Origin of the sequence: Streptomyces sp. NBC_00122 (assembly GCF_045160845.1) — a bacterium.
Classification (GTDB): Bacteria; Actinomycetota; Actinomycetes; order Streptomycetales; family Streptomycetaceae; genus Streptomyces.
The window spans coordinates 1243365-1301035 of the sequence record NZ_CP108191.1; the positions used below are offsets into that span (position 1 = coordinate 1243365).

The following is a 57671-nucleotide window of genomic DNA, read 5'->3' on the forward strand; positions in this document are numbered from 1 at the left end:
AGCGCGCCCGCGATCTGACCCGCACGGCGGTCGGGGTGTGGGCGGGCCTGGACCAGAAGGATCCGGTCAACCGCCGGGGTCTCGCCCAGGCCAAGGTGTTCCTCGGGGACCGTCTCGCGGAGCTGGGGTCCACCGAGGACGCGGTGGCCTGGGCCGTGGACGCCGAGTCGGACTTCCGCCAGCTGCTGCTCGCGGGCCACGGCCCGGAGGAGTCCGAGGAGGCCGAGGAGGCCCTCGACCACATCGGCCGGCAGCTGGAGCTGCGCCTGCGCTTCCTGGCCTTCGACTCCCTGGTGAGCCTGCGCGCCGAGCGGCTGCTGCCCGAGCGGCTGCTGCCCCAGGCCGTGGTGGCCGCCCGTGTCCAGGGGTTCGAGGAGTCCGAGATAGCGGCCCGGCTGCGCCTCGGCGCCGAGCAGGTGCGCACGATGCTGGAGGTCACGCCCTGGCTCGCGGTGTGGCGCGTCGAGGTGCGCGGCCCGGACGGCACATGGAACGTACTGGAACATCCGTGGCACAGCGCCACAGAGGTGAGGAACAGGACAGCTCGGGATGTAGGGGCTGAATTAGTGCGGGGGTTCGCGGACTCGGCGGACCACCCGGGCGACGGCGGCCACTGGCGCGTCCTCCTGTGGTGGCACGCGGAGGGCGACCCTGCGGGGGCGCGCTTCCGGCTGGCCTCCGGCCCCGACGCCCCCGTCGGCACCCCCTCGTGAAACTTTGCACAAGGCTCCGCTTACGATAGGGGCCGTGTTGAACCCATTCGCATACATCGCCAGTCGCTGGACTCCGTCACCCCGGATCGTCCGGCGGGCCGCGGCCGCCGCGCTCCTCATGAGCGTGGTCATCGTCGTCACCGGCGGCGCGGTGCGGCTGACCGGATCCGGACTCGGCTGCGACACCTGGCCCAAGTGCACCGACGACAGCCTGGTCGCGACTCCGGCCCAGGGCTTCCACGGCGCCATCGAGTTCGGCAACCGGATGCTGACGTACGTGCTCAGCGCGGCCGTCGGCTGGGTCATCCTCGCGGCCCGCTCGGCCAAGCCCTGGCGCGAGGAGCTGACGAAGCTCGGGTGGGTCCAGTTCGTCATCGTGGTGGCCAACGCCGTGCTCGGCGGCATCACCGTCTGGACGGGTCTCAACCCCTACAGCGTGGCCGGCCATTTCCTGCTCGCCACCTCGCTGATCACCGTGACGACGGTGACCTGGCAGCGCACCCAGGAGGGCGACTCGGCCCCCCGGCCGCGCGTGCCCGGCCCGGTGCGCAAGCTGGCCTGGACGCTGCTCGCGGTGACCTTCGTACTGATCGCGGCGGGCACGGTGGTCACCGGTTCCGGACCGCACGCCGGTGACCGCAGCGAGATCGAGCGGATGCCCTTCGACTGGTCGGCCACCGCCCACGTGCACGCCGTCGCCGCCTGGGTGGTGTGCGCGCTGGCCGTGGCGATGTGGCTGGTGCTGCGCGTGGTCGACGCCCCCGTGGACACCCGGGCCCGCGCCCGTGACCTGCTGATCGTGCTGCTCGCGCAGGGCGGCATCGGCTACGTGCAGTTCTTCACCGAGCTGCCCGAGCTCCTCGTAGCCGCCCACATGCTGGGCTCCTGCCTGGTGTGGATCTCGGCGCTCCGGCTCGCGCTGAGCCTGCGCGAGCGGCCGGCCGAACAGGCGGAGATCCCCGCCCAGGGCGACCCCCAGCTCTCCACCGTCTGAGCCGCGGGACTTAACCCCGCTCGTCCAGCCGGTAGACGCGGCGGGCATTGCCCGCCGCGACCATGGAGGCCACCCGGCCCGCGTCCCGCCAGGACCAGGACCCGTCGCCGACCCAGCCGCCCAGCACCCGGCCCAGCGCCTCCCGGAACACCAGGGCGCCCACCGCGTGCAGCTCGGGCAGCTGCCGCCCGCCGCTGGAGAACAGCAGCTTCCCGAACGGAGCGAGTTCCAGCAGCTCCGCCAGGACCGCCGCGGCCCGCGCCCCGGTCTGCCCGAGGGCCGCGCCGGCATCCGCGTAGACGTGCGGGAAGGACGCGGCCAGCTGCGCCGTGTGCCGGTGGTACGGGTATCCGCCGAGCAGCACCAGCCGCGTCCCCAGACCGGCGGTGGCCTGCACGAACCGCGTGAGGCGCACCGGATCCCCCGCGCCCGCGTGCAGCTGGAGCGGCAGCCCTGACGCCACCGCGCTCCACAGCAGGTGCCGCAGGAGTACGGGGTCGCGTACGGGCTCGCCGCGGACCCGTCGGGCCAGCCACCGCCCGGCCGCCCCGCGCACCTCGCCCGGATCGGGCGGCTCGGGCGCGCGGTCCAGGACGACCGGATAGTCGGCGGCCGCGCCGCAGGTGAAGGCCACGGCCCCGGCGGCGGCGTGGTGCATGGCCTCGGCGAGATTGGCGAGGAAGGCGGCCACCGTCCCGGAGGTGTCGGCGACCTGCTCGGCAAGCAACTCCGGCCGGACCGCCTCGAAGGTCTCGGCGTTCCCGGCGAGGCCCAGCTCCTTGGGGCCGGTGACGTCACCCGCCACACCGGTGTCGACCAGGTAGGCGCCGACCCCGGCGCCCCGCAGCAGCAGCCGCGCGGACTCGACCGTGCCCAGCTCGCGTCGCCGGGCCAGATAGCGGGCGGGAGCACAGTGCGGCTCCAGCCCGAGCAGCGGCGGGCACCAGCGGCGCACCGCGAAACCGGTCTGCGTGTCGAAGAAGGTGGTACCCGCGGCGGGCGGGCCGGCCGAGCGGATCAGCTCGGCCTCGAAGGTGCCCAGGCCCAGCTCCGTACGGAGGACTCCGTGACAGTACTGGTCCACCAGGGGCGGCGTTTCGATCATCCGGGCATCCCGTTGCGGACGTGGGGAGGGTTCCACACGTCCTAACGGGTGAGCGGGGTGTGAGGTGTTGCTCGCGCTGTTGACCGAGCGACCACTCCGGGCCCCGGACGGCGCCCGGAAGGGGTCACGCCGCCGGGTTCTGCTGCCCGCCGAGCTGGATGCCGGCCATCCGCGTCCACTCGTAGGGGCCGGTGCGCACGCGCGCGGCGAACTCCCCGTCGAACTCCTCGTGGAGGGTCAGCCCGGCCTTCTCGACGGCCAGCTGGGCCACTGCGAAGGTCGGGGCCACCAGGTCGCCCCATTCGCCGTCCGTGCCCACGAGCACGATCCGGGTACCGGCCTGGCCGATGTGGGCGAGGTGGCCCTCGGCGCCGCCGTGCAGCCCGGCGAAGGCGCCGATCTGCCTGGCCAGCTTCGCCGCGGTGCGGTCCTGCTTCTTGTCTGCGGTGGTGTCTGCCATGGAGGGCATGCTACCGGTGAGTAATCAGCGGAGGAAGGGATCCACGGCCACCGCCACGAACAGCAGCGACACATAGGTGATGGACCAGTGGAACAGGCGCATCTCCTTGAGCTTCGCCCCCGTCACGCCGGCCTTGGCGCGGGCGTGCAGCGCGTGCGCCTCCCACAGCCACCAGCCGCCCGCGACCAGCGCGACCGAGGTGTAGAACCAGCCGGTGTACCCCAGCGGGGTCAGCAGCAGCGAGACCGCCACCATCACCCAGCTGTAGAGGACGATCTGCCGGGCCACGACCTTGTTGCCCGCCACGACGGGGAGCATCGGCACGCCGACACGCGCGTAGTCGTCCTTCACCTTCATGGACAGCGGCCAGTAGTGCGGCGGGGTCCAGAAGAAGATGACGAGGAAGAGGATGACCGCGGCCCAGGAGACCTCGTCCTTGACCGCGGACCAGCCGATCAGCACCGGCATGCAGCCCGCGATGCCGCCCCAGACGATGTTCTGGGCGGTGCGCCGCTTCAGCAGCATCGTGTAGACCACGACGTAGAAGAGGAGCGCGCCGAGCGCGAGGGCGGCCGAGAGCCAGTTGATCAGGAAGCCGAAGAAGAGGGTGGAGACCACACCGAGAGTGATGCCGAAGGCCAGGCACTCGCGCGGGCTGACCATGCCGGTCACCAGCGGGCGCTGCGAGGTCCGGTCCATCAGGGCGTCGATGTCGCGGTCGATGTACATGTTCAGCGCGTTGGCGCCGCCCGCGGACAGGTATCCGCCGAAGCAGGTCGCGAGGACCAGCCACAGCGATGGCACACCCTGCTCGGCCAGGAACATCACCGGCACTGTGGTGATCAGCAGAAGTTCGATGATCCGCGGCTTGGTCAAAGCCACGAAAGCCATGACCCGGGCCCCGAACGGCCGGTGGACGGGGCTCGTCCCGAGCACCCCCGCTGGACGGGATTCGACGGCCGTCACACGCACCCCTGAGAGAGAATCCAGCAAGCCCCGACTCGCACCGCTCAGTAAATGAAGGGGTGGTGGAGGCTTGCGCGTACCACGCCACTCTAGACGTTGCGCTTCCGTCGCCCCGCGCCGGGGTCGCTTCGTGTTGGGCCGATCGGACGGGGCGGGCAGGTGAACACGGCCTGCCGGTGCGGTGACGGACTGTGGGCACTCGAATAGCTGCACGCCGTTGCGGGGGTAGGCTCGGAATCGCGCCGGTGCGACCGTCCGTCACCGGGAACAGACATGTGGAGAGGAGCCCTGACCAACGGTGAGCACCAAGCCGACCACCACAGAGCTCGAGTGGACCGAACTGGACCAGCGGGCCGTCGACACCGCCCGCATCCTGGCCGCTGACGCGGTCCAGAAGGTCGGAAACGGCCACCCCGGTACGGCGATGAGCCTGGCCCCCGCCGCCTACACCCTCTTCCAGAAGGTGATGCGGCACGACCCGGCGGACCATGAGTGGGTCGGCCGCGACCGCTTCGTGCTCTCCGCGGGGCACTCGTCCCTCACCCTTTACACCCAGCTCTACCTCGGTGGCTTCGGCCTGGAGCTGGACGACATCAAGGCGTTCCGCACCTGGGGCTCCAAGACCCCCGGTCACCCGGAGTACGGCCACACGGCCGCCGTCGAGACCACCACCGGCCCGCTGGGCCAGGGCATCGCCAACGCGGTGGGCATGGCCATGGCCGCCCGCTACGAGCGCGGCCTGTTCGACCCGGAGGCCGCCCAGGGCGCCTCCCCGTTCGACCACATGATCTACGCGATCGCGGGCGACGGCTGCCTCCAGGAGGGCATCTCCCACGAGGCGTCCGCGCTGGCCGGCCACCAGAAGCTCGGCAACCTGGTGCTGCTGTGGGACGACAACCACATCTCCATCGAGGGTGACACCGAGACGGCCGTCTCCGAGGACACCCTGGGGCGCTACGAGGCGTACGGCTGGCACGTCCAGCGCGTCGCGCAGCAGGAGAACGGCGACCTCGACCCGAAGGCGCTGTTCGCCGCCCTCCAGGCCGCCAAGGCCGAGACCGGGCGCCCCTCCTTCATCGCGATGCGCTCGATCATCGCCTGGCCGGCCCCGCACGCCCAGGGCACCGAGGCCTCGCACGGCTCCGCGCTCGGCGACGACGAGGTCGCGGCCACCAAGCGCGTCCTCGGCTTCGACCCGGAGCAGGCCTTCGAGGTCTCCGACGCGGTCATCACCCACACCCGCGCCCTCGGGGACCGCGGCCGTGACGCCCGCGCCGCCTGGGAGAAGGAGTTCTCCGCCTGGCGCACCGCCAACCCGGAGCGCGCCGCCGAGTTCGACCGCGTCAACGCCAACGAGCTGCCCGCGGGCTGGGAGGACAAGCTCCCCGTCTTCGAGGCCGGCAAGGGCGTCGCCACCCGCGCCGCCTCCGGCAAGGTGCTCCAGGCGCTCGGCGCGGTCATCCCGGAGCTGTGGGGCGGCTCGGCCGACCTGGCCGGCTCCAACAACACGACCATCGACAAGGACTCCTCGTTCCTGCCGGTGGGCAACCCGCTGCCGGAGGCCGACCCGTACGGCCGCACCATCCACTTCGGCATCCGCGAGCACGCCATGGCCGCGGCCATGAACGGCATCGCCCTGCACGGCCACACCCGCATCTACGGCGGCACCTTCCTGGTGTTCTCCGACTACATGCGCAACGCCGTCCGCCTCTCCGCGCTGATGCACGTCCCGGTGACGTACGTGTGGACGCACGACTCCATCGGTCTCGGCGAGGACGGCCCGACCCACCAGCCGGTCGAGCACCTCGCCTCGCTGCGCGCCATCCCGGGCCTCAACGTCGTCCGCCCGGCCGACGCCAACGAGACCGCCATCGCCTGGCGCGAGATCCTGCGCCGCCACACCAAGGTGTTCGGCAAGGGCGCCCCGCACGGTCTGGCGCTCACCCGCCAGGGCGTGCCGACCTACGAGCGCAACGAGGACGCCGCCAAGGGCGGATACGTGATGTTCGAGGCCGATGGCGGTCCCGCCGAGGTCGTCCTCATCGGCACCGGCTCCGAGGTCCACCTGGCCGTCGAGGCCCGCGAGCAGCTCCAGGCCGAGGGCGTCCCCACCCGGGTCGTCTCCATGCCGTCCGTCGAGTGGTTCGAGGAGCAGGACCAGGAGTACAAGGACAGCGTCCTGCCCTCCTCGGTGAAGGCCCGCGTCGCGGTCGAGGCCGGCATCGGCCTCACCTGGCACCGGTACGTCGGCGACGCCGGCCGGATCGTGTCGCTGGAGCACTTCGGCGCCTCCGCCGACGCGAAGGTGCTGTTCCGCGAGTTCGGCTTCACCGCCGAGGCCGTGACCGCCGCCGCCAAGGCCTCCCTGGCCGCAGCCGCGCGCTGACGCCCGTACAAGACCAGTAGGAGATGCAATTCCCATGACAGACGCACTCAAGCGCCTCTCCGACGAGGGCGTGGCGATCTGGCTGGACGACCTGTCCCGCAAGCGCATCACGTCCGGCAACCTGGCCGAGCTCATCGACCAGTCGCACGTGGTCGGTGTCACCACCAACCCGGCGATCTTCCAGAAGGCCATCAGCGGCGGCGAGGGCTACGAGCGGCAGCTCACCGACCTCGCGACGCGCAAGGTCACCGTGGACGAGGCCCTGCGCATGATCACGACGGCGGACGTCCGCGACGCCGCCGACATCCTGCGCCCGGTCTACGACCGCACGGACGGCCAGGACGGCCGCGTATCCATCGAGGTCGACCCCCGTCTGGCCCACCAGACCGCGGCGACCGTGGCCGAGGCCAAGCAGCTGGCCTGGCTGGTGGACCGCCCGAACACGCTCATCAAGATCCCGGCGACCAAGGCCGGCCTGCCGGCGATCACCGAGGTCATCGGCAAGGGCATCAGCGTCAATGTCACGCTGATCTTCTCGCTGGCGCGCTACCGCGAGGTCATGGACGCGTACCTGGCGGGTCTGGAGAAGGCCAAGGCCGCCGGCCTGGACCTCTCCCTGATCCACTCGGTCGCCTCCTTCTTCGTGTCCCGCGTGGACAGCGAGATCGACAAGCGCCTGGACGCCGTCGGCACCGACGAGGCGAAGGCCCTCAAGGGCAAGGCGGCGCTCGCCAACGCCCGCCTGGCCTACGAGGCGTACGAGGAGGTCTTCTCCTCCGACCGGTGGAACGCCCTGGAGCGTGTCGGCGCCAACAAGCAGCGTGCGCTGTGGGCCTCGACGGGCGTCAAGGACCCGGCGTACAAGGACACCCTGTACGTGGACGACCTGGTCGCCCCGAACACGGTGAACACCATGCCGGAGGCCACCCTGGAGGCCACCGCCGACCACGGCCGGATCACGGGCGACACCGTGCGCGGGACCTACGCGCAGGCGCGCGCCGAGCTCGACGCGGTCGCGAAGCTGGGCATCTCGTACGACGATGTGGTGCAGCTGCTCGAGGACGAGGGCGTCGAGAAGTTCGAGGCGTCCTGGAACGACCTGCTGAAGTCGACCGAGGCGGAGCTTGAGCGCCTCGCCCCCACGGAGGCCTGAACACCTTGTCTGTAAACGGAGCGAACCCGCTTCGTGACGCACAGGACCGGCGGCTCCCGCGTATCGCGGGGCCGTCCGGCCTGGTCATTTTCGGCGTTACGGGTGACCTGTCGCGCAAGAAGCTGATGCCCGCCATCTACGACCTGGCGAACCGGGGGCTGCTGCCGCCGGGCTTCTCGCTGATCGGCTTCGCCCGCCGTGAATGGGAGCACGAGGACTTCGCCCAGGAGGTGTACGAGGCCGTCAAGCAGCACTCGCGCACCCCCTTCCGGGAGGAGGTCTGGCAGCAGCTGGTGCAGGGCTGCCGCTTCGTGCAGGGCGATTTCGACGACGACGCGGCGTTCGAGACCCTGAAGTCCACGATCGACGACCTGGACAAGGCCCAGGGCACGGGCGGCAATTTCGCCTTCTACCTGTCCGTGCCGCCGAAGTTCTTCCCCAAGGTGGTCCAGCAGCTCAAGAACCACGGGCTGGCGCAGAAGGAGGGATCCTGGCGGCGTGCCGTCATCGAGAAGCCCTTCGGGCACGACCTGAAGAGCGCCGAGGAGCTCAACAAGGTCGTCCACGAGGTCTTCCCGCGTGACGAGGTCTTCCGGATCGACCACTACCTCGGCAAGGAGACCGTCCAGAACATCCTGGCGCTCCGCTTCGCCAACACCATGTTCGAGCCGATCTGGAACCGGTCGTACGTCGACCACGTGCAGATCACCATGGCCGAGGACATCGGCATCGGCGGCCGGGCCGGCTACTACGACGGCATCGGCGCGGCCCGTGACGTCATCCAGAACCACCTGCTGCAGCTGCTCGCGCTGACGGCGATGGAGGAGCCGGGCTCCTTCCACCCCAAGGCGCTGGTGGCCGAGAAGCTCAAGGTGCTGACCGCCGTGGAGCTGCCCGAGGACCTGGGCAAGCACACCGTGCGCGGCCAGTACTCGGCGGCGTGGCAGGGCGGCGAGAAGGTCGTCGGGTACCTCGAAGAGGACGGCATCGACCCCAAGTCGAAGACCGACACCTACGCGGCCATCCGCCTGGAGATCAACAACCGCCGCTGGGCGGGCGTCCCCTTCTACCTGCGGACCGGCAAGCGCCTGGGCCGCCGGGTGACCGAGATCGCGGTGGTCTTCAAGCGGGCCCCGTACCTCCCGTTCGAGTCGGGCGCGACCGAGGAGCTGGGGCAGAACGCCCTGGTCATCCGGGTCCAGCCGGACGAGGGCGTGACGGTCCGCTTCGGCTCCAAGGTTCCGGGCACCTCCATGGAGGTCCGGGACGTCACGATGGACTTCGCCTACGGCGAGTCCTTCACGGAGTCGAGCCCCGAGGCGTACGAGCGGCTCATCCTCGACGTGCTCCTCGGCGACGCGAACCTCTTCCCTCGTCACCAGGAGGTCGAGCTCTCCTGGAACATCCTCGACCCGATCGAGGAGTACTGGGACAAGCACGGCAAGCCCGCGCAGTACCCGGCGGGCACCTGGGGTCCGGTCGAGGCGGACGAGATGCTCGCACGAGACGGACGGAGCTGGCGCCGGCCATGAAGATCGACCTGACGGAGACCAACTCCAGCAAGATCAACGCCGCGTTGGTGCAGGCGCGCCGGGACATCGGCACGCCGGCCATCGGCATGGTCCTCACGCTGGTGATCGTGACCGACGAGGAGAACGCGTACGACGCGCTCAAGTCGGCGAACGACGCGTCCCACGAACACCCCTCGCGGATCGTCGTCGTCGTCAAGCGGGTCAGCCGCTCGCCGCGCAGCCGCCAGGTGGCCCGTCTCGACGCGGAACTCCGCGTCGGGGCGGACTCCGGCACCGGCGAGACGGTCGTGCTCCGCCTTCACGGCGAACTGGTCGACCACGCCCAGTCGGTGGTTCTCCCTCTTCTGCTGCCGGACGCCCCCGTGGTGGTCTGGTGGCCGGACGGCGCCCCCTCGGACCTGGCGGGCGACCCGCTGGGTGCGCTGGGCCAGCGCCGGATCACGGACACGTACGCCACCGAGGACCCCGTCGGGGCCCTCGGCGGGCGGGCCGCGGCGTACGCGCCCGGGGACACGGACCTGTCGTGGACCCGGATCACGCCGTGGCGCTCCATGCTGGCGGCCGCGCTGGACCAGCAGAACCTGTCGGTGTCCTCGGCGACCGTCGAGGGCGAGGCCGACAACCCGAGTTGCGAGCTGCTGGCCATGTGGCTGGCGGACCGGCTCCAGGTCCCCGTCAAGCGCACGCTGTCGTCGGGCCCCGGCCTGACGGCGGTGCGGCTGGAGACCAAGGACGGGGCGATCGTCCTGGACCGGGCGGACGGGGCGCTGGCCACGCTGTGCATGCCGGGGCAGCCCGACCGTGCGGTGGCGCTCAAGCGCCGCGACACGGCCGAGCTCCTGGCGGAGGAGCTGCGTCGGCTGGACCCGGACAACACGTACGAGGCTTCGCTGAAGTTCGGCGTGTCGAAGCTGGACTCGTCCACACCGGCCGAGGCCGAGGCCCCGGCCAAGACCGAGGCGCCGGCCAAGGCCGAGGCCCCGAAGCCGGCGGCCAAGCCGGCGAAGAAGGCCGCGGCCAAGTAACCGGGCCCTTCGGGTCCGCTGCCGGGGCTCCGACCCGGACGCCGGTGGGGCTGGACATGCCGCTGAGCGGCATGTCCAGCCCCGCCCGGCGTTTGAGGGCCGGGTCCGCGCAGCGGCACCCGTACCACCAGACCTACCGACAAGGCGGCAGCACATGGGTATGACGACTCCCCAGGTCGTCGTCCACCGGGACAAGGAGCTGATGGCCCAGGCCACGGCGGCCCGGCTCATCACGAAGATCGTGGACGCGCAGACGGCCCGCGGCACCGCGTCCGTCGTCCTCACCGGCGGCCGCAACGGCAACGGCCTCCTCGCGGCGCTCGCCGCCGCCCCGGCCCGGGACGCGTTCGACTGGTCGCGCCTCGACCTGTGGTGGGGCGACGAGCGTTACGTCCCCGCCGACGACCCCGAGCGCAACCACACCCAGGCCCGTGCGGCCCTCCTGGACTCCGTCCCGGTGGATCCCGCCCGGGTACACGTCATGCCGGCCTCCGACGGCCCGTACGGGAACGACGTGGACGCCGCCGCGGCGGCCTACGCGGCCGAGCTGGCGACGGCGGCCGGGCCGGAGGACCACGGCCCGGTCCCCCGCTTCGACGTGCTGATGCTGGGCGTCGGCCCCGACACCCACGTGGCCTCGCTCTTCCCGGAACACCCGGCGACCCGTGAGACCGAACGCACGGTGGTCGGCGTCCACGGCGCCCCGAAGCCCCCGCCCACCCGGATCTCCCTGACGCTCCCGGCGATCCGGGCCGCCCGTGAGGTCTGGCTCCTCGCGGCGGGCGAGGACAAGGCCGGCGCGGTGTCCATCGCCCTCGGCGGCACCGGGGAGGTCCAGGCCCCGGCGGCGGCCGCCTACGGCCGCTCCCGCACCCTGTGGCTCCTGGACCGCGCGGCAGCCGCGAAGCTCCCCTCCGGGATGTACCCGCCGGCCTCCTGACGTACGGCGAAGCGCCCCGCACCGACCGGTGCGGGGCGCTTCCTCATGTCAGGCGTGTCAGGCGTGTCAGCCGCGGCCGCCCAGCTCGCGGTAGGCGGCCACCAGGGCCTTCGTCGAGGCGTCCAGGCCCGGTACGTCCGCGCCCTCCGTCAGCGCGGGCTCGACCCGCTTGGCGAGGACCTTGCCGAGCTCCACGCCCCACTGGTCGAAGGAGTCGATGTTCCACACCGCGCCCTGGACGAACACCTTGTGCTCGTACAGCGCGATCAGCTGGCCCAGCACCGCCGGGGTGAGCTCGGCGGCCAGGATGGTGGTCGTCGGGTGGTTCCCGTGGAAGGTCTTGTGCGGGACCAGCGACTCGGCGGCGCCCTCCGCCCGTACCTCGTCGGCCGTCTTGCCGAAGGCCAGTGCTTGGGTCTGCGCGAAGAAGTTCGCCATCAGCAGGTCGTGCTGGGCGGCGAGGGAGGGTCCCAGCTCCGCCACCGGGCGCGCGAAGCCGATGAAGTCGGCGGGGATCATCTTCGTCCCCTGGTGGATCAGCTGGTAGTAGGCGTGCTGCCCGTTGGTGCCGGGCGTGCCCCACACCACCGGACCCGTCTGCCACTCCACCGGACTGCCCTCGCGGTCCACCGACTTGCCGTTGGACTCCATGTCCAGCTGCTGCAAGTAGGCGGTGAAGCGGGAGAGGTAGTGGCTGTACGGGAGCACCGCGTGCGACTGCGCGTCGAAGAAGTTGCCGTACCAGATGCCCAACAGCCCCAGCAGCAGCGGGGCGTTCTCCTCCGGCGGCGCCGTGCGGAAGTGCCGGTCCATGGTGTGGAAGCCGCCGAGCAGCTCGCGGAAGGCGTCCGGGCCGATCGCGATCATCAGGGAGAGGCCGATGGCCGAGTCGAAGGAGTAGCGGCCGCCGACCCAGTCCCAGAAGCCGAACATGTTGGCCGGATCGATGCCGAAGCCGGTCACCTTCTCGGCGTTGGTCGACAGCGCCACGAAGTGCCGTGCCACGGCCGCCGTGTCACCGCCGAGCCCCGCCAGCAGCCATTCGCGGGCCGAAGTGGCGTTGGTGATGGTCTCGATGGTGGTGAAGGTCTTGGAGGCGATGATGAACAGCGTCTCGGCCGGGTCCAGGTCGCGCACGGCCTCGTGCAGGTCCGCGCCGTCCACGTTGGACACGAAGCGCACCGTCAGATCGCGGTCGGCGAAGGCGCGCAGCGCCTCGTAGGCCATCGCGGGACCCAGGTCGGAGCCGCCGATGCCGATGTTGACGACGTTCCTGATGCGCTTTCCGGTGAAGCCGGTCCACTGCCCCGACCTGACCTGGCCGGAGAAGGCCGCCATCTTGTCGAGGACGGCGTGCACCTCGGGGACGACGTTCTCGCCGTCCACCTCGACGACGGCGTCCGCCGGAGCGCGCAGGGCGGTGTGCAGGACCGCCCGGCCTTCGGTCACGTTGATCTTCTCGCCGCGGAACATCGCCTCGCGCAGCCCGGCCACGCCCGTCGCCGCCGCCAGTTCGCGCAAGCGCGTCAGCGTCTCGTCGGTCACGAGGTGCTTCGAGTAGTCGATGTGCAGGTCCCCGGCGCGCAGGGTGTAGCCGACGCCGCGGCCCGGATTCTCCTCGAACAGCTCCCGCAGATGCGTCTGCCCGAGCTCCTCCCGGTGCTTGCCGAGTGCGAGCCACTCCGGCGTCCGGTTGAGCTTCGTACGGCTGTCTGCGTTCATCTCGGACATCAACCCACTTCTTCCGTCCTGTCGTGCCCCGCCGGGCTCCAACCTAAGGGATCCGAAGCGGCGTATCGGACATCGCCTTCGGCCCGGACGCGCGCAAAGAGGCCCGGTCACGCAGGAGAAGACTCCTGCGTGACCGGGCCTCAATTCATACGCCCTGGCGGATTCAGATCTCGCCGCGCAGTTTGGCGAGGGCCTCGGCGAGGATCGCCTCGCCGTCGGCGTCCGTGCGCCGCTCCCGTACGTACGCCAGGTGCGTCTTGTACGGCTCGGTACGCGGCGGCGCCGGCGGGTTGTCCCGGTCCTGGCCGGCCGGGAACCCGCAGCGCGGGCAGTCCCAGGTGTCCGGCACCTGCGCGTCGCTGGCGAAGCTCGGCTGCGTCTCGTGCCCGTTCGAGCACCAGAAGGAGATGCGCAGGCGGGGCGCGGACTCGCCGCGCTCGGCCTCACCCATCGGCCCCGCGCCGACCCGGCTACCACGGATCGCGTTGCCACTTGCCACGGTCGTAACTCCCCTGCGTGATGGTGCCGCCAAGCATGAGGTATGTCTGCTCAAGGCACCCCGGGTACGTAAAGCCCAACTCACGTTCAGCGTGCGGAGGGATCATCCCCCTCAGGTGCGGGGAGCAGAATAACTCGTTCCGCAACCAGGGTGCAGGACCTCATGATAGGCCGGGCTCCGCCGACCGGACTGCCGGAATGGCCAGAACGGTCAGCTGCTCGACTTCGACAGGAGGCCGAGCGCCATGATGCAGGCGAACCACAGCACACCGACCACGACGGTGATGCGGTCCAGGTTGCGCTCCGCCACGGACGAGCCACCGACGGACGACTGCATGCCGCCGCCGAACATGTCGGAAAGGCCGCCGCCCTTGCCCTTGTGCATCAGCACGAGCAGCATCAGCAGGGCGCTGAAGACGATCAGGGCGATCGAGAACCCCATAATCACGGCTGATTCCTACTTTCTGGCTTTTCTGGCTTTCCGGCTGTGTGCTGGATGTGCGCGGGGGCCAGCGGCTGGTGTTCAGCCTCTGGCCCCCGCAAGGGTACGACGGATCCGTCCTACCGCATACTCACTGGTCGCGGAAGCGGACGATCTTGACGAACTCGTCCGCGTCCAGTGCGGCGCCGCCGATCAGGGCGCCGTCGACGTCGGGCTGGGCCATGATCGCCGCGATGTTCCCGGACTTCACCGAGCCGCCGTACTGGATGCGGACCTTGTCGGCCAGCTCCTGCGAGTACAGCTCCGCGAGACGGCCGCGGATCGCACCGCAGACCTCCTGGGCGTCCTCGGGGGTGGCGACCTCGCCGGTCCCGATGGCCCACACGGGCTCGTACGCGATCACGATGGACTCGACCTGCTCGGCCGGGATGTCCTTGAGGCCGCCGTCGACCTGCTTCAGCGTGTACTCGACCTGCTGGCCGGCCTTGCGGATGTCCAAGCCCTCGCCGACGCACAGGATCGGGGTGAGCCCGTGGCGGTAGGCGGCCTTGACCTTGGCGTTGCAGAGCTCGTCGGTCTCGGCGTGGTACTGGCGGCGCTCGCTGTGGCCGACGGCCACGTACGTGCACTTCAGCTTCGAGAGCATCGAGCCGGAGATCTCGCCGGTGTAGGCGCCGGAGTCGTGCCCGGAGATGTCCTGGGCGCCGAACTTGATCTTCAGCTTGTCGCCCTCGACCAGGGTCTGGACGGAGCGGAGGTCGACGAAGGGCGGCAGGACCGCGACCTCGACGGCGTCGTAGTCCTTGTCGGCGAGCGCGAAGGCGAGCTTCTGGGTGTGGGCGATGGCCTCAAGGTGGTTGAGGTTCATCTTCCAGTTGCCCGCCATGAGCGGGGTGCGGTTGCTCATTAAGGGTCAGACCTCCAGTGCGGCGATGCCGGGGAGCGTCTTGCCCTCGAGGTATTCGAGGGAGGCGCCGCCACCGGTCGAGATGTGGCCGAAAGCGTTCTCGTCGAAGCCGAGCGTACGCACGGCCGCGGCGGAGTCGCCGCCGCCGACCACGGTGAACGCGCTGCTGTCGACGAGGGCCTGCGCGATCGCGCGGGTGCCTCCGGCGTAGTCGGGGTGCTCGAAGACGCCCACGGGACCGTTCCAGAAGACGGTCTCGGCGTCGGCGATCTTCGACGCGTACAGCTCACGGGTCTTGGGACCGATGTCCAGACCCTCCTTGTCGGCGGGGATCTTGTCCGCGTCGACGGTCTCGAAGACGGCCGGGGCCTTGGTCTTCAGGTCCGGGAAGTCGGCGGAGACCAGGACGTCGACCGGGAGGACCAGCTCGACGCCGCTCTTCTCGGCGCGCGCCATGTACTCCTTGACGGTGTCCACCTGGTCCTTCTGGAGCAGGGAGATGCCGACCTCGTAGCCCTTGGCGTAGAGGAAGGTGTACGCCATGCCGCCGCCGATCAGGATGCGGTCGGCCTTGCCGAGCAGCTCGTCGATGACGGCGAGCTTGTCGGAGACCTTGGCGCCGCCGAGGATGACGATGTACGGGCGCTTGACCTCGGCCGTCAGCTTCTTCAGGACGCCGACCTCGGTGGCGATGAGGGAGCCGGCCGCGTGCGGGAGGCGCGCGGGGAGGTCGAAGACCGAGGCGTGCTTGCGGTGGACGGCACCGAAGCCGTCGCCGACGTAGACGTCGGCGAGCTCCGCGAGCTGGTCCGCGAAGGCGCCGCGCTCGGCGTCGTCCTTCGCGGTCTCACCGGCGTTGAAGCGCAGGTTCTCGATGACGGCGACCTGGCCGTCGACGAGGGCGGCGACGGTCTCCTTGGCGGAGTCGCCGACGGTGTCGGTGGCGAACGCCACGTCCGCACCGAGCAGTTCGCCGAGCCGGGCGGCTGCCGGGGCCAGCGAGAAGGCCGAGTCCGGGGCGCCCTTGGGGCGGCCCAGGTGCGAGGCCACGATGACGCGGGCGCCGGAGGCGGCGAGCTTCGCGATCGTGGGCTGGACGGCGCGGATGCGGCCGTCGTCGGTGATGGTGCCCCCGGCCAGCGGGACGTTGAGGTCCGCGCGGACGAAGACCCGCTTGCCCTTGACGCCCTCGGCGAGCAGTTCGTCGATCGTCTTCATGTGTTTCTACTCCTTTGTGCCCTTCGCTCGAAGGGCGAGGAAGGGAGAACGAGCAAGCAACAGGGCCCGTGCGGCGCTTCGTCGCGCTGCCCGGACCCTGTGCTCACACCGTGGTGCCTTACCTAGAACCGGGCGACCTTAGAGCTGGCCACCGACGAAGACCGTGAGGTCGACGAGACGGTTGGAGTAGCCCCACTCGTTGTCGTACCAGCCGACGACCTTAACCTGCGTCCCTTCCTGGACCATCGTCAGGGAGGAGTCGAAGGTGCAGGACGCGGGCCAGTTCACGATGTCGGAAGAGACGATCGCGTCCTCGGTGTAGTCGAGGATGCCCTTGAGCTGGCCCTCCGCGGCCTTCTGGAAGGCGGCGTTGATCTCTTCCACGGTGGTCTCGCGGGAGAGCTCCAGGACCAGGTCCGTGACCGAGCCGGTCGGGACCGGGACGCGCATGGCGATGCCGTCCAGCTTGCCCTTGAGCTGCGGGAGGACCAGCGCGGTGGCCTTGGCGGCACCGGTCGAGGTCGGGATGATGTTCTCGGCGGCGGCGCGGGCGCGGCGCAGGTCCGAGTGCGGGAAGTCCAGGATGCGCTGGTCGTTCGTGTACGCGTGGACCGTCGTCATCATGCCCTTGACGATGCCGAAGTTCTCGTCGAGGACCTTGGCCATCGGCGCCACGCAGTTGGTGGTGCAGGAGGCGTTGGAGATGACGTGGTGGTTGGCCGCGTCGTACTTGTCCTGGTTGACGCCCATCACGATCGTGATGTCCTCGTCCTTGGCCGGAGCCGAGATGAGGACCTTCTTCGCGCCGGCCGCGATGTGCTTGGCGGCGTCGGCCTTCTTGGTGAAGATGCCGGTCGACTCGATGACGATGTCGGCGCCCAGCTCACCCCAGGGGAGGTTCGCGGGGTCACGCTCGGCGAAGGTCTTGAAGGTGTTGCCGCCGACCGTGATGGTGTCGGCGGTGTGGGAGACCTCGTGCTTGAGGCGGCCCAGGATCGTGTCGTACTTGAGCAGGTGCACCAGGGTGGCGTTGTCAGTCAGGTCGTTGACACCGACGATCTCGATGTCCGCTCCCTGCTCAAGGAGCGCCCGGAAGTAGTTGCGGCCAATTCGGCCAAAACCGTTGATGCCTACGCGGATCGTCACGAACCGATCTCCTCGTTGGTGCGCCGGTAAGAGCGCCGGCGAGCTGTAAATGGGATGTCCCCGACCGCTTACGACCCTACCTCTCCGTGAGCTTTTGGGTGACATCGGTCGGAGCCTGACACGCCCCGAGGTCCGGCTCCGGAAGCTCCGGCACGGGACCTCGGGACCTTGTGCGCCGTCACTCAGGGTGAGTGCCGGGAGGGCCGCTGATCAGCGGTTCAGCGCTCGCAGCGCCTTACCGACGAGTAGCGCGCGGTCCGCGGGGGCCGGCAGGTGTTCCAGGCCGAAGCCGAGCAGTACGGTGTCACGCGTAGTGACCGCGGCATAGGACTTGTAGAGCTCTCCGGTCCGGGTCCAGTCGCCGGGAACTTCAGGGCTTCCCACAGGAGCGCCCTGGGCGGTCCAGGCGCCGAGGGAGGTCTCGAACCCCTCCACGGCCTGGTCCGCGCCGCCGACCTTCAGGCGTGCCTCGTCCGCGAAGACGCCGCGGCCGCCGGAGCCTCCGTCGGTGATGTAGGAGAGCGAGACCTCGACGGTCTTGCCCGCGTAGGCGCTCAGGTCGAAGGAGACCTGCTTCCAGCCGCCGGAGGAGCCCGTGAAGCTGTTCCACGCGCCGCTGGTGCCCTTGGAGGTGCAGCTGCCGCCGTCCAGGGTGAGGTAATGGCGCAGGAACGGATGGCCGTTGACGAAGAACCCGGCCCCGCACTCCTCGGGAACGGCCGTGCTGCTCAGGCCGCCCGCGTCCGGCAGGGTGGTCCAGTCGTCCCCGCCCACCGTGTGCGCCTCCAGCACGGCGTGGTCGTAGGCCTCCTCGGTGTTCCAGCTCAGCGCGAGCGCCAGCTGCGGCTTGTCGGCGGCGGTGACCTTGGTCAGGTCGACCGTGCGGACCAGCCGCTTCCAGTCGTCGTCCTCGTGGAGGGCCGAGGCCATCGAGGTGCCCGCGTAGGGGGCGTACGGGTTCACGACGCCGGTGAACTGGCCCGCCTGCGCGCTCTTGAACTGCGGGAACTGCGCAGGAGCCAGGGTCTCGGAGGTCACGGTGTAGGAGCCGGGGGCGTTCAGCGGGTTGCCCGCGGCGTCGCCGAGGCCGCCCTTCGCGCCGTTCAGCAGCCCTCCGCCGGTGAAGCCGGTGGCACCGGGGGTGCTGGTACGGCCGTACGCGCCGAGCCAGTACTGGCTGAAGTCGTTGGTCACGGCGCGGCCGACCTGGGCGTTGCCGCCCGCCAGCTCACCGGCCTCGATCAGCTTGCCGCCCTCGTTCAGGAAGTCGCGCACCGCCAGCTGGGTGTCGCCGCCGGGCGTCTTGGCGCCGGTGTAGTGGACGGCCGTACCGAAGTGGGACAGCACGCCGAGGTGGTGCGGGACGCCCTGGGTGGCGACGTCCCAGACCGCGGCGGACCTGCCGTTGGCCCGCAGGGCGTCGACGTAGGCCTGGGCGTGCTGGGCCTTGGCGCCCTCCTCCGCGATCACCAGCACGTCCGCGCGCGGCCGCTCGGCCACCGTGTACGTGAAGTGCTCGCTGGAGACCGTCTTGCCGGAGGAGCGGTCGCGGCCGGTGAACCAGACCTCGACCTTGTCGCCGGGCCTGGCGCCGTCCACCTTGGCCCGGTACTCGTCGAACCAGTTGTTGTCGTCGCCGCCGTAGACGTCGCCGCCCTTCCAGGCCTTGAGGTCCTCGTCGTGCGTGCGGCCGCCGTTGATCCTGAAGTTGAGCTCCTTGTCCTTCAGCGCCTTGCGGGCCGTGACGGCGACCGTCTGGTCCTCGCCGCGGGCGACGTAGGAGGTGGTGAAGGGGTCGAGCGTGAAGTCGGCGGCCTTCAGGCCCACGGAGGACGCCGGCCGGTCCGGGTGCGCGGCGCTCTCGCCGACCGAGAGGGCGAAGGAGACGTTCTTGGCGAACTCCGCCTGGATGAGCTTCTCGTCGTCCGGGAAGTTGAAGCCGGAGGCGCAGTCCTCGGGCTTCCACTGGTCGTTCGGGTCGCTCGCGGAGGCCGTCTGGCAGGTGGTCATCTCCGGCGTGAACATCATGACGCCGTTGACGTTGGAGGCGTGGCCGTCGGCCTCGCCGTTGGTGGTGTAGAGCTCGGAGGAGACCTGGGGGTAGTAGCCGGGGACGGCGGGGTTCTCCGGGGTGCCGGCGAGCGCCTTGTAGGCGATGTCGTCGGGGGTGGGGGTGGCCACCTGCCAGCCCACGCCGTAGAGCAGCAGCTCGGCGGCGGAGTGGTAGTTGACGGCGTACTCGAAGCCGATGCGCTTCTCGAAGGCGTCGAGGGCGGCGGTCTCGGGCTCGGAGGACGCCTTGGGGCCGCGGTAGGTCTCGCTCGCCTGGCTGGGCGAGGAACCCTCGTTGTCGTAACCCCACTTGAAGGCGAAGTTCCGGTTGAGGTCGACCCCGTCGCCGGTGGTGATCTTGCCGTCGCCGTTGTTGTCGCGCAGGTTCTTGCGCCACAGCCGCTCGCCGCCGGGCGCGTGCGTGTAGTCGTACCCGTCGGGGTTGGCCGAGAGCAGGAACCACAGCTCCGTGGAGTCCACGAGGCTGGTGATGCGCGGGTCCTTGCCGTAGTTGTCGAGGGTGTGGTGCATCAGCCGCCGGGTCATCTCGGGGGTGATCCACTCACGGGCGTGCTGGTTGGACATGTAGAGCACGGACGGCTTGTCGCCGTCCTTGGTCTTCCTGGCGTTCTTGCTGACCTTGAGGGCGAGGATGTCCTTGCCCTGGACGGTCTTGCCGATGGAGACGACCTTGGTGAGCGCCGGGTTCTGCTGGGCGGTCCGCAGGATCTCCTCCTGGAGGCCGCCCTTGCCGCTGTACGGGCGGAACACGCCGTCCCCGGCGGCCTTGGCTCGGGCCAGGCCCTCGGCCGGGACCTTGTGCTCGGTGAGCTTGACGCCCTGGGCGGTCAGCTCCCCGGCCTGGGCGCCGGTGAGGAAGAGCTCGACGCGGGCGGTGCCGGTCTGCGGGACCTGCTTGCCGAGCTCGTGGGCGTCCTGGCCGGCCGCGAGGACGAGCGGGACCTGCTCCCGGGTGATGTCGGCGTCGTAGACCCGCACGTCGGCATCGGATGCGGCATCGGATGTGGCCATGGAACCTGGCTGGGCCTGCGCCGCGCCGGGCAGTACGGCAAGTGTGGTTCCGAAGACGAGTGCGCTTGCGGCGAGGATCGATCTCGCGCGGTGCCTCATGTGCCCCCCTGGGCGTCGTCTGCCACGAAAGCGTTCGGACGCCAGCCTCAAGACCGGCCCATGCTCATGTCAATGGGGCCTACGGGAAAGGGACCCGCGCGGGTGATCGCGTGGGTCCCTTTGACGTACGGCTTCTCGACTAACCGGCCATGTTGTCGGCCATCTCCTCGCTGAGGTCGAGGTTGGACTCCGTACCCGGGATGCCGAGGTCCTGGGCCCGCTTGTCGGCCATCGCCAGCAGACGGCGGATCCGGCCCGCGACGGCGTCCTTGGTCAGCGGCGGGTCGGCGAGCGCGCCGAGCTCCTCCAGGGAGGCCTGCTTGTGCTCCATGCGCAGCCGGCCGGCCGCGGCGAGGTGCTCGGGGACCTCCTCGCCGAGGATCTCCAGCGCGCGCTGGACGCGGGCTCCGGCGGCCACCGCGGCCCGCGCCGAGCGGCGCAGGTTGGCGTCGTCGAAGTTGGCGAGGCGGTTGGCGGTGGCGCGCACCTCGCGCCGCATCCGCCGCTCCTCCCAGGCCAGCACCGACTCGTGCGCGCCGAGCCGGGTCAGCAGCGCGCCGATCGCGTCGCCGTCACGGACCACGACCCGGTCGACTCCGCGTACCTCGCGCGCCTTGGCGGCGATGGAGAGCCTGCGGGCGGCGCCCACCAGGGCCAGGGCGGCCTCCGGACCGGGGCAGGTGACCTCCAGGGAGGAGGACCGGCCCGGCTCGGTCAGCGAGCCGTGGGCCAGGAAGGCGCCGCGCCAGGCCGCCTCGGCGTCGCAGGTGGCACCGGAGACCACCTGGGGCGGGAGACCCCGGATGGGCCGTCCGCGGCCGTCCACGAGGCCCGTCTGGCGCGCCAGCTGGTCGCCGCCGGCCACGACCCGGACCACGTAGCGGCTGCCGCGGCGCAGTCCGCCCGGAGCCATGACCACCAGGTCCGAGGAGTGGCCGAAGATCTCCAGGATGTCCTTGCGCAGCCGGCGGGCGGCGATCCCGGTGTCCAGCTCCGCCTCGATGACGATGCGGCCGCTCACCAGGTGCAGCCCGCCCGCGAACCGAAGGATCGCCGAGACCTCCGCCTTCCTGCAGCAGGTCCGGGTGACGGGGAGGCGGGAGATCTCATCCTTCACCGCGGGCGTCATCGCCATGGGCCGATCCTTCCATGCATCCGAAAAATACGGTCGTACGCGGCGGCGAGCAGCTCCGGATCATGCTTCGGAGAGCCGTCTTCCCTGGCCACCGGCGCCAGCTCGACCGCGGCACCGAACCGTTTTGCGGCATCGGCCAGGGACTCGCGGTCGGGCACGGCGGCCTCGTCGGCCAGCACCACGTCCAGGGCGAGTTTAGGGGCGTGTCGGGCCAAAACCTCCAAATGACGCTGCGGAGAGAAGCCCTCTGTTTCGCCGGGCTGCGGCGCGAGGTTCAGCGAGAGGACCCTGCGGGCCTTCGTTTCGACCAGTGCGTCCAGCAGTTCCGGCACCAGCAGGTGGGGAATCACGGAGGAGAACCAGGACCCCGGACCGAGCACCACCCAGTCGGCGTCCAGGACGGCCGCGACGGCCTCCGGCACGGCCGGCGGGTCGCCGGGCACGACCTGCACGGAGAGCACCTCGCCGGGGGTGAGGGCGACGGTGGCCTGCCCGCGGACGGTGTCGACGTCCTCGGGGCGCGCCGGGTCGTGGCCCCTGACCAGGGCCTGGAGCTCCAGCGGCACGGCCGACATCGGCAGGACGCGGCCTTGCGCGCCGAGCAGCTTGCCGACCAGGTCGAGGGCCTGGACGGGGTCGCCGAGCTGTTCCCACAGGGCGACGATCAGCAGGTTGCCGACGGCGTGCCCGTGCAGGTCGCCCTCGGACTGGAAGCGGTGCTGGATGACGCGGGCCCAGGTCTGGCCCCAGTCGTCGTCCCCGCACAGCGCGGCCAGCGCCTTGCGCAGGTCGCCGGGCGGCAGCACGCCGAGCTCCTCCCGGAGCCGGCCGCTGGATCCGCCGTCGTCGGCGACGGTGACCACGGCGGTGAGGTCACCGGTGATCCGGCGCAGGGCTGCGAGGGAGGCCGACAGGCCCTGGCCGCCGCCCAGCGCGACCACCTTGGGCGCGGTGCCGCGCCGTCGGCCGGAACGGCGTGCACCGTCCTCGCCCCGGGAGGGGGCAAGGCGGCGCAGGCGGCTCAGCCGCGGGGTCCGTGCGGTCACTCGCGCCCCATGTCCCGGTGGACTACGACGGTCTCGACTCCCTCGGAGGCGAGGCGGGCGGCGAGCTTCTCGGACATGGCCACGCTGCGGTGCTTGCCGCCCGTGCACCCGACCGCGATGGTCACGTACCTCTTGCCCTCGCGGCGGTAGCCGGTGGCGATGAGCTGGAGCAGCTCGGTGTAGCGGTCGAGGAACTCCTTGGCGCCGGGCTGGCTGAAGACGTACCCCGACACCTCCTCGTTGAGCCCGGTGAAGGGGCGCAGCTCCGGCACCCAGTGCGGGTTGGGGATGAAGCGGCAGTCGACGACGAGGTCGGCGTCGACGGGGAGGCCGTACTTGTAGCCGAAGGACATGACGGTGGCCCGCAGCTCGGGCTCCTCGTCCCCGGCGAACTGCGCGTCCATCTTGGCGCGCAGCTCGTGCACGTTCAGGCTGGAGGTGTCGATCACCAGGTCGGCGTCGCCGCGCAGCTCGCGCAGCAGGTCGCGCTCGGCGGCGATGCCGTCGGTGATGCGCCCGTCGCCCTGGAGCGGGTGCGGGCGGCGGACCGATTCGAAGCGGCGGACCAGCGCGTCGTCGGAGGACTCCAGGAAGACGATGCGGCGGGTGACGCCCTTGCTGTCGAGGTCGGCGAGGGACTCGCGCAGGGCGTCGAAGAACTGGCGGCCGCGGACGTCGACGACGACGGCGATGCGCGCCACGTTGCCCTGGGAGCGGGCGCCGAGCTCCACCATGGTGGGGATCAGCGCGGGCGGAAGGTTGTCGACGACGAACCAGCCGAGGTCCTCCAGACACTTGGCCGCCGTACTGCGGCCGGCCCCGGACATGCCGGAGATGATCACCAGCTCGGGGATGGCCGCCTCGGCGGTCTCGCCGGGCTCCACTGTCGTGCCCGTACTCACCTGTGCTCCGTCTCGGTCGTGCGCGGTCTCGTGCTCGGTCATTGCTCGGTCCCCCGTTCGGACGATGTTCCCCCAGCTGACGCTGGGAGGTGCCCCCACCCAGCTACCGCTGGGAGGAGCCCCCGCCCGCGGGGGCGGGGTTCTCATCCTCAATGATCTCTCCTGTGGCCGTGTTGACGGCAGGACCAGCGGGAACCGCCCGGGCGAGGGCCGCGGCCACGGTCTCCGCCGTCTTGCGGCCTATGCCGGGGACCTCGCAGATCTGGTCGATTGTCGCCTGTCTCAGCTTCTTCACCGAACCGAAGTGTTTGACCAGGGCCTGCTTGCGCGTCTCGCCCAGCCCGGGCACCTCGTCCAGCGGGCCCGCCTTGAGCCGCTTTCCGCGCTTGTTGCGCTGGTACTGGATGGCGAACCGGTGGGCTTCGTCACGTACCCGCTGGAGCAGGTAGAGGCCCTCGCTGGTGCGGGGCAGCACCACCGGGTCGTCCTCGCCGGGCAGCCAGACCTCCTCCAGCCGCTTGGCCAGGCCGCACACGGCCACGTCGTCGACCCCGAGCTCCTCCAGGGCCCGCTTGGCGGCGGCGACCTGCGGCTGCCCGCCGTCGACCACGACGAGCTGCGGCGGGTACGCGAAGCGCCTGGGCCGCCCGTCCTCGTCGGGCGACGCGCCGTCGCCCTCCTCCGGTTCCCACTCCCCGGTCTTCAGCTTCTCCTGGAGGTAGCGGCGGAAGCGCCGGGAGACGACCTCGTGCATGGAGCGGACGTCGTCCTGCCCCTCGAAGGATTTGATCTGGAAGCGCCGGTACTCGCTCTTCCTCGCCAGCCCGTCCTCGAAGACGACCATGGAGGCGACCACGTCGTCGCCCTGGAGGTGCGAGATGTCGAAGCACTCGATGCGCAGCGGCGCGCTGTCCAGCTCCAGGGCCTCGGCGATCTCCTCCAGGGCCCGGGAGCGGGTGGTCAGGTCGCTGGCGCGCTTGGTCTTGTGCAGGGCGAGGGACTGCTGCGCGTTGCGGTGGACGGTCTCCATGAGGGCCTTCTTGTCGCCGCGCTGCGGTATGCGCAGGCTGACCTGCGACCCGCGCCGCTCGGCGAGCCACTGGCTCAGCGTGGGCGTGTCCTCGGGGAGCGCCGGGACGAGCACCTCCTTGGGGACGGCCTCGCCCTTCTCCTCCCCGTACAGCTGCTGGAGGGCGTGCTCGACGAGTCCGGCGGTGTCGACGGCCTCGACCTTGTCGGTGACCCAGCCGCGCTGGCCGCGGACCCTGCCGCCGCGTACGTGGAAGATCTGCACGGCGGCTTCGAGCTCGTCCTCGGCGACCGCGATGAGGTCGGCGTCGGTGGCGTCGGCGAGGACGACCGCATTCTTCTCCATGGCGCGGCGCAGCGCCCCGATGTCGTCGCGCAGCCGGGCAGCCTTCTCGTACTCCATCTCCTCTGCGGCCTCGTGCATCTCCTGCTCCAGGCGGGAGAGGTACGTCCCGGTCCGGCCGGCCATGAAGTCGCAGAAGTCCTCGGCCAGTTCGCGGTGCTCCTCGGGGGTGACCCGGCCGACGCAGGGCGCGGAGCACTTGCCGATGTAGCCGAGCAGGCAGGGCCGGCCGATCTGCGCGGAGCGCTTGAACACTCCCGCGGAGCAGGTCCGTACCGGGAACACGCGGAGCATCAGGTCGACGGTCTCGCGGATGGCCCAGGCGTGCCCGTACGGACCGAAGTAGCGCACGCCCTTCTTCTTCGGCCCGCGCATGACCTGGACCCGCGGGTACTCCTCGTCGAGGGTGACGGCGAGGGAGGGGTAGCTCTTGTCGTCGCGGTACTTGACGTTGAACCGCGGGTCGTACTCCTTGATCCAGGAGTACTCCAGTTGGAGCGCCTCGACCTCGGTGGAGACGACCGTCCACTCGACGGAGGCGGCGGTGGTCACCATGGTGGCGGTACGGGGGTGCAGCCCGGCGAGGTCCTGGAAGTAACTGGCCAGGCGCTGGCGCAGGCTCTTGGCCTTCCCGACGTAGATCACCCGGCGGTGCTCGTCGCGGAATCTGTAGACCCCCGGGGAGTCGGGGATCTGTCCCGGCTTGGGGCGGTAGCTGGAAGGGTCGGCCATGCCAACCACCCTACTGGCGCGGGCTGACAACGGACCGTACCCGTCGCCTCCGGCCGGGGCCCGGGCGGTCCGCGCCGCGGGGCCTGGCCCCTGGCCTCCGGCGGAAGCCAGGGGCCTGCGGGCGCGGGGGCTACGCCTCGGCGGCGACGCGGCGGCGGCGCAGGGCCAGCGCCCCGGCCCCGCCCAGCACGATCGCCCCGGCGGCCGCGGCCGTCAGCGTCAGCGTCGCCGTCGCCGTCCGCGTCGCGTCGGGCTCCGGGGAAGCCGCGAAACCACCGGCCCCGCCCCCCTTGGCATAGGCCGAGCCGGGGAGCTTGTCCCCGTACGCCTCGGCGACCCGAGCCCGGTACGCGCCCAGGCTCGTCCCCCCGGCGCCCACGGCCCGCACCGCGTCCTCGTCCAGCGGCAGCACCCTGCTGCCCCCGGCCACGTACCAGGCGTCGATCTGCGGCTCCCGGAACACGGTCCCTCCGGGCAGCTTCGCGGCGCCCAGCTGCGCGTAGCGGAATTCGTCGTCGCCGGTGGCGATGTTCACGACCTGCCAGCCGGCCTCCGTCCGCGCGGTCCACAGCGCGGCCTGCTGCCCGTCGGAGGAGACCGCCTTGCTGGCGAGGAACTCCAGGCGGGCGACGGGCGCCCCCGCCTTGCCCGCGACGAACTCCGGGGAGAGGTAGCTGACCGGTATCGCCTCCCCCTCTATCCGGGGCTGCGCGGCTGCCGGCGAGACCTTGCCCTCCCGGGCGAAGAAGCGGGAGAGCGTGGCCGTGCTGTCGGGGGCGGCGGCCACCTGCGCGGCGGCCGCCCGGTTCTCGGCCGTGGCGGCCTGGGGCTGCGGCACGGGGGCGGCGACGGCCTGCGGGGCGAGGCCGAGGAGGGCGGTGGCCGCGAGGACCACGGTGGCGGCGGTGGCGGTGGCGCGCAGGGTCATGGCGCTCACGCCCCGATCCGGTAGAGGGAGTGGGTCCAGGAGAAGGTGCTGTTGTCCACGTACCAGGCGTGCGAGGCCCAGTTGTAGCGGTCGCTTGAGGGCCACGGGTCGCCCCAGTAGACCCAGCTGCTGGCGGTGTCGTAGCCGTAGATCACGTGCATGTGGCCACCTCCGCCCGACCACTGGATCCGGGTCTCGATCGGCCGGTTGGCGTTGATCTCGGTCTGGACGGTGGAGTACTGGAGCCAGCCGGTCACGTACGAGCCGGGGCTGATGCCCGCCCAGCGCAGCCCGGTCTGGACGTTGCCGAGGGTGGCCTGGTTGTTGGGGCAGTCGTAGCCCTGCTGGCGGTTGAAGGCGGCATTGCAGAACTGGTTCTGGCTGTAGTTGCGGCCGAACCAGGTGGCGATGGTGTTGCCGCCCGCGGCCCAGCACCAGTTGGTCTTCTCCTGCGCCTGCATGGTGATGTTCAGGCGCTTGTACGCGAGGGCGGCGCTTTCGGCCGGGGCGGCGGCGGTACCGGCGGCGGCGCTGGTACCGGCAGCGGTGGTATCGGCGGCGGCGGCGGTGCCGGCACCGAGGGACAGGGCGAGGAGCAGGGCGGAGATGACGGCGGCTGGGGAATGCCGCCGGATTCTGTTGCGCATCGCGTTCCTCCCGAGGCGGGGATGTGGGGGTGGAGGAGCGCGTCCGGACGCTGTGGAGGAGCATCAGGGTGTTGTCCGGATCAGGTCAACCCGCTTCAATACGCGGTGACACCGCCGTGTGAACGGTGGGGCTGCGGTGTGAATGGTGACTGTCGTTTCATCTGGTCCGGCAGAGCCGCCGACGCGATCCACGGTGCCCGCGCGCGTGAACGTTCACAGAGGAGGCGCCATGCGGCCGACCGGGGACACGGCGGACTCGGCCGACGCGGCAGAACTCAGCCGGCTGCTGCGCGGCGGCCCCTTCCACCTCGCCCTGCGCGCCGCCCTCGCCGCGCGTGGACTTCCCCTGCACCGGGTCCAGCACCGGCTCGCGGCCCGGGGGATCAAGGTCGGTGTCACCAGCCTCAGCTACTGGCAGCAGGGCGCCCGGCGGCCGCGGCACGCCGAGTCCCTGCGGGCCGTGACGGCCCTGGAGCAGATCCTGGAGCTGCCCGACGGGGCCCTCGTCCGGCTGCTCCTCGCCCCGGAACCCGCCCCCGGGCCCGCCCGCCCGGCCGCCCGCTCGTACCGGGCCCTGTTCAGCGTCGGCGGGACGGTGGAGCAGCTGCTGGACGGGATGGAACTCCCGTCGGACGGCGGACTGCACACGCTCGCCCACCACGAGCGGGTCCGCATCGGCCCGGCGGGCGAGATGCTGGCCCGCGAGTCGCAGCAGATCGTCCGGGCCCACCGGGACGGGGTCGACCGCTACGTCGCCGTCCACCACGGCGATCCGGGCTGCGACGTGTCCCGGATCAGCGTGACGGCGTACGAGAACTGCCGCACGGGCCGTGTGCGGTGCCACCCGGAGGCCGGGGTGGTGGTCGCGGAGCTGCTCTTCGACGCCCGGTTGCGGCGCGGGGACACGTACGTCTTCGGCTACGGCATCGAGGACGGCACGGGCGTCCGCAGCGGCGAGTACGTGCGCGGCTTCAGCTACGCGGGCGGCCAGTACATGCTCCAGGTCCGCTTCGACGAGTCCGCCCTGCCGGTGCGCTGCCGCCGCTTCGCGCGCAGCGGGCCGAAGGCCGCGCGCACCGGCCTCGCGGACCTCACGCCGAGCGGCGGCCACCGGGCGGTGCACCTGGTGGAGCAGGCGGTACGGCGCGGGATCCTCGGGATCGTCTGGGACTGGGACTGACCGGCCCGCTCCCGGTCAGCCCGCGACGAGCTTGCCGTTCTCCGCCTTGACGGGGACCGCGGGCAGCGGGTCGGTGGCCGGGCCGCGCAGCACCTTGCCGGTCGCCACGTCGAAGCGGCTGCCGTGGCAGGGGCAGTTGCCCTCACCTTCGACGATCTTGTCCAGTACGCAGCCGGCGTGCGTGCACTGGGCGCTGAACGCCTTGTATTCGCCCTCCGCCGGGCAGCTGACGATCAGCTTCCGCTCCCGGTACAGTTTCGCCCCGCCGACCGGGACCTCGGCCGCGGCTCCCAGCTCCACCGGGGCGGTGGGCGTCGCGGGAGTGTTCCCGCCGGTACGGCTCTCGGTGGAGCAGGCCGCGAGTGCCGCTCCGGCGCCGGCCGCTCCCGCGAGCGCGGCGGCGCCCCTGAGCACGGTACGGCGGGCGGGGGACGGCGACACGGACATGGAACTCTCCTGGAGAAGCGGGCGGGGCACGGCGCACCCGACGATACCGCCGTCCGATGGGGTACCTTCCCCCGCGTGATCGTCGTCGGCGGAGAAGCCCTCATCGACCTGGTGCCCGTGGCACGGCCGCCGGGCGCCCTGCTGCCCCGGCCGGGCGGCGGACCGTACAACACCGCTCTCGCGCTCGGCCGCCTCGGCGCCGAGGTGGCCTTCTGCTCCCGGGTCTCGGCCGACGGCTTCGGCGAGAACCTGCTGACCGGGCTGCGGGCGGCCGGCGTGGACCTGTCGCTCGTGCAGCGCGGGCCGGAGCCGACCACCCTCGCCGTGCCCTCGCTGGCCCCGGACGGCTCGGCCTCGTACGGCTTCTACGTCGAGGGCACCGCGGACCGGCTGTTCACCCTGCCGCCCACCCTCCCGGCCTCCGTACGGGCCCTCGCGCTCGGGACCTGCTCGCTCGTGCTGGAGCCGGGCGCGAGCGCGTACGAGACCCTGCTGCGCCGGGAGTCGCGGCGCGGGCTGCTGACCCTGCTGGACCCCAACATCCGGCCGGCGCTGATCGCGGATCCGGCTGCCTACCGCGCCCGGTTCCTGACCGGGCTGCTGCCGTACGCGTCCGTCCTCAAACTGTCGGAGGAGGACGCCTTCTGGCTGGGGGGCCGGCCCCGCGACTGGCTGGCGGCGGGGCCGTCGGCCGTGGTCCTGACCCGGGGCGCGGCGGGGCTGACGGTCTGGACGCGGGAGGGCGCGGAGCACTCGGTGGCGGCCCGCCGGGTCACGGTGGCGGACACGATCGGGGCGGGCGACACCGTCAACGCCGCTCTGCTGCACCGGCTCTCAGATGCGCGGGACCGCGCGGTGGACTGGCCCGACGTGCTGGCCTACGCCGCGCACGCGGCGGCCTTGACCTGCACGCGGGCGGGCGCGGAGCCGCCGTACGCGGCGGAGCTGTAGCGCTTCAGCGCAGTGCGGCAGCGCTTCAGCGCAGTGCGGCCCAGACCGTCCGGGCCACGGCGGGGGCGAACTCCTCCACCGGCTGGACCACGTCCGCACCGGAGAAGTGCAGGAAGAAGGCCCGCTGGAAGCAGGCGCCGAGCAGCAGGGACGCGGCGGCCCGCGGATCGGCGTCGGGGCGCAGCCGTCCGGCGTCGAGCTCGCGCCGCAGCCGCCCGGCCAGGGCGTCGAGGATCACGTGCGGCCCGGCGCCGATCTTCCGCACGCCCTCGCGGTGGCGGGTGAGCAGGACGGGGTCGGCGAAGAGCGAGGCGGCCATGGGCATCGCGTCGGCGTAGAAGAGCGAGGCGTGCCGGGCGATGGCGGCGAGCCCCTCTTCGACCCCTCCCTCGGATCCCTCCTCGGCTCCCTGCCCGACCGCGCCCTCTCCCGGCTCGGCGAGCAGGGCGGTCATGAGCGGGCCCGCGTTGGGCGTGCGCTCCATCAGCACCCGCACGAACAGCTCTTCCTTGTTCGCGAAGTGCTTGTAGAGCGCGGCCTCGGAGCAGCCGGCCTCGCGGGCGATGGCCTTGGTGGTGGCATTCGCCAGTCCACTGGTGCGCATCAGGGTCTCGGCGGCGTCGAGGAGCCGCTCGGGGGTGGGGCGGCTTGACTTTGAGGTGAGCATTCACTCACCCTAGTCGAAGCGAGGGTGAGTGAATGCTCACCCACCACCTGCTCCACCTCTTCGGCCACGGGGGAATCCATGAAGATCACGGTGTTCGGTGCCACGGGCGGCGTCGGCCGCGAAGTCGTCCGGCAGGCACTCGACGCGGGGCACGAGGTGACCGCGGTGGTCCGCGACCCGGCCCGCCTGCCCGTTCCCGCCCACGAGCGGCTCCACGTGGCCACGGTGGCCGACGTGACCGACCAGGAGGCGCTGCTGCCGGTGGTGAGCGGCCAGGACGCGGTGGTCTCCGCACTGGGCGCGGCGACCAACAAGCAGGCCAAGCAGACTCCCATCGCGGGCCCGGCCCTCGACGCGATCACCTCGGCCATGGACCGGGCGGGCGTGCGGCGGCTGTCCGCCGTCAGCGCCGCTCCGGTCGGCCGGCTACCGGACGGCGAGGGGGTGTTCACCCGGGCCGTGGTCTACCCGCTGCTGCGCAGGCTGCTGCGGGACGTGTACGCGGACCTCGCGGACATGGAGGCGGCGATGGGGGCGAGCGGTACGCAATGGACGGTCATCCGCCCGCCGATGCTCCAGAACAAGCCCCACACCGGGAGGTACCGGCGCGCGATCGACGGCAACGTGCGGGGCGGCCGGGTCATCCCCCGCGCGGACGTCGCGGACGCCCTGCTGGCGAGCCTGACGGACCCGGCCACCGCCGGCCACGCGGTGGGCGTGGCGTCGTAGGGCCGCCCGGCCCCGCTGGCGGGGCTCCGCCCAAGAGCCCGCGGCAGCCCCCGCAACGGCGCCGCAGACGCAGAGGGGCCCGGCCGGCCGGCCGAGCCCCTCCCGCCGCGCTCAGCGCAGCGGCTACGCCTTGCGGGCCCGCGCCGCCGTCTTCTTGGCCGGGGCCGCCTTCTTCGCGGCAGCGGCCGTGGCCGCCTTCTTGGCCGGGGCCTTCTTCGCCGGGGCCTTCTTCGCCGCGGCCCTCGCCGGGGGCACCACCGCGTCGGAGACGCGGTCCGCCCCCAGGATGTCCCGCAGGAACTTGCCCGTGTGGCTCGCGCCCACCGACGCGACCTGCTCCGGCGTGCCCTCGGCCACCACCAGGCCACCGCCGTATCCGCCTTCCGGGCCCATGTCGATGACCCAGTCCGCGGTCTTGATGACGTCCAGGTTGTGCTCGATGACGATCACCGAGTTCCCCTTGTCCACCAGCCCCGACAGCACCTTGATCAGCTTCGAGATGTCCTCGAAGTGCAGACCCGTCGTCGGCTCGTCCAGCACGTACACCGTCCGGCCCGTCGACCGCTTCTGGAGCTCCGAGGCCAGCTTCACGCGCTGCGCCTCGCCACCCGACAGCGTCGGCGCGGACTGGCCGAGGCGGACGTAGCCCAGCCCGACCTCATTCAGCGTTTTCAGGTGGCGTGCGATCGTCGGCACCGCCTCGAAGAAGTCCAGCGCCTCCTCGATCGGCATGTTGAGGACTTCCGCGATGGACTTGCCCTTGTAGTGGACCTCCAGCGTCTCCCGGTTGTACCGGTCGCCGTGGCAGACCTCGCACGGGACGTAGACGTCCGGCAGGAAGTTCATCTCGATCTTGATCGTGCCGTCGCCGGAGCAGTTCTCGCACCGGCCGCCCTTCACGTTGAAGGAGAAGCGGCCCGGCAGGTAGCCGCGCACCTTCGCCTCCATCGTCTCCGCGAACAGCTTGCGCACGTGGTCGAAGACACCCGTGTACGTCGCCGGGTTGGAGCGCGGCGTCCGGCCGATCGGCGACTGGTCGACGTGCACGACCTTGTCGACGAGGTCGTCGCCGTCCACCCGGGTGTGCCGTCCCGGCACCGACCGGGCGCCGTTGAGCTCGCGCGCCAGGTGCGTGTAGAGGATGTCGTTGACCAGGGTCGACTTGCCCGAGCCCGACACACCCGTGACGGCCGTGAGCACGCCGAGCGGGAAGGCGACGTCGATGTCCTGGAGGTTGTTCTCCTTGGCCCCGTGCACGGTCAGCTTCCGCTCACCGTTCACGGGACGGCGTACGTCCGGGATCGCGATGGACCGCTTGCCGGACAGGTACTGCCCGGTCATCGAGTCGGTGTTCTTCAGCAGCTCCTTCAGCGAACCGCTGTGCACCACCTTGCCGCCGTGCTCGCCGGCGCCCGGGCCGATGTCCACGACCCAGTCGGCCACCTTGATGGTGTCCTCGTCGTGCTCGACCACGATGAGCGTGTTGCCCATGTCCCGCAGCCGCACCAGCGTCTCGATCAGCCGGTGGTTGTCGCGCTGGTGCAGGCCGATGGAGGGTTCGTCCAGCACGTAGAGCACGCCGACCAGGCCGGAGCCGATCTGCGTCGCGAGGCGGATGCGCTGGGCCTCGCCGCCCGACAGGGTGCCGGCGGCGCGGTTCAGCGAGAGGTAGTCCAGGCCGACGTCGACGAGGAAGCGGAGCCGCTCGTTGACCTCCTTCAGGACCCGCTCGGCGATCTTCTTGTCGCGGGCGTCGAGCCGCATCCGGCCGAGGAAGTCCGCGCACTCGCTGATCGACATCGCGGCGACCTCGGCGATGGACTTCTCCATCACCGTCACGGCGAGCACGATCGGCTTGAGGCGGGTGCCCTCACAGGTCGGGCAGGGCACCTCGCGCATGTAGCCCTCGAAGCGCTCGCGGCTGGCGTCGCTCTCGGACTCCGAGTGCCGCCGCTTGACGAAGGGCACGGCGCCCTCGAAGGCCGTGGTGTACGCCCGCTCCCGCCCGTACCGGTTGCGGTAGCGGACCTCGATCTGCGTCTTGTGCCCGTGGAGCAGGGCCTTCTTCGCGCGCACCGGCAGCCCGGCCCACGGGATGTCGGTCCGGAAGCCCAGTTCCCCGGCGAGCGCGCCGACCAGTCGCTGGAAGTAGTCCTTGGTGTGGCCGAGCGACCACGGCGAGACCGCGCCCTCGTCCAGGGACTTCTCCTCGTCCGGAACGATCAGCTCCGGGTCCACCTCCATGCGCGTACCGATGCCGGTGCACTCGGGGCAGGCGCCGAACGGCGAGTTGAAGGAGAAGGAGCGCGGCTCCAGCTCCTCGAAGGACAGGTCGTCGTACGGGCAGTAGAGGTGCTCGGAGTACATCCGCTCACGCTCGGGGTCGTCCTCGGCGAGGTCGACGAAGTCCAGGATGACCATGCCGCCGGAGAGGCCGAGGGCGGTCTCCACCGAGTCGGTGAGCCGGCGCTTTGCGCTGTCCTTGACGGTGAGGCGGTCGATGACCACCTCGATGGTGTGCTTCTCCTGCTTCTTCAGCGTCGGGGGCTCGGAGAGCTGGATGGTCTCCCCGTCCACCCGCGCCCGGCTGTAGCCCTTGGTCTGCAGATCGGCGAAGAGGTCGACGAACTCGCCCTTGCGCTCGCGCACCAGCGGCGAGAGCACCTGGAAGCGGCTGCCCTCGGGGAGCGCGAGCACCTTGTCGACGATGGCCTGCGGCGACTGGCGCGAGATCGGCCTGCGGCACTCGGGACAGTGCGGCTTCCCGATGCGGGCGAAGAGGAGGCGCAGGTAGTCGTAGACCTCGGTGATGGTGCCCACGGTCGAGCGCGGGTTGCGCGAGGTCGACTTCTGGTCGATGGAGACGGCCGGGGAGAGGCCCTCGATGAAGTCGACGTCGGGCTTGTCCATCTGCCCGAGGAACTGGCGGGCGTAGGACGAGAGCGACTCGACGTAGCGGCGCTGGCCCTCGGCGAAGATCGTGTCGAAGGCCAGGGAGGACTTGCCCGAACCGGAGAGTCCGGTGAAGACGATGAGTGAGTCGCGGGGCAGGTCGAGCGAGACATTCTTGAGGTTGTGCTCGCGAGCGCCACGAACGATGAGACGGTCGGTCACGCCGGTCCGCACCTTTCTTGAGAGAGCGGGGGGCACGGGGCCCCCGTCCCAGGGTATGGGGGGGCGCCTCTGCGATGGACTTGCTGTCCGGACTTCGAGCGTATAGCACGCACATTCGATTTACGGCACTACGCCAACCGCTTCACCCGATCGTGTGGCCGCGGGCCCGCGACCACTAGGCTCGGCTTCATGACTGATCATGTGCACGACCTGCGATCTGTACGTGAAGCGACCGAACGGCTCCTGACCGCGGTCGCGAAGCTGGACAACGCCGCCCTCGCCGAGGAGTCACTGCTCCCCGGCTGGAGCCGGGGCCACATCCTGGCCCACCTCGCGCGCAACGCGGACGCCCTCGTCAACGTCTTCGAGGGGCGCCCGATGTACGAGAGCGCCGAAGCCCGCGACCAGGACATCGAGCGCGATGCGGGCCGACCCCTGGAAGAACAGCTGGCGGACCTCCGTGATTCCGGGGCCCGCTTCCTCGCCACCACGGAGCCCGACCAGGACTGGTCCCGCACCGTCGAGCTGCGCAACGGCGTCACCGATCTCGCCGCGAACGTGCCCTTCCGCCGCTGGGTCGAGGTCGAGCTGCACCACGTCGACCTGAACATCGGCTACGAGCTCTCCGATCTCCCGGACGAGTTCACCGACCGCGAGATCATCTTCCTCGCCGACCGCTGGTCGGGCCGGCCGGAGGTGCCGCCGACGGCCCTCGCCACGGGCGACGGGCGCGGCTGGCGCACCGGCTCGGCCGGGGACCCGGCCGTCACCGTGTCCGGCACCCCGGCCGGGCTGCTGGCCTGGCTGGCGGGCCGCGGCGACAAGGGCGCCTCCCTGACGACGAGCGGTGGCCCGCTCCCCGGGCTCCCCCCGCTCTAGGATCAAGACATGACGTACACCGGAGAGGTCAAGGTCGGCGGTCCGGCCGACGTGCACGAACTCGCGGACCTGATGATTTCCAAGGTCGCGCTGGGCCCGATGAACAACAACGCCTACCTGCTGCGCTGCCGGGCCACCGACGAGCAGCTGCTGATCGACGCGGCCGCGGACGCGGACACACTGCTGAGCCTGATCGGCGACGACGGCATCGCGTCGGTCGTCACCACCCACCAGCACGGAGACCACTGGGGCGCCCTCCAGGCCGTGGTCGACGCGACGGGGGCGGCCACCTACGCGGGCGCCCTCGACGCCGAGGGCATCCCGGTGGCGACCGACGTCCTGGTCGCGGACGGGGACACCGTGCGCGTCGGACGGGTGGAACTCACCGCCCGCCACCTCGTCGGTCACACCCCAGGCTCGATCGCGCTGATCTACGACGACCCGCACGGACACCCGCACGTCTTCACCGGGGACTGCCTCTTCCCCGGCGGCGTCGGCAACACGTGGGGTGACCCGAAGGCCTTCGCGACGCTGATCGACGACGTCCAGCACAAGATCTTCGAGCAGTTGCCGGACGAGGCCTGGGTGTATCCGGGGCACGGCAACGACACCACGCTCGGCGCCGAGCGTCCGCACCTCACGGAGTGGCGCGAGCGCGGCTGGTAGACCCGCAATCCGTCAACTTCGGTACGCGGTGCACTCCTTCCGGTCGATGATGGCCGAGCACACGTCCTGAGGGACGGGGAGGGGGTACTTGCTGCACCATGCAACAAGACCCCTCCCCGTCCCTCTCTCCGTCTCCCACCACACCCCCGCCACGGGCTCCGGCCCCGTCCGCGCCCGCGTCAGCGCCTGAGTCCCGGCCCGCCCCCTCGATGCTGCGCCTCGCCTCGGCCTCGCTCGCCGGGACCGCCATCGAGTTCTACGACTTCTTCGTCTACGGGACGGCCGCCGCCCTCGTCCTCGGCCCGCTCTTCTTCCCGTCCTTCTCCCCGCTCGCCGGGACCCTCGCCGCCTTCGGCACCTTCGGCGTCGGCTTCCTCGCACGCCCGCTGGGTTCGGCGGTCTTCGGCCACATCGGCGACCGCTACGGCCGGCGCCCGGTGCTCCTCGCCTCCCTGCTGCTCACGGGTCTCGCCACCGTCGCCGTCGGCTGCGTGCCGACGTACGCCTCCATCGGCATGGCCGCCCCGGTACTCCTGCTCCTGCTGCGCTTCCTGCAAGGCCTCGGGCTCGGCGGCGAATGGGGCGGAGCGGTACTGCTGACCGCCGAACACGCCCCCGAGGGGCGGCGCGGCCTGTGGGCGAGCTTCCCGCAGATCGGCCCGGCGGTGGGGTTCCTGCTGGCCAACGGCCTGATGCTGACCCTGTCCGCCGCCCTGACCGACGGGCAGTTCCGGGCCTGGGGCTGGCGGGTGCCGTTCTGGGCGGCCGGGCTGCTGGCACTGGCCGGCCTGTGGCTGCGCAGCTCCGTGGAGGAGACCCCACAGTTCCGCGCGCTCGCCGAGACCGGCCGCCGGGCCGAGGCCCCGCTGACAGAGGTCGTACGGGACCACTGGCGGCTGCTCCTGCTCACCGGCGGGGCGCTCTCGGTGGGGTACGCCGTCTTCTACGCGGTCACCACCTGGTCCCTCGCGTACGCCACCGAACACCTCGGCGTGCACCGCACGGTGATGCTCGCCTGCATCATGGCCGCGGTCGCCCTCAAGGGCCTGGCGACCCCGCTGGTGGCGCTGCTCGGCGACCGCCACGGACGGCGCCCCCTGTGCCTGATCGGCTGCGCGGCCTGCGCGCTGTGGATGTTCCCGTTCGTGGCGCTGCTGCGCACGGCGGATCCGCTGCTGATGACGGTGGGGTTCGTCGGGGCGCTGTTCGGCATGGTGACGATGTTCGCGGTCGTGGGCGCGTACCTGCCGGAGCTGTACGCGCCGCGCATCCGGTGTACGGGCGCGGCCGTCGGCTACAACCTGGGCGGCGTGCTGGGCGGGGCGCTGACCCCGATCGTGGCGACGGCGCTGGCGGACGGCAACGGTCCGCCGTGGGGGGTCGCGGTGTACCTGACCGGGGTCGCCCTCGTCTCGCTGGCCTGCTTCGCGCTGCTGCCCGAGACGAATCCGCTGGTCGTACGGGTCCGCAGGAAGGGCCCGCGGGCGGGTACGGGAACGGGGGCGGCCGAAGCGGCCGCCCCCGTGTAGACCCGCGGGCCCGCTTACGCGTCGATGCTCTCCGGGCGGGCGGCGGCCTCGGCCGCCGCCCGCTTCTTCGAGGCCATCAGGCTGGTGATCGTGGTGATGACCAGGACACCGCAGATGACGCCCAGGGAGACCGGGATCGAGATCACCGGGACGTGCACCCCGTTCTCGTGCAGCGCGTGCAGCACCAGCTTGACGCCGATGAAGCCCAGGATGACCGACAGGCCGTAGCTGAGGTGGACCAGCTTCTTGAGCAGGCCGCCGATGAGGAAGTACAGCTGGCGCAGACCCATCAGGGCGAAGGCGTTGGCGGTGAAGACGATGTACGGGTCCTGGGTGAGGCCGAAGATCGCGGGGATCGAGTCCAGCGCGAAGAGCACGTCGGTGGTGCCGATGGCGAGCATGACGACCATCAGCGGGGTCAGGACGCGCTTGCCGTTGCTCTGGATGAAGAGCTTGGTGCCGTGGTACCTGTCGGCGACGCCGAACTTCTTCTCGACGGACTTGAGGAGACGGTTCTCCTCGAACTCGTCCTCCTCCTCGTCCTTGCGTGCCTCCTGGATCAGCTTCCACGCGGTGTAGATCAGGAACGCGCCGAAGATGTAGAAGACCCAGGCGAAGCTGGCGATGATCGCCGCGCCGGCCGCGATGAAGACCGCGCGCAGGACCAGGGCGATCAGCACGCCCACGAGCAGTACGCGCTGCTGGAGGTGGGAGGGCACCGCGAACTTCGCCATGATCAGGACGAAGACGAAGAGGTTGTCCACGCTCAGGGACTTCTCGGTGATGAAGCCCGCGAAGAACTCCTGGGAGGCCTGGCCGTTCCCGAAGAACCACAGACCGAGGCCGAACAGCCCGGCGAGGACGATCCAGACGACCGTCCAGGTGCCCGCTTCCTTGATCGATACGTCGTGCGGTTTGCGGCCGATGAAGAAATCGGCGCCGATGAGGAGGGACAGACCAAGGATGGTCAGCGCCCACAGGGTCCAGGAAACTTCCACGGTAAACACGCCTCCGGCGGATGGCTCAGCACTTCGTCAGCGTCATCGCTGCCGGAGGTCTCTTCCACCCGGACGGCCTGGAGGCCGTGGGCCGGCGCCCCGGGACCGGCCGCGCTCATGAAAACCGCAGTGGTCCGTATTGACGGGTACGCCGTAGCAGGAAAGCAGGAATACTCCCCTCCGCGCTCACCAGGGTACCCGCCGGAGACGGTTTAGGTAAAGAGAATCCCAAGGACTGGTCAGTGGCAGGTCATCGACCTGCCGCCGACCGTCACCGGCGGGTGCGCCGGCGGGCCTCCGCGATCCGGTCCAGTGCCTGTTCGAGGACCCGGCTGCCCTGCGGGGGCAGGTCCGGCTCGAAGGTCCAGGCGTGGTGGACCCAGGGGTCGGCGAGGTGGTTGTCCGGCACCGGCGACAGCCGCATGAGCGAGCGCCACAGCGGGTCCAGCAGCGGCCCGTAGGCCGAGGCCTCGTCACGGTCCGCGACCATCAGCAGGTGCACACCGACGGCCGGACCCTCGTCGGCGAGGTAGCGCAGCTGGGTGACCGCCCGGTCGTCGAAGCCGTGCGGGAAGTCGTGCACGAGGAGCAGCTGGTCGGCCGTGTCCACGTCCGGCGGCAGGTCCTCGGGGGCTCCGGCCCGCACCGCCATCTGTACGAGGTCCACCCGCCGGGTCAGCCGCGCCAGGGTCTCGGTGACCCCGGCGGCCCCGGCGGCGGGCGGGGCGGCCAGCACCCCGGCCCGGACCAGCGGCGCCAGCGAGGCGGCTCCGGCCCCGGCCGCGTCGATGACGTGGACGGCGAACCGGTCGCCGGGGTGGACCGCGAGCAGCCGCGCCGCGTGCGCGACGGCCATGTCCATGGCGGCCCGGCGCAGCCGGTCGGTGTCCATGGCCATCGCGGACTCGGAGCCGGTGCGGCCGTTGTCGATCCAGATGCCGCGCTCCAGCGGGAGCCTCATCAGCATCGGGATGCGCAGATCGGGCCGCTCGGGCAGGTGCAGGTCGCCCAGGCGCAGGGCCAGCGGGCTCTCCTCGGGCAGCCCGTTCGACCGGCTGTCGTGCCAGACGGGGTTGTCCCAGCGGGCGTACGCGGCCGGCAGCGCGGGCTCGACGACCTCCGACTCGGCGATCAGCTGGGCGAGGTCCCGGTCGAGGACGGCCTGGGCCTGGGCGACGAGCTCCTCGCGGCGCGCCCGGGCGGTGTCGCGGGCGGCGTTCCCGGAGCCTCCGAGGCGGTGGCGCGGGTCTGACAGGGCCTCGTCGAGCTCGCGGTCCATGCGGGAATCGGCGAAGTCGACGGCGCTGCGGTACGCGGCGACCGTGCGGGACAGGTCCTCGAACATGCCCCACACCTGGTTGTAGAGCCGCTCCTCCATGGACCAGCCGCTGGCGTCCCCGGCGACGGGCTGCGGGAACTGCCCGGGCTCCGTCGGCGGGGCGGCCTGCGGCGCGGGCTCGGGCGGCTCGGTGCTGGCGCGGCGGCGCCGCGGGTGGGCGTAGCTGATGGTGGGCGGGGAGTCCGCGGTGTCGCCGCCCGGGGCGGGGTGCGGCGCGGGGCCGGGCGTACCGGCGTAGGGAACCCCGGAGACGGGGACCGGGCCTTGGGGCTCGGGAGTGGGCGCAGGGGCCTGGGCGGCAGCCCCGGCCGCTGTCCGCGGGGCGCGCAGATCACCGGCCAGGCTCGTCCGGTTGGAGAGCGTGCCGCCCGCCTGCCCGGTCCCCGCGGCCGTCGCCAGTGCGGCGGCGGCGAGCGCGGTGGCCTCCGGTGCGGCCAGTCCGCCGTCGGCCAGCAGGGCGTCGAGGCCGTCGGCGTATCCCTGGCCCACGGCCCGGACCTTCCAGGCGCCCTGGCGGCGGTACAGCTCCAGGGCCACGACGGCCGTCTCCGCATCCAGCCCGGTCAGGGTGTATCCGGCGAGCTCGGCGCCCTCCGGGTCGGCCACGGCCACGTAGGAGGACGGGACCGCGCCGAAGCGCACCGGGCCGCCGGGCGGCAGGACGAGCAGTACGCCGACCCGGTGGACCTGCGGGGCGACCGCGTCGAGGTCGACGGCGAAGGTGTGCCGCTCGGCGAGCTCCCCCGGCGCGCGGACCCCCGGGAGGGTCCGGGCGCCCGGGTGTGCCAGTGCCCCGGGGCCTTCGAGCCTGCCCTGTTCGTCGGAGAGCGAGGCCAGGGCGAGCACGGGTGTGCCCGCCGAGACCCTGATCTCCACCCGGCTGTGGGACACGGGGTGGTTCTGCCCCCGGACCAGTTCGGCCGTCATCGTGCAGCCCTCCCCCGTGCCTTCTTCTCTTGTTGCGTCTGTTGCGTCGGTTGCGTCTTACAGGTGCGGCAGGATCGCCGGCATCAGGTCCTGGAACGTACGGCCGTTGGCCGGGTTGCCGAGAGCCGTCATCTGCCAGCCGGCGCCCGAACGCGACACCTTCGCCATGATCTGCGCCGTGTACTGGCCGCCGCCGTCGAGGGTGTAGCGGGCCAGTTCCTGGCCGTTGGTCTCGTCGACGATGCGGCAGAACGCGTTCTGCACTTCCTGGAACGTCTGGCCGGTGAACGAGTTCACCGTGAAGACGATCTGGTCGATGTGCACCGGCACGCGCTGGAGGTCGACGAGGATCGCCTCGTCGTCCCCGCCCTGGCCGACACCGCCGACGAGGTTGTCACCGGTGTGCCGTACCGAGCCGTCGTCGCTCTGCAGGTGCCGGAAGAAGACGACGTCCACCGGCTGCTTGTCGGCGAAGAGTACCGCCGACGCGTCCAGGTCGATCTCCTGGGTCCGCGACCCGAACAGCCCGCGGCGCTTGGCCGCCTGCCAGCCGAGGCCCATCCGGACCGCGGTCAGCGTGCCCCCGTCCGACTTCTGCAGACTGATGGCCTGACCCTTGGTCATGTTGACCGTCACGCGCTGTCCCCTCTCCATGGCCCGCCCCGACAACGGGGGCGCAGCGTGTACCTGCGGCTGTGACCCAACCCTACTGACAGGCCCCGGGTCAGGCGAGGCCCGCTTCCTTCATCTGTCGCAGCTCCTTCTTCAGCTCGCCGACCTCGTCCCGGATCCGGGCCGCGACCTCGAACTGCAACTCCGCGGCCGCCCCGCGCATCCGCTCGGTCATCTGCTCGATGAGCGAGGCCAGTTCGGCGGCGGGCCGGTCGGTGAGCACCTCGCCCTTGGCCGCGCCCTTCGCGCCCTTGCCGCCCGCCTTGCCCTTGGTCTGGGCCGCCTTGCCGCCGAGCGCCGGCACCGGAGCCTTGGCCCCCTTGCCGTCGGCCGCCTGTCGGTACCCGGTGCCGAGGAGCTGCTCGGTGTCCAGTTCCTCGCGGGCGATGGTGGCGACGATGTCGTTGATCTTCTTGCGCAGCGGCTGCGGGTCGATCCCGTTGGCCGTGTTGTAGGCGACCTGCTTCTCCCGGCGGCGGTTGGTCTCGTCGATCGCCTGCGCCATCGCCGGGGTGATGCTGTCCGCGTACATGTGGACCTGGCCCGACACGTTGCGCGCGGCGCGGCCGATGGTCTGGATCAGGGAGGTACCCGAGCGCAGGAAGCCCTGCTTGTCGGCATCGAGGATCGCCACCAGCGAGACCTCGGGCAGGTCGAGGCCCTCGCGCAGCAGGTTGATGCCGACCAGGACGTCGAACTCGCCGGACCGGAGCTCGCGCAGCAGCTCGATGCGGCGCAGCGTGTCCACGTCGCTGTGCAGGTAGCGGACCTGGATGCCGAGCTCCAGGAAGTAGTCCGTGAGGTCCTCGGCCATCTTCTTGGTGAGGGTGGTGACCAGGACCCGCTCGTCCTTCTCCACCCGCTCGCGGATCTCGTGCACCAGGTCGTCGATCTGGCCCTCGGTCGGCTTGACCACGACCTCGGGGTCGATGAGGCCGGTGGGGCGGATGATCTGCTCGACGAAGCCGTCGCCGCGCGAGAGCTCGTACTTGCCGGGGGTCGCCGACAGGTAGACGGTCTGCCCGATGCGCTCCTGGAACTCCTCCCACTTCAGCGGCCGGTTGTCGAGCGCGGACGGCAGCCGGAATCCGTGGTCGACCAGGGTCCGCTTGCGCGAGGCGTCGCCCTCGTACATGGCGCCGATCTGCGGCACGGTGACGTGCGACTCGTCGATGACGAGGAGGAAGTCCTCCGGGAAGTAGTCGATGAGGGTGTTGGGCGCGGAGCCCGGCTCGCGGTCGTCCATGTGCAGCGAGTAGTTCTCGATGCCGGAGCAGGACCCGATCTGCCGCATCATCTCCAGGTCGTACGTGGTGCGCATGCGCAGCCGCTGGGCCTCCAGCATCTTGCCCTGCTTCTCCAGCTCGGCGAGGCGCTGGGCCAGTTCGGCCTCGATGCCGCGGACCGCCTTCTCCATGCGCTCGGGGCCGGCGACGTAGTGGCTGGCGGGGAACACGTACAGCTCGCGGTCCTCGCTGATGACCTCGCCGGTCAGCGGGTGCAGGGTGGACAGGGCCTCGATCTCGTCGCCGAACATCTCGATGCGGACGGCCAGTTCCTCGTAGACCGGGAAGATCTCGATGGTGTCGCCGCGCACCCGGAAGGTGCCGCGGGTGAACGCCACGTCGTTGCGGGTGTACTGGATGTCGACGAAGCGGCGCAGGAGCTGGTCCCGGTCGATCTCCTCGCCCACCTTGAGGGAGACCATCCGGTCGACGTACTCCTGCGGGGTGCCGAGGCCGTAGATGCAGGACACGGAGGCGACGACGATGACGTCGCGCCGGGTCAGGAGCGAGTTGGTGGCGGAGTGGCGCAGCCGCTCCACCTCCTCGTTGATCGAGGAGTCCTTCTCGATGTAGGTGTCCGACTGCGGAACGTAGGCCTCGGGCTGGTAGTAGTCGTAGTACGAGACGAAGTACTCGACGGCGTTGTTCGGCAGGAGCTCCCGGAACTCGTTCGCCAGCTGGGCGGCGAGGGTCTTGTTCGGCGCCATCACCAGGGTGGGGCGCTGGAGCTTCTCGATCATCCACGCGGTGGTCGCCGACTTGCCTGTGCCGGTCGCGCCCAGCAGGACGACATCCTTCTCACCTGCACGGATGCGCTTCTCCAGCTCGGCGATGGCCGTCGGCTGGTCGCCGCTGGGCTTGTAGGGGCTGACGACCTCGAAAGGCGCCACCGTGCGTTCGATCTTCGATACGGGCCGCATGACTCAACCGTACGACCCCCCACTGACACTCAGGTGACGCGCGGGCGGATCCGCTCGGGTCCGGGCCGGTCCGCGCGCGCCCGCGGGGCGCTCGTACACGGCTGCCCGGCCGGACCCGCCTCACACGTTCTGGTCCGTTTGTCGTAGTTCGGTGGCGGCCCCGTGATCTTCAACCCCATGATCGCGGTGAAGGCCCCGCTGTGAAGTGCATCGCCACAAAGTCTGCCGCTCCGCACCCGTCTGACGCAGGAACAGGGCTCCCGACCAGAGGAGAACGCACATGTACGTCCGACCCGCCGCCGCGGCCGCCGCCGCATTCCTGGGCTTCACCCTCACCCTGCTGGGCGGGACGGCGTCGTACGCCGCCACCGGCCCCGACTCCCCCACGACCGCCCGGGCGGCGCTGGGAGGACCCGTCGTGTACGCCCACCGGGGGGCCTCGGCGTACGCCCCGGAGAACACCCTCGACTCGATCGACCTGGCGATGCGGCTGGGCTTCGAATGGGTCGAGAACGACGTGCAGCGCACCCGGGACGGCGAGCTGGTGGTCATCCACGACGACACCCTGGCCCGGACCACCGACGTCGAGCAGGTGTTCCCCGGCCGCCAGCCGTGGCGGGTCAAGGACTTCACGGCCGCGGAGATCGCCCGGCTGGACGCGGGCAGCTGGTTCGGGGAGGAGTACTGGGGCGCCCGGGTGCCGACCCTGCGCGAGTACCTCGACCGGGTATCGCGCAACCAGCAGCGGCTGCTGCTGGAGATCAAGAAGCCGGAGCTCTACCCCGGGATCGAGGAGCAGACCCTGAAGGTACTGGACGAGGCCGGCTGGCTCGACCGGCGCCACGTGACGCAGCGCCTGGTGGTGCAGAGCTTCAGCGCGGACAGCGTCCGCATCGTGCACGGCCTGCGCCCGGACCTCGTGACGGCCTTCCTGGGCACCCCGGCGGTGGCGGACCTGCCGCGGTACGCCCAGTTCACCGACCGGATCAACCCGTGGCACACCACGATCTCGGCCGACTGGGTCTCGGCGGTGCACGGCCTGCTGGGAGCCCACGGCAAGGCCATGGAGGTGGACACCTGGATCGTGGACGACGCCGCGACCGCCCGGAAGGTCCAGGCGATGGGCGTGGACGGGATCATCACCAACGCCCCGGATGTCGTCCAGGAGGCGGTGGGCGGCTACTGAGCCGGGCCCGCACGGGCGGTGCCGCGAGCGTCGCCGGCGCCGTCGGTGCTGTCGGCGCTGTCGGCGCTGTCGGCGCTGTCGGCGCTGTCGGCGCTGTCGGCGCTGTCGGCGCTGTCGGCGCTGTCGGCGGGGCGCCGTACCGTGGACGCGTGGACAGCACCGAGCGGCCCCGCGGGCCGCGCCTCGAATGGACCGTCGTCGCCAGCGACATCGGACCTCTGCTCCTGGCCGCGACACCTGAGGGTCTGGTCCGGGTCGAGTTCCATGCCGGGCCGGACCGGGTCGACGCCATGATCGGTTCGCTCGTCTCCCGGCTCGGCGCCGACGCCTGGCGGCCCGCACCGGGCGAGGAGGTGCTGCTGGCCGAGCCCGTGCGCCAGCTCGCCGCGTACTTCTCCGGTTCGCTGCGTCGCTTCGAGCTGCCGCTGGACTGGCGCCTCAGCTCCGGCTTCAACCGGCAGGTGCTCCAGGAGCTGGACCGTTCCGTGCCGTACGGAGCGGTCGTCGGCTACGGGGAACTGGCCGCCCGCGTCGGCCAGCCCGGCGCCGCGCAGGCCGTGGGCAACGCCATGGGTTCGAACCCGCTGCCGCTGGTCGTGGCCTGCCACCGGGTCGTGGAGAACGACGGGGGCATCGGGGGCTTCGGCGGCGGGGTCGAGACGAAGCGGCAGCTGCTCGCGCTGGAGGGCGTGCTCCCGCAGCCGCTGTTCTGAGCGTCAGCGCCGCGCCGGTATCCGTACTCCGGACCCCGGATACCCGGTTCCGCCGCGCGGTAAGGGGTGTCACACTTCCGCGGTGACTACTCCTGCCGCCGCACCCGGTCCCACCGCGTCCGCCCGCGCCCCGCACCCGTCCTCGCGAAGGGGGTGGACGGCGTGACCGCCTCGCCCGGCACGGACCGGCCCACAGTCGCGGCCACCGGCCCGGAGCTGGCCCGGCTGCAGCGCCGTACCACCGGCGTGCTCATCGCGAGCCAGGCTCTCGGCGGGCTCGGCGTGCCCATCAGCATCGCCCTGGCCCCCGTACTCGCGACCGAGGTCAGCGGCACCGAGGCCCTGTCCGGCCTCGCCTCCACCGCCGCGGTGATCGGTACGGCCCTGGTCTCCCTGCCGCTCGCCGCCCTGATGACCGCCCGCGGCCGCCGCCCGGGGCTCGTCCTCGCGTACGCGATCGGCGCGACCGGCGCCCTGCTCGTCGTCCTCGCCGCCACCGTCAAGAGCTTCCCGCTGCTGATGCTCGGCATGGCCGCCTTCGGCGCCGCCTCCTCCGCCAACCTGCAGGCCCGGTTCGCCGCCGCCGACCTGGCCGCCCCGGACCGCCGGGCCCGGGCGATCTCCGTCGTCGTGTGGGCGTCCACCATCGGCGCGGTGCTCGGCCCCAACCTGTCCGCCCCGGCCAGCCGCAGCTTCGCCGGGACCTCCATACCCGAGACGGCCGGCCCCTTCGTGTGGGCCGCCGCCGTCTTCCTGCTCACCGGCACGCTGATCGGCGTACTCCTGCGCCCGGACCCGCTGCTGACCGCCCGTGCGCTGGCCACGGCCGGGGAGCAGACCCGCGAGGGCCGCTCCCTGCGGGCCGGGATCGCCGCCGTCAAGGCCTCCCCGCGGGCCCGGCTCGCCCTCGTCACCGTCGCCGTGTCACACACCACCATGGTCTCGATCATGGTGATGACCCCGATGGACCTGGGCCACCACGGCGCCGGGCTGGAGCTCATCGGCCTGGTGATCAGCGGTCACATCGCGGGCATGTTCGCCTTCTCCCCCGTGATGGGGTGGCTCGCGGACCGGATCGGCCGGCTGTCCGTGATCGGCCTGGCGGCCGGGCTGCTCTCGGTCGCCGCCCTGCTCGCCGGCACGGCCGGGCCGCACCACGGCCAGACCGCGGCCGGCCTGTTCCTGCTCGGCCTCGGCTGGTCCGCCGGGATGGTGTCCGGCTCGGCGCTGCTGACGGACTCGGTGCCGCAGCCCGCGCGGGCCGCCGTACAGGGCCTGAGCGACCTGACGATGAACACGGCCGCGGGCGTCGGCGGCGCCGCCGCCGGCCTGGTCATGTCCCAGGCGAGCTACGGCTGGCTGAACGCCATCGGAGCCTGCCTGCTGCTGCCGATGGCGGCGCTCGCGCTGTTCACCGCGCGCCGCCACCCCGCTTCCGCGAAGGGCGTCAGCAGCTGATGTGGTAGGCCTTGCGGAGCGTCTCGTGCACGGTCCAGGTGGTCTTGTCGCCCTCCCGGAGCACGCAGGCGGAGCCGGGGCCCACCTCCAGGGTCTCTCCACCCTCGACCTCGATGGTGGCGCGGCCGCTGACCACGACGAACAGCTCGTCGGCCTCGGTGTCGGTGACCACGCCGGGGGTGATCTGCCAGATCCCGCGCAGCTGCCTGCCGTCCGGCGACTCCCAGAGCACCTTGCCCGTCACGACGGGCTCGCCGGAGACGATCTGCCCGGAGTCGAGGTCTTCGGCCTCCAGTTCGACGTCCGGTACGGAGACGGCGAAGGAGGCGGGGGCTGCGGAGGGTGCGGAGTGATCGCTGGTGCTCATGGCGCGCCAGCCTAATCCGGCCCGGCCGCGCGGCGCGGCGGCCAGAGCGTCCAGGAACCGCCGGCGCTACGGGGCACCCTGTCCAGTCAGGCCGCCGGGGGAACGGTACTCGGACAGGTTGTGACGGGTGGGACGGGAGCGCGTTTGGGGGCGCGGATCCCGTGCCATGGATGGGGACATGTCACTGCACACAGCAACTGCATCCCACTCCGGCGGACCGGTCCTGTCGGAAGAGGTACGCGAGGCGCTCGCCCGGCACCGGCCCGTCGTGGCCCTGGAGTCAACGATCATCGCGCACGGCCTGCCGCGTCCCCGCAATCTGGCGGTGGGGCTCGAACTGGAGGCGCTGGTCCGTTCGGAGGGCGCGGTTCCGGCGACGATCGCGGTCGTGGACGGGGTGGCCCACGCGGGCCTGGACAAGGACCAGCTGGAGCGGATCGCGGGCGGCGAGGGCGTACGCAAGCTCGGCCACCGGGACCTGGCGCCCGCGCTCGCGGCGGGGGCCACGGGGGCGACGACGGTGTCCGCGACCGCCTTCCTGGCGGCCCGGGCGGGACTTCGGGTCTTCGCCACGGGCGGGCTGGGCGGCGTGCACCGCGAGTGGGCGCAGACGCAGGACGAGTCGGCGGACCTGTCGCTGCTGGCGCGGACGCGGATCACGGTCGTGTGCGCGGGCGTGAAGTCGATCCTGGACGTGCCGGCCACCCTGCAGCGGCTGGAGACGCTGGGGGTGGGGGTGCTGGGGTACCGGACCCGGCGGTTCCCCGGCTTCTACCTGGCGGATTCCGGCGAGCCGGTGGACTGGACCGTGGAAGGGCCGGACGAGGTCGCGGCGGTGATGACCGCCCAGGACGCCCTGGGAGGCGTGGAGTCGGCGCTGCTGGTGGCCAATCCGGTGGCGGAGGCGGAGCAGCTGGATCCGGAGCTGCACGACCGGGTGCTGGCCGAGGCGCTCGCCGAGTGCCGCGAGCGCGGGATCACGGGGCAGGCGGTGACGCCGTTCCTGCTGGGGTTCCTGGTACGGGCGACGGCCGGGGCCTCGCTGGAGGCGAACCTGGCGGCGGTACGGGGCAACGTGCGGCTCGGGGCCAGGATCGCGGGGGCCTGGGCGGCCCGGGCATGACCACGTCGGGACCGGCCGTCCCGGGGGCGCTGCTGATCGTCGGGGACGTGGTGACCGATGTCGTGGCGATGCATCCCGAACCGCTGGCTCCGGCCACCGACACGGCCGCCCGGATCCGGACCCTGCCCGGTGGCGCAGGGGCCAACGCCGCCTGCTGGGCGGCCGTCACCGGGGCCGTGGAGGTACGGCTCCTGGCGCGGGTGGGCGCCGAGTCGGCGCGGTGGCACGAGCGGGCCCTGGTGGACGCGGGGGTGCGGCCGCGGCTGGTGATCGACCGGGAGGAGCCGACCGGGACGGTGGTCGCGCTGGTGGGCAAGGACGCGGAGCGGACCTTCCTGACCGACAGCGGGGCCGCGCTTCGGCTGTGTCCCGCCGACTGGACGCCGGCGCTGCTGGACGGGGTGGCCCATCTCCACCTGTCCGGGTACCTGTTCTTCGCCGACAGCAGCCGGGAGCTGGCGCTGGTCGCGCTGCGGGCGGCCCGGGCCCGGGGGGTGCCGGTGAGCGTGGATCCCGCCTCGGCCGGATTCCTGGCCGGGCTGGGCCCGGTGCGGTTCCTCGACGCGGTGGCGGGGGCCGACGTACTGCTGCCCAACGAGGCCGAGGCACGGCTGCTGGCCGGGCTGCCGGAGCCGGACGGGGTGGCCCGGGCGGCGGCGCGGCTGAGCCGCCGGGTTCCGCTGGTGGTGGTGACCCGGGGGGCGGCCGGGGCTCTGGTCGCCGAGCGGGGCCGGATCACCGCCGAGGTCAGGGCGGAACCGGCCGAGGCGGTGGACTCCACGGGGGCGGGGGACGCGTTCACCGGGGGGTTCCTGGCGGCACGGCTGGCGGGGGCGGATCCGGTGGAGGCGGCGCGGGCGGGCTGCCGTACCGCCGCGCTGGCGGTCTCCCGGCTGGGCGGAAGGCCGTAGCCCGGACCGCGGTGGCGGATGCCCCGGCCGTTGCCAGGGCCGCCGTGGCGGATGCCCTGGCGGATGCCGTGGCCCGCGGCCCGTCAGCGGTCGCGGATGTCCGTCCATGCCGGGTGGCGGGGGTCGTCGGCCCTGACCAGCGCGTCGGCCTGCGCCGCCGGGTCGGTCTCGGCCTCGTAGCGGGCGAAGGCCGGGAGGGTCCAGCGTGCGGACTCCTCGGTGCGGCGGGCGAGCGCGCCCGGGGAGAGCCGGACGTGGACACTCAGGTCGAAGGGGAACCAGTGGCCCAGCAGCAGCGGTCCGTGCACGATCACCACGCCGCCGGGCGGGAGTTCGACGTACGGGCTGCGCGTCGCCCGGTCGGTCACCGGGTCCCACAGATCGGGCAGCACCCGCCCCGTCCCGCCGGGGTCGGTCGGGCCGAACACCTCCCGCCAGAGCGCGGCCGTGTCGTACCAGCCGCCGAGGTACGCGTCCACGTCCTGGCGGCCGAACTCGAAGCGGAGGGAGGCCGGCCGCAGGAAGCCCTCGGCCGGTACCACCAGGACCGCCCGTCCGCGCAGCCGCAGCGCCTCGGCGAGGTGTCCGGCGAGCACGCCGGTCCCGGCGGCCGGCGCTCCGTCGATGCCCACCCGCTGCCGGCCGTCCTGGCCGGTGTCGCGGTCGTCGAGGTGACCGGCGAGCCGCTCGGCCATCCGCTGCCATGTGATCGCTTCCAGCTGCACCGGCCCATTGTCACGCGGCGTGCTCCCGGCAGACGGCCGGGGGGATCCCGGCCGGCGCCGGGGCGGGTATGGAGAACGGGGTCAGGGCGGTCCCCGCGGGAAGCGCCGGGGTCACGTGGATCACGACCGGTTCACTGCCGAGGTTGTGGCCCAGGTGGATGTGCCCTATGCCCGCGGGCTCCACGAAGGCGGTCCCGGCACGGTGCACCACGACCGAGCGGTCGTGCAGGACGCGGGTCAGCGTCCCCGTGAGCACGACGGCGTTCAGCCGCACCCGGTGGTAGTGCCAGCCGGTGCAGCCGCCCGGAGGGATGACGACCTCCCGCGCCTCGGGGCCCCCTGCCGTGCGCGCCCTCGCCGGCCGGATCGTCATCGTCTTCTGCCCAACCATGTACACGTGTCCTCCTCGGTGGACCGGCCGTCGTCGACCCGGGCCCACGGTAAAAGGACCGCAGGTCATCGAGGAAGAGATGATCGAACATCAACCACCTTTCCGCACCAGGTGATAGGAGGTCCCGGCGGCGGTATCACACCCGTATGAGCCTGGTCGTCTTCGAGTCCGCGAAGCAGATCCACTGCGCCGAGTGCCGGCAGGGCCCGCTCCGGCACCTCGTGCGCGAGGCGGGCGTGCCGCGCTGCCTGGACTGCGCCGATCTCGGGCACCTGATCTACCTCCCGCGCGGGGACGCGGCGCTCACCCGCCGCTCCCGCGAGGCGAGTTCGCTCTCCGCCGTCGTCGTCCGCTTCAACAGGCGCCGTCGCCGCTACGAACGCCAGGGGCTCCTCGTCGAGGACGCCGCCCTGGCGGACGCGGAGCGTGCCTGCCTCGCGGACGCCGAGGCGCGGGCCCGGCGCCGGGAGCGCGAACGGCTGCGGCGCGCCGCGCAGGACATCCTGTTCACGGCGGCCTTCGCGGCCGAGATAGTGCGGTTGTTCCCCGGCTGCCCGGCCGACCGGGCCGTGGCGATCGCCACCCACGCCTCGGTGCGCGGAAGCGGCCGGGTGGGCCGCAGCGCGGCCGGCCGGGCCCTCGACGAACTGGCGGTCTCGTACGCGGTACGGGCGGCCGTGCGGCACACCGACACCGAGTACGACGCCCTGCTGATGGCCGGGGTCCCGCGCTTCGCGGCCCGGGCCCGGCTGGCCGCCCGGATCGACGCCATCCTGGACGGGTGGCGTACGAGCCCTAGTTGAGGCGGAAGCGGCGGTAGAGCAGCACCCCGCCGAGCAGCAGCGCTCCCCCGCCCGGCAGCAGGTAGCCGACGCCGTCGGCCCCGGTGTGGGCGAGCGCCTCGGTGTGCCGGGGCGGTGCGGGCGGGGCGGGCTGGGCAGGCGGTGCGGGCGGGGTCACGGGGTGCGAGGTGACGGGGGGCCGGACGGGCTCGGCTTCGCCGGGCGTCCCGCCGTTGACCGAGGTGTTGCCGTGAGAGCCGTTGCCGACGCCGACGACGCTCACCGCGTTGCCGCTGATGTTCAGCGGCAGGTCGACGGGGAGCTGGAGCCCGTTGCCGGACAGCACCCCCGGTGAATCCTTTCCGCGTCCTTCGGCACCGGCCCCTCCGCTGTTTCCGGCTCCGTGTTTCGACGGATGCGAGGGCCTCGGTTCGAGATGCCCTCCGCCGCCCCCCGGCGCCTCGTTGGCACAGCGGTTCCCGGCGGCCGGGTTGAGTACGCCGATCACGCTCACGGTGTTCCCGCACACGTTCACCGGGACGTGCACCGGCAGTTGCACCAGGTTCCCGGACAGCAGCCCCGGCGAGCGTTCGGCCTGACCAGCCGCGTCCGCATCGGCGTAGGCGAATCCGCTCACGCCCGCGACCGCCAGCCCGCCTCCCGCAACCACCGCCGCGATCAAGCCATTCCGACGACTGTGACGCATCAGTCTTCCCGCCTTCCGGAGGAGTTCGCGGGCGCTGCACCCGCACCGGAAACAACGCCCTGAACCCGTTCGGGTTATAGAACCGGTAGGCATTTCACTCCATCGTGTACTGGGTAGTGCCTACTTCATGACTGGACGACCGCTGCTCCTCCTCGACGTCGACGGCCCGCTCAACCCCTTCCGCTCACCCCTCGCCGGACTGCGCGGCTACCGGAGCCACCGGATGCGGCCGGACGTCTGGCTCGGCTACCGCGACCCGGAGTCCCGCAGTGCCCGGCGCGGCGCGCTGGTCCGCCTCCATCCCTCCCACGGCGCCCGGCTGCTGGCCCTGCCCTTCGAACTCACCTGGGCCACCGCCTGGACGCACCAGGCCAACACGATGATCGCCCCGCACATCGGACTTCCCGGTGATCTTCCTGTCATCGAATGGCCGGAACTCTTCGCCCGCGACCCGGAAGGCCTCTCGTGGAAGACCCGCGCCCTCGTCGACTGGGCGGCCGGCCGCCCCTTCGCCTGGGTCGACGACATGATCAACGCCCGTGACCGCGCCTGGGTCCGCGCCCACCACCCGGCCCCGGCCCTCCTCCTGCGCATCCACCCCCGCCGCGGCCTCCGGGACCGCGATTTCGCCGCGTTGACCCGCTGGGCGGCCCAACTGCCCGGATAGGGAGGGCGCGGCCCGCTCAGTGCAGCAGGGCGGTGACCGGGTCCGGGGAGGGGCGGCCCGTGGGCCACCAGTCGTCGTCGTCCGGGCGGGACTCGTAGGCGTACCAGAGGGCGTCACGGCCGAGGCGAAGCTGGCGGGTGTGGGCCGTGAGGCGGTTGCGGTCGGGGCGGAAGGAGCCCTGGGCGGCGGCGAGGAGCGCCGGGCGGGCCCGGTCGAAGGGCCCGGCCGGCGGGTCCCAGGGCTCTTCGAGGGCGGCGAGCGCGGGGAGGCCGCCCTGCCGCCAGGCCGCCGCGGCGCGGGCGAGGTCGGTGGTGGTACGGCCGGTCGCGCGGGCCAGGTCGCGGAAAAGACCGCGGGCGGCGCCGGTGAGCCCGGCCGTGGGGTACGCGGAGGCCAGCCGGACGGCGTCCTGCCACAGGCTGAGCCCGGCGATCGGGTCCTCGGCCGTGGTGAGGACGGCCAGCGCGCGGGCGGCTGCGTCGGAGGCGAGCTGGTCCAGGGCGAGCGGGTCCGGCGCGGCCGGGTCGGCCGGGCAGGCCGGCGGGAGCCCCGCGGCGGCGGGCGCGGGAAGCGGCGCGGGCAGCAGCGGCAGGCTGGTGCGGGCGAGCGCCGCCCGGGCCGGGACGCCGGGGAAATCCGGTGTGGCGTCGGGCTGTTCGCGTGCGGCGTGGGCGGCATTGCGGCGGGTCAGCTCGTCGAGGAGCTCCCGCTCGCCGCGGCCGCGCAGGAGCAGCAGCACGAAGGGGTCCTCGTCGAGGAGCCGGGCCGCCCGGTAGCAGAGGGCCGCCGCGTGCTTGCACGGCGGACGCGCGACGTCCGGGCACGAGCAGCGCGCCACGAGCTCGCCCGCGCCGGGCAGGATCGCCTCGGCGAGCGACTGCGGAACCTCCTGCTCCAGCAGGGCGGCGAGCGCCGCGGGGTCGGCCGCGACCGTCTCCAGCAGCTCCTCCCACTCTCCGTCCGCGAAGGCGGGCAGCGTCAGCTCCGTGCGGTACGGGCGGGGCCGGCTGCCCCGTACGTACGCCACGATCCGGCCGGGGGTGACGGTGACGGCGTCGACGTGCCCTTCGGCGGCATACGTACGGCCCCGGGCCAGCCGGGCCGGGTCACGGGACACCGCTTCGAGGGCCGACACCCAGGCCCGGCCCCACCAGCTCACCGCCTCCATCCCGGCGGGCACGGTCTCGAAGGTGCGGCGGCGGTCGTCCCGCGCGGTGATCACGCCGGCCTTCGCAGGGAGACGAGGTCGGCCAGTTCACGGTCGGTCAGCTCGGTCAGCGCCGACTCGCCGGAGCCCAGGACGGCATCGGCCAGTGCCCGCTTCGCCTCCAGCATCTCGGCGATCCGGTCCTCCACGGTCCCCTCGGCGATGATCCGGTGCACCTGCACGGGCTGGGTCTGGCCGATCCGGTAGGCCCGGTCGGTGGCCTGCTCCTCGACGGCCGGGTTCCACCAGCGGTCGAAGTGGATGACGTGGCCGGCCCGGGTCAGATTCAGCCCGGTGCCCGCCGCCTTCAAGGAGAGCAGGAAGACCGGGACTTCGCCCGCTTGGAAGCGGTCGACGAGCTCCTCCCGGCGCGGGACCGGAGTTCCGCCGTGCAGCAGCTGGTGGGAGATCCCCCGGGCCGCCAGATGCCGCTCGATGAGCCTGGCCATCGTCACGTACTGCGTGAAGACCAGCACCGAACCGCCCTCGGCGAGGATCGTGTCCAGAAGCTCGTCCAGCAGGGCGAGCTTGCCGGAGCGGTGCGGGATCCGCGGCTCGGCCTCCTTCAGGTACTGCGCGGGGTGGTTGCAGATCTGCTTGAGCGAGGCCAGCAACTTCATGATCATGCCGCGGCGCTCGATGCCCTCGCTCGACTCGATCACCGCCATCGCCTCGTCCACCGCGGCCTGGTAGAGCGAGGCCTGCTCCCGGGTCAGGGAGACGGGGTGGTCGGTCTCCGTCTTGGGAGGCAGCTCGGGTGCGATACCGGGATCCGACTTCTTGCGCCGCAGCAGGAACGGCCGTACGAGCGCGGACAGCCGGGCCACCGCCGCCTCGTTGCCGCCGTCCTCCTCCTGCTGGTGCTCCACCGGGCGGGCATGGCGGGCCCGGAAGGCGGTGAGCGGGCCCAGCAGGCCGGGCGTCGTCCAGTCGAGCAGCGCCCACAGCTCGGAGAGGTTGTTCTCGACCGGGGTGCCGGTCAGCGCCACCCGGGCCGGCGCCGGGACCGTGCGCAGCGCCTTGGCGGTCGCCGAGTGCGGGTTCTTGACGTGCTGCGCCTCATCGGCGACGACCATGCCCCAGCTCTGCTCGGCCAGGAGCGGGGCGCTGGCGCGCATCGTCCCGTACGTGGTGAGCACGAACCCGCCGGCGGCGGATTCGAGGTCGTCGACGCTGCGGGTGCCGCCGTGGAAGCGGCGCACGGGCGTGCCGGGGGCGAACTTTTCGATCTCGCGCTGCCAGTTGCCCAGCAGGGACGCGGGACACACCACGAGCGTCGGCTCGGGGCGGTCGCGGTGCAGGTGGAGCGCGATCAGGGTGACGGTCTTGCCGAGCCCCATGTCGTCGGCGAGGCAGCCGCCGAGGCCGAGGGAGGTCATCAGGTCCAGCCAGGCCAGACCGCGCGCCTGGTAGTCCCGCAGGGTGGCCTTGAGCGCGGCCGGCTGCGGCAGCGGGGCCAGCTCCCCCGTCAGCCGCTCCCGCAGGGCGGCCAGCGCCCCGACCGGAACCGCCTCGACGGGCTCCCCGTCGATCTCGGCCGTCCCGGACAGTACGGTCGCCAGCGCGTCCACCGGGTCCAGCAGGCCCAGTTCCCGCTTGCGCGCCTTGCGCACCAGCTCGGGATCGACCCGCACCCACCGGTCCCGCAGCCGCACCACCGGCCGGTGGGCCTGCGCGAGGGCGTCCATCTCGCCCGGGGTGAGCCGGTCGCCGCCCAGCGCCAGCTCCCAGGAGAAGGCGAAGAGGTGCGCGGCGTCGAAGAAGGCCGTGCCGTCGGTGGCGGACCCGGGCGCGGTGGACCGTACGACGGCGGTCGCCGACAGCGTACGGGCCAGCTCGCGCGGCCAGTGGACCAGGACGCCCGCGGCCGCCAGCCGGGTCGCGGCCATGCCCAGCAGGTCTTCGAGCTCCGGGTCCGACAGGGCGAGGGCGTCGGGGACCGGCTGGTCGAGCAGGCGCAGCAGGGGCGGCCAGACCCGCGCGGCCCGGCGCAGCGCGAGCACGGCGTCGATCCGGGCGCGCGGTCCGAAGCCCGCGGCGGCCGCGCCCGCCCACAGCTGTGCGGCGTCGGTGACGAGGGTCGGGTCGGCGAGGCTGTGCACCTGGACCACGGCGGCCCCGGCGCGACGGACGTCCTCGCCCTCCGCCTCGTCGAAGAGGCGGAAGGACGACAGGTCGAGCCGCAGCGAGATCCCCACGCCGGTGTCGGCTCCGGCCGCGACCTGCGCGGCCCAGTCCTGTATGCCCGGCACCCGCTGCGGCTCCCGGGCGGCGAACGGCCGTCCGGCCGCGACCGGCGCGGCCGGGGTGCGGGGCAGGCTGTCGGCGACCGCGTCGAGGAAGGAGCGGACCAGCGCCTCCGGTTCGGGCAGCTGGAGCGGGCGGCGGCCGGCCAGCGGGGTCGCATACCCCTCGTGGGGCAGTGCGGCGGCGATCGCGCGGAGGTGGTCGACATCGGCGGCGTCGAGCGGCCCGGCCCGCCAGGCGTCGATGCCCTCGGGGGTGAGCCCGGGCAGCAGGCGGCCCCGGGCGACCAGTGTGAGCGCCTGGGTGGCGGCGGTGCCCCAGGCCCGGGTGGCGGGGTGCGCGGCCGGGCTGCGGGGTGCCCGGACGAGCAGGGGCAGGGCGGCGGTGACGGAGAAGGCCACGGCGAGCACGGTCCGGCTGCGGACCCCGTCGCCGTGCGGGCGGACGACGGTGAGCGGCATCGGCGCACCCGCCTCGGGCAGGGCGTCCCCGTCGGGCGCCCAGAACACGACGCGGCCCTGCCGGGGAACGGCTGCGGGCAGGAAGACGGCCGCGTGGCGCAGCAGCGCGGATGTCTGCGGCTGCGACTGCGACTGCGACTGCGACTGCGCTGCCACGGTGTCCCCCCTCCCCGGTCGATGTCCAGACGGACCCCTCTGCCGACGAGTCTAGGCGCGACCGCTGACAACGCCTCTGACCTGTGAATCAGCGTCCCCAGCGGCCCTGTTCCGCGGCGTATCCGTACACCGGCCGGCCGGTGGCCGCGCTGGTGCGCAGCGGCCGTCCGCCGTCGTCGATCCGCAGGGTGCCGGAGCCGGCCGGCCCAGTCCAGCGCAGGTCGAGGTACCAGTCGCAGTCGCAGCCCGTGGTGGCCGCTTCCACACGCAGGACGACCGGCTCGGACGCTGAGACGCGCAGCGGGAAGGCGGGGGCCGGGACGGTGCCCCCGGCGTCGTTCCCGGCGACGGGCCGGGCCAGGGGGCGCGGCGCGTCCAGGTTGACGGCGAAGGCCGCCGGGGTGAGGGACCCGCCGCAGCCCGGGGACATCCGGTAGACGTTCCAGGCCGGCGGGGTGCGCCGCGCGGCCACCCGCACCTCCAAGTCCTCCAGGACCACGCTGCCCGCGCCCGTGCCGTGCAGGGTGACCTCCACGATCTGGGCCGCGGCGTGGACGGCACGCTGCGCCGAGGCCCAGGCGGGCGCGTCCGCCTCGACGGGCGGCGGCGGCACCGAGCCGGGGCCCCGTTCGGCGAGGTAGGCGTGATCGCAGCCGTAGGCCCACACGTGCGACCGTACGGCTGCCTTGAGCGGTACCGGCGCCGCCGACGGCGACGACCGGGACGGCGGGGCCGGAGCCGGAGCCCGGTCGGACGCCGGACCGCCCTGCGCCGGCAAAGGCGAGGGTGACGACGACGGCGACGACGCCCCCGGCGCCGGGGTCCCGGCCGCTTCCGACGGCGCCGAGGAGGCGGTCGCGGTGGCCGCCCCCGCGGACCCCGTCGCCCCCGCCACGCCGGGCGGCGTCCCGCGCTCGGGCAGGGACGCCGCCAGTACCGCCACGGCCACCGCGCCCGCGGTCACCCCGACGGCGAGGACGGCGGCCGCCCGCCGCCGGTACCAACGGGGCCGGACGGACACCGGCGCCCCCTCCGGCTCCGCGGCGGGTACGACAGCGGGTACGACAGCGTGTTCCGCCACGGCGCCCGGGTCTGGTTCCGGAGCT

General features: G+C 72.2%; 50 protein-coding genes (2 of these 50 cut by a window edge). 20 read left to right on the forward strand and 30 right to left on the reverse strand.

Translation table 11 applies throughout. The annotated features are described in order from the left end of the window. Both OG737_RS05915 and OG737_RS05920 read left to right on the forward strand, forming a co-directional pair. Positions 1-713, forward strand: the 3' portion of a protein-coding gene (locus OG737_RS05915) for a hypothetical protein (protein WP_405680081.1). 421 nt of this gene lie to the left of the window's left edge; 713 of the gene's 1134 nt are visible here — the last part of the coding sequence; its start codon lies beyond the left edge, outside the window; the stop codon is at positions 711-713. Between the two features lie 4 nt (positions 714-717). Further along, on the forward strand, positions 718-1707 hold the full coding sequence (locus OG737_RS05920; protein ID WP_405680080.1) for a COX15/CtaA family protein: 990 nt from the start codon (positions 718-720) through the stop codon (positions 1705-1707). Positions 1708-1717: 10 nt separating this feature from the next. Here the strand turns inward: OG737_RS05920 and OG737_RS05925 are convergent, their stop codons facing one another. The 3 genes from OG737_RS05925 to OG737_RS05935 form a co-directional block, all read right to left on the reverse strand. Further along, entirely contained in the window at positions 1718-2812 is a 1095-nt protein-coding gene (locus tag OG737_RS05925) for an amidohydrolase family protein (protein ID WP_405680079.1), read from the reverse strand. A 124-nt stretch (positions 2813-2936) separates the two neighbouring features. Then, positions 2937-3272 carry a hypothetical protein gene (locus tag OG737_RS05930; protein ID WP_328925075.1) on the reverse strand — a complete coding sequence of 112 codons (336 nt, stop codon included), beginning with the start codon at positions 3270-3272 and terminating at the stop codon, positions 2937-2939. Between the two features lie 24 nt (positions 3273-3296). Continuing rightward, positions 3297-4238: a heme o synthase gene (locus OG737_RS05935; RefSeq protein WP_328925076.1), complete on the reverse strand. Its 942-nt coding sequence runs from the start codon at positions 4236-4238 to the stop codon at positions 3297-3299. A 298-nt stretch (positions 4239-4536) separates the two neighbouring features. On the opposite strand from OG737_RS05935, the gene tkt reads away from it, so the two are divergent. From tkt to pgl, 5 genes are all read left to right on the forward strand, one after another. After that, a complete protein-coding gene (gene tkt / locus OG737_RS05940) occupies positions 4537-6624 on the forward strand; it encodes a transketolase (protein WP_328925077.1) in 2088 nt (695 codons plus the stop codon). 34 nt (positions 6625-6658) lie between these two features. Further along, a complete protein-coding gene (gene tal, locus OG737_RS05945; RefSeq protein ID WP_328925078.1) occupies positions 6659-7777 on the forward strand; it encodes a transaldolase in 1119 nt (372 codons plus the stop codon). 5 nt (positions 7778-7782) lie between these two features. Next, positions 7783-9309, forward strand: a complete 1527-nt coding sequence (zwf, locus tag OG737_RS05950) for a glucose-6-phosphate dehydrogenase (RefSeq protein ID WP_328925079.1) — start codon at positions 7783-7785, stop codon at positions 9307-9309. After that, positions 9306-10334, forward strand: coding sequence for a glucose-6-phosphate dehydrogenase assembly protein OpcA (gene opcA / locus OG737_RS05955; RefSeq protein ID WP_328925080.1), 1029 nt, complete (start codon positions 9306-9308; stop codon positions 10332-10334). The genes zwf and opcA overlap by 4 nt, the downstream gene beginning before the upstream one ends. Positions 10335-10494: 160 nt before the next feature. After that, entirely contained in the window at positions 10495-11274 is a 780-nt protein-coding gene (gene pgl / locus OG737_RS05960) for a 6-phosphogluconolactonase (protein ID WP_405922401.1), read from the forward strand. Between the two features lie 66 nt (positions 11275-11340). Here pgl and pgi read toward each other — a convergent pair whose 3' ends face one another. From pgi to OG737_RS06025, 13 genes are all read right to left on the reverse strand, one after another. Beyond that, a complete protein-coding gene (gene pgi / locus OG737_RS05965; RefSeq protein ID WP_328930228.1) occupies positions 11341-12996 on the reverse strand; it encodes a glucose-6-phosphate isomerase in 1656 nt (551 codons plus the stop codon). Between the two features lie 172 nt (positions 12997-13168). Then, the gene (locus OG737_RS05970) at positions 13169-13456 is read right to left on the reverse strand and encodes an RNA polymerase-binding protein RbpA (protein WP_030197743.1); all 288 of its coding nucleotides are present in this window, start codon (positions 13454-13456) and stop codon (positions 13169-13171) included. Positions 13457-13714: 258 nt separating this feature from the next. Further along, positions 13715-13945: a preprotein translocase subunit SecG gene (gene secG, locus OG737_RS05975; protein WP_328930229.1), complete on the reverse strand. Its 231-nt coding sequence runs from the start codon at positions 13943-13945 to the stop codon at positions 13715-13717. Positions 13946-14075: 130 nt separating this feature from the next. Beyond that, positions 14076-14852, reverse strand: a complete 777-nt coding sequence (gene tpiA / locus OG737_RS05980; RefSeq protein WP_328925082.1) for a triose-phosphate isomerase — start codon at positions 14850-14852, stop codon at positions 14076-14078. 6 nt (positions 14853-14858) lie between these two features. Beyond that, entirely contained in the window at positions 14859-16070 is a 1212-nt protein-coding gene (locus OG737_RS05985; protein WP_405921256.1) for a phosphoglycerate kinase, read from the reverse strand. Between the two features lie 138 nt (positions 16071-16208). After that, on the reverse strand, positions 16209-17216 hold the full coding sequence (gap, locus tag OG737_RS05990; RefSeq protein WP_328925084.1) for a type I glyceraldehyde-3-phosphate dehydrogenase: 1008 nt from the start codon (positions 17214-17216) through the stop codon (positions 16209-16211). 210 nt (positions 17217-17426) lie between these two features. Continuing rightward, complete coding sequence (locus tag OG737_RS05995) at positions 17427-20399, reverse strand: M14 family zinc carboxypeptidase (protein ID WP_405680077.1); 2973 nt, start codon at positions 20397-20399, stop codon at positions 17427-17429. Between the two features lie 139 nt (positions 20400-20538). Continuing rightward, positions 20539-21534 (reverse strand): DNA-binding protein WhiA, encoded by a 996-nt coding sequence (whiA, locus tag OG737_RS06000; protein WP_030009075.1) that lies wholly within the window; start codon positions 21532-21534, stop codon positions 20539-20541. Beyond that, positions 21525-22580 carry a uridine diphosphate-N-acetylglucosamine-binding protein YvcK gene (gene yvcK, locus OG737_RS06005; protein WP_328925086.1) on the reverse strand — a complete coding sequence of 352 codons (1056 nt, stop codon included), beginning with the start codon at positions 22578-22580 and terminating at the stop codon, positions 21525-21527. The genes whiA and yvcK overlap by 10 nt, the downstream gene beginning before the upstream one ends. After that, the gene (gene rapZ / locus OG737_RS06010) at positions 22577-23524 is read right to left on the reverse strand and encodes an RNase adapter RapZ (protein ID WP_030009073.1); all 948 of its coding nucleotides are present in this window, start codon (positions 23522-23524) and stop codon (positions 22577-22579) included. Before rapZ ends, yvcK begins: the two co-directional genes overlap by 4 nt. 61 nt (positions 23525-23585) lie before the next feature. Further along, the gene (uvrC, locus tag OG737_RS06015; protein ID WP_328925087.1) at positions 23586-25586 is read right to left on the reverse strand and encodes an excinuclease ABC subunit UvrC; all 2001 of its coding nucleotides are present in this window, start codon (positions 25584-25586) and stop codon (positions 23586-23588) included. A 130-nt stretch (positions 25587-25716) separates the two neighbouring features. Next, the gene (locus OG737_RS06020) at positions 25717-26514 is read right to left on the reverse strand and encodes a hypothetical protein (RefSeq protein WP_328930230.1); all 798 of its coding nucleotides are present in this window, start codon (positions 26512-26514) and stop codon (positions 25717-25719) included. A 5-nt stretch (positions 26515-26519) separates the two neighbouring features. After that, on the reverse strand, positions 26520-27161 hold the full coding sequence (locus tag OG737_RS06025) for a papain-like cysteine protease family protein (RefSeq protein WP_328925088.1): 642 nt from the start codon (positions 27159-27161) through the stop codon (positions 26520-26522). 229 nt (positions 27162-27390) lie between these two features. On the opposite strand from OG737_RS06025, the gene OG737_RS06030 reads away from it, so the two are divergent. Next, the gene (locus tag OG737_RS06030) at positions 27391-28341 is read left to right on the forward strand and encodes a hypothetical protein (protein ID WP_405921257.1); all 951 of its coding nucleotides are present in this window, start codon (positions 27391-27393) and stop codon (positions 28339-28341) included. A 15-nt stretch (positions 28342-28356) separates the two neighbouring features. Here OG737_RS06030 and OG737_RS06035 read toward each other — a convergent pair whose 3' ends face one another. Beyond that, a complete protein-coding gene (locus OG737_RS06035) occupies positions 28357-28788 on the reverse strand; it encodes a Rieske (2Fe-2S) protein (RefSeq protein WP_328925090.1) in 432 nt (143 codons plus the stop codon). Between the two features lie 75 nt (positions 28789-28863). On the opposite strand from OG737_RS06035, the gene OG737_RS06040 reads away from it, so the two are divergent. Then, complete coding sequence (locus tag OG737_RS06040) at positions 28864-29739, forward strand: carbohydrate kinase (protein ID WP_328925091.1); 876 nt, start codon at positions 28864-28866, stop codon at positions 29737-29739. A gap of 25 nt (positions 29740-29764) precedes the next feature. Here the strand turns inward: OG737_RS06040 and OG737_RS06045 are convergent, their stop codons facing one another. Continuing rightward, positions 29765-30406 carry a TetR/AcrR family transcriptional regulator gene (locus OG737_RS06045; RefSeq protein ID WP_405921258.1) on the reverse strand — a complete coding sequence of 214 codons (642 nt, stop codon included), beginning with the start codon at positions 30404-30406 and terminating at the stop codon, positions 29765-29767. Positions 30407-30484: 78 nt separating this feature from the next. Here OG737_RS06045 and OG737_RS06050 point away from each other — a divergent pair, with 78 nt between their 5' ends. Continuing rightward, complete coding sequence (locus OG737_RS06050; RefSeq protein ID WP_328925093.1) at positions 30485-31135, forward strand: NAD(P)H-binding protein; 651 nt, start codon at positions 30485-30487, stop codon at positions 31133-31135. 123 nt (positions 31136-31258) lie between these two features. Here the strand turns inward: OG737_RS06050 and uvrA are convergent, their stop codons facing one another. Beyond that, the gene (gene uvrA, locus OG737_RS06055; protein WP_405921259.1) at positions 31259-34249 is read right to left on the reverse strand and encodes an excinuclease ABC subunit UvrA; all 2991 of its coding nucleotides are present in this window, start codon (positions 34247-34249) and stop codon (positions 31259-31261) included. A gap of 189 nt (positions 34250-34438) precedes the next feature. On the opposite strand from uvrA, the gene OG737_RS06060 reads away from it, so the two are divergent. From OG737_RS06060 to OG737_RS06070, 3 genes are all read left to right on the forward strand, one after another. Further along, positions 34439-35128, forward strand: coding sequence for a maleylpyruvate isomerase family mycothiol-dependent enzyme (locus OG737_RS06060; RefSeq protein WP_328925095.1), 690 nt, complete (start codon positions 34439-34441; stop codon positions 35126-35128). Between the two features lie 9 nt (positions 35129-35137). Further along, complete coding sequence (locus tag OG737_RS06065) at positions 35138-35794, forward strand: MBL fold metallo-hydrolase (RefSeq protein ID WP_405921260.1); 657 nt, start codon at positions 35138-35140, stop codon at positions 35792-35794. A 209-nt stretch (positions 35795-36003) separates the two neighbouring features. Next, complete coding sequence (locus tag OG737_RS06070) at positions 36004-37323, forward strand: MFS transporter (RefSeq protein ID WP_328925097.1); 1320 nt, start codon at positions 36004-36006, stop codon at positions 37321-37323. Positions 37324-37337: 14 nt separating this feature from the next. Here the strand turns inward: OG737_RS06070 and OG737_RS06075 are convergent, their stop codons facing one another. The 4 genes from OG737_RS06075 to uvrB form a co-directional block, all read right to left on the reverse strand. Beyond that, positions 37338-38321: a TerC/Alx family metal homeostasis membrane protein gene (locus OG737_RS06075; RefSeq protein ID WP_328925098.1), complete on the reverse strand. Its 984-nt coding sequence runs from the start codon at positions 38319-38321 to the stop codon at positions 37338-37340. Between the two features lie 271 nt (positions 38322-38592). Next, on the reverse strand, positions 38593-40587 hold the full coding sequence (locus OG737_RS06080) for a TerD family protein (RefSeq protein WP_328925099.1): 1995 nt from the start codon (positions 40585-40587) through the stop codon (positions 38593-38595). Positions 40588-40644: 57 nt separating this feature from the next. Further along, positions 40645-41223: a TerD family protein gene (locus OG737_RS06085; RefSeq protein ID WP_328925100.1), complete on the reverse strand. Its 579-nt coding sequence runs from the start codon at positions 41221-41223 to the stop codon at positions 40645-40647. An 88-nt stretch (positions 41224-41311) separates the two neighbouring features. After that, positions 41312-43465 carry an excinuclease ABC subunit UvrB gene (uvrB, locus tag OG737_RS06090; protein ID WP_328925101.1) on the reverse strand — a complete coding sequence of 718 codons (2154 nt, stop codon included), beginning with the start codon at positions 43463-43465 and terminating at the stop codon, positions 41312-41314. Positions 43466-43745: 280 nt separating this feature from the next. Between uvrB and OG737_RS06095 the strand changes: the two genes are divergently transcribed. The 3 genes from OG737_RS06095 to OG737_RS06105 all read left to right on the forward strand — a co-directional run bounded on the left by OG737_RS06095 (position 43746) and on the right by OG737_RS06105 (position 46822). Then, positions 43746-44651 carry a glycerophosphodiester phosphodiesterase family protein gene (locus OG737_RS06095; protein WP_328925102.1) on the forward strand — a complete coding sequence of 302 codons (906 nt, stop codon included), beginning with the start codon at positions 43746-43748 and terminating at the stop codon, positions 44649-44651. Between the two features lie 149 nt (positions 44652-44800). Further along, positions 44801-45364 carry a methylated-DNA--[protein]-cysteine S-methyltransferase gene (locus tag OG737_RS06100; RefSeq protein WP_328925103.1) on the forward strand — a complete coding sequence of 188 codons (564 nt, stop codon included), beginning with the start codon at positions 44801-44803 and terminating at the stop codon, positions 45362-45364. Positions 45365-45526: 162 nt separating this feature from the next. Next, positions 45527-46822 carry an MFS transporter gene (locus tag OG737_RS06105; protein WP_328925104.1) on the forward strand — a complete coding sequence of 432 codons (1296 nt, stop codon included), beginning with the start codon at positions 45527-45529 and terminating at the stop codon, positions 46820-46822. On the opposite strand, the gene OG737_RS06110 is transcribed toward OG737_RS06105, so the two are convergent. Then, on the reverse strand, positions 46812-47189 hold the full coding sequence (locus OG737_RS06110; RefSeq protein ID WP_328925105.1) for a cupin domain-containing protein: 378 nt from the start codon (positions 47187-47189) through the stop codon (positions 46812-46814). The genes OG737_RS06105 and OG737_RS06110 overlap by 11 nt on opposite strands. A 178-nt stretch (positions 47190-47367) precedes the next feature. Between OG737_RS06110 and OG737_RS06115 the strand changes: the two genes are divergently transcribed. Both OG737_RS06115 and OG737_RS06120 read left to right on the forward strand, forming a co-directional pair. Beyond that, a complete protein-coding gene (locus OG737_RS06115) occupies positions 47368-48312 on the forward strand; it encodes a pseudouridine-5'-phosphate glycosidase (protein WP_328925106.1) in 945 nt (314 codons plus the stop codon). Beyond that, positions 48309-49223 (forward strand): PfkB family carbohydrate kinase, encoded by a 915-nt coding sequence (locus OG737_RS06120; protein WP_328925107.1) that lies wholly within the window; start codon positions 48309-48311, stop codon positions 49221-49223. Before OG737_RS06115 ends, OG737_RS06120 begins: the two co-directional genes overlap by 4 nt. 83 nt (positions 49224-49306) lie before the next feature. Here the strand turns inward: OG737_RS06120 and OG737_RS06125 are convergent, their stop codons facing one another. Together OG737_RS06125 and OG737_RS06130 are read right to left on the reverse strand one after the other, a co-directional pair. Beyond that, complete coding sequence (locus OG737_RS06125) at positions 49307-49948, reverse strand: uridine kinase (RefSeq protein ID WP_328925108.1); 642 nt, start codon at positions 49946-49948, stop codon at positions 49307-49309. A gap of 10 nt (positions 49949-49958) precedes the next feature. Beyond that, entirely contained in the window at positions 49959-50339 is a 381-nt protein-coding gene (locus tag OG737_RS06130) for a cupin domain-containing protein (protein ID WP_328925109.1), read from the reverse strand. Between the two features lie 146 nt (positions 50340-50485). Here OG737_RS06130 and OG737_RS06135 point away from each other — a divergent pair, with 146 nt between their 5' ends. Beyond that, positions 50486-51142 carry a DUF2293 domain-containing protein gene (locus tag OG737_RS06135; RefSeq protein WP_328925110.1) on the forward strand — a complete coding sequence of 219 codons (657 nt, stop codon included), beginning with the start codon at positions 50486-50488 and terminating at the stop codon, positions 51140-51142. On the opposite strand, the gene OG737_RS06140 is transcribed toward OG737_RS06135, so the two are convergent. Continuing rightward, positions 51135-51758 carry a chaplin gene (locus tag OG737_RS06140; RefSeq protein WP_328925111.1) on the reverse strand — a complete coding sequence of 208 codons (624 nt, stop codon included), beginning with the start codon at positions 51756-51758 and terminating at the stop codon, positions 51135-51137. The two genes, OG737_RS06135 and OG737_RS06140, sit on opposite strands and share 8 nt — an antisense overlap. A 196-nt stretch (positions 51759-51954) precedes the next feature. Between OG737_RS06140 and OG737_RS06145 the strand changes: the two genes are divergently transcribed. Next, entirely contained in the window at positions 51955-52494 is a 540-nt protein-coding gene (locus OG737_RS06145; RefSeq protein WP_328925112.1) for a hypothetical protein, read from the forward strand. Between the two features lie 16 nt (positions 52495-52510). Here OG737_RS06145 and OG737_RS06150 read toward each other — a convergent pair whose 3' ends face one another. The 3 genes from OG737_RS06150 to OG737_RS06160 form a co-directional block, all read right to left on the reverse strand. Beyond that, complete coding sequence (locus tag OG737_RS06150) at positions 52511-53662, reverse strand: SWIM zinc finger family protein (RefSeq protein WP_328930231.1); 1152 nt, start codon at positions 53660-53662, stop codon at positions 52511-52513. Between the two features lie 50 nt (positions 53663-53712). Then, positions 53713-56565 (reverse strand): DEAD/DEAH box helicase, encoded by a 2853-nt coding sequence (locus OG737_RS06155; RefSeq protein ID WP_328925113.1) that lies wholly within the window; start codon positions 56563-56565, stop codon positions 53713-53715. An 88-nt stretch (positions 56566-56653) separates the two neighbouring features. After that, positions 56654-57671: the 3' portion of a helix-turn-helix transcriptional regulator gene (locus tag OG737_RS06160; protein WP_328925114.1), read on the reverse strand. It continues 293 nt past the right edge of the window; only the last 1018 of its 1311 coding nucleotides appear in the window; the start codon falls outside the window, past its right edge — the gene reads right to left on this strand; its stop codon occupies positions 56654-56656.

Coding starts and splice junctions, on each gene's coding strand:
- OG737_RS05925 (WP_405680079.1), bottom strand. CDS start 2,812: ATGATCGAAACGCCGCCCCTGGTGGACCAGTACTGTCACGGAGTCCTC.
- OG737_RS06110 (WP_328925105.1), bottom strand. CDS start 47,189: ATGAGCACCAGCGATCACTCCGCACCCTCCGCAGCCCCCGCCTCCTTC.
- OG737_RS06065 (WP_405921260.1), top strand. CDS start 35,138: ATGACGTACACCGGAGAGGTCAAGGTCGGCGGTCCGGCCGACGTGCAC.
- whiA (WP_030009075.1), bottom strand. CDS start 21,534: ATGGCGATGACGCCCGCGGTGAAGGATGAGATCTCCCGCCTCCCCGTC.
- OG737_RS06030 (WP_405921257.1), top strand. CDS start 27,391: ATGCGGCCGACCGGGGACACGGCGGACTCGGCCGACGCGGCAGAACTC.
- tal (WP_328925078.1), top strand. CDS start 6,659: ATGACAGACGCACTCAAGCGCCTCTCCGACGAGGGCGTGGCGATCTGG.
- pgl (WP_405922401.1), top strand. CDS start 10,495: ATGACGACTCCCCAGGTCGTCGTCCACCGGGACAAGGAGCTGATGGCC.
- OG737_RS06150 (WP_328930231.1), bottom strand. CDS start 53,662: ATGGAGGCGGTGAGCTGGTGGGGCCGGGCCTGGGTGTCGGCCCTCGAA.
- pgi (WP_328930228.1), bottom strand. CDS start 12,996: ATGAACGCAGACAGCCGTACGAAGCTCAACCGGACGCCGGAGTGGCTC.
- uvrC (WP_328925087.1), bottom strand. CDS start 25,586: ATGGCCGACCCTTCCAGCTACCGCCCCAAGCCGGGACAGATCCCCGAC.
- OG737_RS06130 (WP_328925109.1), bottom strand. CDS start 50,339: ATGGTTGGGCAGAAGACGATGACGATCCGGCCGGCGAGGGCGCGCACG.
- OG737_RS06020 (WP_328930230.1), bottom strand. CDS start 26,514: ATGACCCTGCGCGCCACCGCCACCGCCGCCACCGTGGTCCTCGCGGCC.
- OG737_RS06080 (WP_328925099.1), bottom strand. CDS start 40,587: ATGACGGCCGAACTGGTCCGGGGGCAGAACCACCCCGTGTCCCACAGC.
- OG737_RS06120 (WP_328925107.1), top strand. CDS start 48,309: ATGACCACGTCGGGACCGGCCGTCCCGGGGGCGCTGCTGATCGTCGGG.
- OG737_RS06060 (WP_328925095.1), top strand. CDS start 34,439: ATGACTGATCATGTGCACGACCTGCGATCTGTACGTGAAGCGACCGAA.
- OG737_RS06115 (WP_328925106.1), top strand. CDS start 47,368: ATGTCACTGCACACAGCAACTGCATCCCACTCCGGCGGACCGGTCCTG.
- uvrB (WP_328925101.1), bottom strand. CDS start 43,465: ATGCGGCCCGTATCGAAGATCGAACGCACGGTGGCGCCTTTCGAGGTC.
- opcA (WP_328925080.1), top strand. CDS start 9,306: ATGAAGATCGACCTGACGGAGACCAACTCCAGCAAGATCAACGCCGCG.
- OG737_RS05930 (WP_328925075.1), bottom strand. CDS start 3,272: ATGGCAGACACCACCGCAGACAAGAAGCAGGACCGCACCGCGGCGAAG.
- OG737_RS06025 (WP_328925088.1), bottom strand. CDS start 27,161: ATGCGCAACAGAATCCGGCGGCATTCCCCAGCCGCCGTCATCTCCGCC.
- OG737_RS05970 (WP_030197743.1), bottom strand. CDS start 13,456: ATGGGTGAGGCCGAGCGCGGCGAGTCCGCGCCCCGCCTGCGCATCTCC.
- OG737_RS05995 (WP_405680077.1), bottom strand. CDS start 20,399: ATGAGGCACCGCGCGAGATCGATCCTCGCCGCAAGCGCACTCGTCTTC.
- secG (WP_328930229.1), bottom strand. CDS start 13,945: ATGGGGTTCTCGATCGCCCTGATCGTCTTCAGCGCCCTGCTGATGCTG.
- OG737_RS06070 (WP_328925097.1), top strand. CDS start 36,004: ATGCTGCGCCTCGCCTCGGCCTCGCTCGCCGGGACCGCCATCGAGTTC.
- OG737_RS06050 (WP_328925093.1), top strand. CDS start 30,485: ATGAAGATCACGGTGTTCGGTGCCACGGGCGGCGTCGGCCGCGAAGTC.
- OG737_RS06045 (WP_405921258.1), bottom strand. CDS start 30,406: ATGCTCACCTCAAAGTCAAGCCGCCCCACCCCCGAGCGGCTCCTCGAC.
- tpiA (WP_328925082.1), bottom strand. CDS start 14,852: ATGAGCAACCGCACCCCGCTCATGGCGGGCAACTGGAAGATGAACCTC.
- OG737_RS06145 (WP_328925112.1), top strand. CDS start 51,955: ATGACTGGACGACCGCTGCTCCTCCTCGACGTCGACGGCCCGCTCAAC.
- OG737_RS06135 (WP_328925110.1), top strand. CDS start 50,486: ATGAGCCTGGTCGTCTTCGAGTCCGCGAAGCAGATCCACTGCGCCGAG.
- OG737_RS05985 (WP_405921256.1), bottom strand. CDS start 16,070: ATGAAGACGATCGACGAACTGCTCGCCGAGGGCGTCAAGGGCAAGCGG.
- rapZ (WP_030009073.1), bottom strand. CDS start 23,524: ATGACCGAGCACGAGACCGCGCACGACCGAGACGGAGCACAGGTGAGT.
- OG737_RS06035 (WP_328925090.1), bottom strand. CDS start 28,788: ATGTCCGTGTCGCCGTCCCCCGCCCGCCGTACCGTGCTCAGGGGCGCC.
- OG737_RS06095 (WP_328925102.1), top strand. CDS start 43,746: ATGTACGTCCGACCCGCCGCCGCGGCCGCCGCCGCATTCCTGGGCTTC.